At 73.6% G+C, this 53,983-nt stretch carries 53 protein-coding genes, 7 tRNA genes and 1 pseudogene (1 of these 61 cut by a window edge); 20 read left to right on the top strand and 41 right to left on the bottom strand.

Translation table 11 applies throughout. The features are described from left to right. Positions 1–51: 51 nt before the first annotated feature. Positions 52–123 (bottom strand) — tRNA-Val (locus tag ACFZBD_RS28710). A 39-nt stretch (positions 124–162) separates the two neighbouring features. Then, a complete protein-coding gene (locus ACFZBD_RS28705) occupies positions 163–609 on the bottom strand; it encodes an SRPBCC family protein (RefSeq protein WP_391144979.1) in 447 nt (148 codons plus the stop codon). An 83-nt stretch (positions 610–692) separates the two neighbouring features. Between ACFZBD_RS28705 and ACFZBD_RS28700 the strand changes: the two genes are divergently transcribed. Continuing rightward, the gene (locus ACFZBD_RS28700; RefSeq protein ID WP_391144976.1) at positions 693–3,266 is read left to right on the top strand and encodes an SCO7613 C-terminal domain-containing membrane protein; all 2,574 of its coding nucleotides are present in this window, start codon (positions 693–695) and stop codon (positions 3,264–3,266) included. A 58-nt stretch (positions 3,267–3,324) separates the two neighbouring features. On the opposite strand, the gene ACFZBD_RS28695 is transcribed toward ACFZBD_RS28700, so the two are convergent. Both ACFZBD_RS28695 and ACFZBD_RS28690 read right to left on the bottom strand, forming a co-directional pair. Next, a tRNA-Val gene (locus ACFZBD_RS28695) sits at positions 3,325–3,399 on the bottom strand. Positions 3,400–3,454: 55 nt separating this feature from the next. Continuing rightward, entirely contained in the window at positions 3,455–3,877 is a 423-nt protein-coding gene (locus tag ACFZBD_RS28690) for a TIGR02611 family protein (protein ID WP_391144974.1), read from the bottom strand. A 190-nt stretch (positions 3,878–4,067) separates the two neighbouring features. On the opposite strand from ACFZBD_RS28690, the gene ACFZBD_RS28685 reads away from it, so the two are divergent. Both ACFZBD_RS28685 and ACFZBD_RS28680 read left to right on the top strand, forming a co-directional pair. Then, positions 4,068–4,481 carry an SsgA family sporulation/cell division regulator gene (locus tag ACFZBD_RS28685; RefSeq protein ID WP_015032345.1) on the top strand — a complete coding sequence of 138 codons (414 nt, stop codon included), beginning with the start codon at positions 4,068–4,070 and terminating at the stop codon, positions 4,479–4,481. 344 nt (positions 4,482–4,825) lie between these two features. Continuing rightward, positions 4,826–5,383: a CGNR zinc finger domain-containing protein gene (locus tag ACFZBD_RS28680; RefSeq protein ID WP_391144971.1), complete on the top strand. Its 558-nt coding sequence runs from the start codon at positions 4,826–4,828 to the stop codon at positions 5,381–5,383. Positions 5,384–5,402: 19 nt separating this feature from the next. On the opposite strand, the gene ACFZBD_RS28675 is transcribed toward ACFZBD_RS28680, so the two are convergent. Together ACFZBD_RS28675 and ACFZBD_RS28670 are read right to left on the bottom strand one after the other, a co-directional pair. Further along, a complete protein-coding gene (locus ACFZBD_RS28675; protein ID WP_391144969.1) occupies positions 5,403–5,555 on the bottom strand; it encodes a hypothetical protein in 153 nt (50 codons plus the stop codon). Positions 5,556–5,650: 95 nt separating this feature from the next. After that, positions 5,651–6,079 (bottom strand): hypothetical protein, encoded by a 429-nt coding sequence (locus ACFZBD_RS28670; protein ID WP_391144966.1) that lies wholly within the window; start codon positions 6,077–6,079, stop codon positions 5,651–5,653. 166 nt (positions 6,080–6,245) lie between these two features. Here ACFZBD_RS28670 and ACFZBD_RS28665 point away from each other — a divergent pair, with 166 nt between their 5' ends. Continuing rightward, entirely contained in the window at positions 6,246–6,767 is a 522-nt protein-coding gene (locus tag ACFZBD_RS28665) for a DsbA family protein (protein ID WP_391144963.1), read from the top strand. On the opposite strand, the gene ACFZBD_RS28660 is transcribed toward ACFZBD_RS28665, so the two are convergent. The 3 genes from ACFZBD_RS28660 to ACFZBD_RS28650 are packed head-to-tail and all read right to left on the bottom strand — an operon-like array spanning position 6,764 to position 9,539. Next, positions 6,764–7,603, bottom strand: coding sequence for a GNAT family N-acetyltransferase (locus tag ACFZBD_RS28660; protein WP_391144961.1), 840 nt, complete (start codon positions 7,601–7,603; stop codon positions 6,764–6,766). The genes ACFZBD_RS28665 and ACFZBD_RS28660 overlap by 4 nt on opposite strands. Before the next feature lie 56 nt (positions 7,604–7,659). Beyond that, the gene (locus ACFZBD_RS28655) at positions 7,660–8,490 is read right to left on the bottom strand and encodes an aminotransferase class IV (RefSeq protein WP_391144958.1); all 831 of its coding nucleotides are present in this window, start codon (positions 8,488–8,490) and stop codon (positions 7,660–7,662) included. Then, on the bottom strand, positions 8,487–9,539 hold the full coding sequence (locus ACFZBD_RS28650; RefSeq protein ID WP_391144955.1) for a chorismate-binding protein: 1,053 nt from the start codon (positions 9,537–9,539) through the stop codon (positions 8,487–8,489). Before ACFZBD_RS28650 ends, ACFZBD_RS28655 begins: the two co-directional genes overlap by 4 nt. Positions 9,540–9,783: 244 nt before the next feature. Here ACFZBD_RS28650 and ACFZBD_RS28645 point away from each other — a divergent pair. From ACFZBD_RS28645 to ACFZBD_RS28625, 5 genes are all read left to right on the top strand, one after another. Continuing rightward, positions 9,784–9,856 (top strand) — tRNA-Gly (locus tag ACFZBD_RS28645). Between the two features lie 39 nt (positions 9,857–9,895). Continuing rightward, a tRNA-Cys gene (locus tag ACFZBD_RS28640) sits at positions 9,896–9,969 on the top strand. Position 9,970: 1 nt separating this feature from the next. Beyond that, positions 9,971–10,042, top strand: a tRNA-Val gene (locus tag ACFZBD_RS28635). Between the two features lie 35 nt (positions 10,043–10,077). After that, positions 10,078–10,149: transfer RNA gene (locus ACFZBD_RS28630), tRNA-Val, on the top strand. Between the two features lie 41 nt (positions 10,150–10,190). Beyond that, positions 10,191–10,262: transfer RNA gene (locus ACFZBD_RS28625), tRNA-Val, on the top strand. A gap of 60 nt (positions 10,263–10,322) precedes the next feature. Here the strand turns inward: ACFZBD_RS28625 and ACFZBD_RS28620 are convergent. From ACFZBD_RS28620 to ACFZBD_RS28605, 4 genes and pseudogenes are all read right to left on the bottom strand, one after another. Then, positions 10,323–10,609, bottom strand: a pseudogene (locus ACFZBD_RS28620) (zf-TFIIB domain-containing protein). Positions 10,610–10,650: 41 nt separating this feature from the next. Beyond that, positions 10,651–11,589 carry a phosphotransferase gene (locus ACFZBD_RS28615; protein ID WP_391144952.1) on the bottom strand — a complete coding sequence of 313 codons (939 nt, stop codon included), beginning with the start codon at positions 11,587–11,589 and terminating at the stop codon, positions 10,651–10,653. A 289-nt stretch (positions 11,590–11,878) separates the two neighbouring features. Continuing rightward, complete coding sequence (locus ACFZBD_RS28610; RefSeq protein WP_391144949.1) at positions 11,879–12,046, bottom strand: hypothetical protein; 168 nt, start codon at positions 12,044–12,046, stop codon at positions 11,879–11,881. Positions 12,047–12,234: 188 nt separating this feature from the next. Further along, positions 12,235–12,468: a hypothetical protein gene (locus ACFZBD_RS28605; protein WP_137990476.1), complete on the bottom strand. Its 234-nt coding sequence runs from the start codon at positions 12,466–12,468 to the stop codon at positions 12,235–12,237. Between the two features lie 195 nt (positions 12,469–12,663). On the opposite strand from ACFZBD_RS28605, the gene ACFZBD_RS28600 reads away from it, so the two are divergent. Beyond that, the gene (locus ACFZBD_RS28600) at positions 12,664–13,824 is read left to right on the top strand and encodes a protein kinase (protein ID WP_391145347.1); all 1,161 of its coding nucleotides are present in this window, start codon (positions 12,664–12,666) and stop codon (positions 13,822–13,824) included. Between the two features lie 51 nt (positions 13,825–13,875). Here the strand turns inward: ACFZBD_RS28600 and ACFZBD_RS28595 are convergent, their stop codons facing one another. The 8 genes from ACFZBD_RS28595 to ACFZBD_RS28560 all read right to left on the bottom strand — a co-directional run bounded on the left by ACFZBD_RS28595 (position 13,876) and on the right by ACFZBD_RS28560 (position 25,081). Continuing rightward, positions 13,876–14,694, bottom strand: a complete 819-nt coding sequence (locus tag ACFZBD_RS28595) for a TrmH family RNA methyltransferase (RefSeq protein ID WP_391144946.1) — start codon at positions 14,692–14,694, stop codon at positions 13,876–13,878. Positions 14,695–14,794: 100 nt separating this feature from the next. After that, complete coding sequence (gene cobA / locus ACFZBD_RS28590; protein WP_391144943.1) at positions 14,795–16,027, bottom strand: uroporphyrinogen-III C-methyltransferase; 1,233 nt, start codon at positions 16,025–16,027, stop codon at positions 14,795–14,797. A 196-nt stretch (positions 16,028–16,223) separates the two neighbouring features. Further along, the gene (gene cobT, locus ACFZBD_RS28585) at positions 16,224–19,937 is read right to left on the bottom strand and encodes a nicotinate-nucleotide--dimethylbenzimidazole phosphoribosyltransferase (protein WP_391144941.1); all 3,714 of its coding nucleotides are present in this window, start codon (positions 19,935–19,937) and stop codon (positions 16,224–16,226) included. A 303-nt stretch (positions 19,938–20,240) separates the two neighbouring features. Next, positions 20,241–21,464, bottom strand: coding sequence for a precorrin-6y C5,15-methyltransferase (decarboxylating) subunit CbiE (gene cbiE, locus ACFZBD_RS28580; RefSeq protein WP_391144939.1), 1,224 nt, complete (start codon positions 21,462–21,464; stop codon positions 20,241–20,243). A gap of 106 nt (positions 21,465–21,570) precedes the next feature. Further along, a complete protein-coding gene (locus ACFZBD_RS28575; RefSeq protein ID WP_391144937.1) occupies positions 21,571–22,206 on the bottom strand; it encodes a GNAT family N-acetyltransferase in 636 nt (211 codons plus the stop codon). 165 nt (positions 22,207–22,371) lie between these two features. Continuing rightward, positions 22,372–23,232 (bottom strand): MetQ/NlpA family ABC transporter substrate-binding protein, encoded by an 861-nt coding sequence (locus tag ACFZBD_RS28570; RefSeq protein ID WP_391144936.1) that lies wholly within the window; start codon positions 23,230–23,232, stop codon positions 22,372–22,374. Between the two features lie 83 nt (positions 23,233–23,315). Beyond that, positions 23,316–23,984, bottom strand: coding sequence for an ABC transporter permease subunit (locus ACFZBD_RS28565; RefSeq protein ID WP_391144934.1), 669 nt, complete (start codon positions 23,982–23,984; stop codon positions 23,316–23,318). Beyond that, complete coding sequence (locus ACFZBD_RS28560) at positions 23,981–25,081, bottom strand: ATP-binding cassette domain-containing protein (protein ID WP_391144933.1); 1,101 nt, start codon at positions 25,079–25,081, stop codon at positions 23,981–23,983. Before ACFZBD_RS28560 ends, ACFZBD_RS28565 begins: the two co-directional genes overlap by 4 nt. A 554-nt stretch (positions 25,082–25,635) precedes the next feature. On the opposite strand from ACFZBD_RS28560, the gene ACFZBD_RS28555 reads away from it, so the two are divergent. Beyond that, positions 25,636–25,998, top strand: a complete 363-nt coding sequence (locus tag ACFZBD_RS28555) for a hypothetical protein (protein WP_391144931.1) — start codon at positions 25,636–25,638, stop codon at positions 25,996–25,998. Between the two features lie 2 nt (positions 25,999–26,000). Next, positions 26,001–26,423 (top strand): hypothetical protein, encoded by a 423-nt coding sequence (locus ACFZBD_RS28550; protein ID WP_391144929.1) that lies wholly within the window; start codon positions 26,001–26,003, stop codon positions 26,421–26,423. A gap of 40 nt (positions 26,424–26,463) precedes the next feature. Here ACFZBD_RS28550 and ACFZBD_RS28545 read toward each other — a convergent pair whose 3' ends face one another. The 3 genes from ACFZBD_RS28545 to ACFZBD_RS28535 all read right to left on the bottom strand — a co-directional run bounded on the left by ACFZBD_RS28545 (position 26,464) and on the right by ACFZBD_RS28535 (position 28,866). Further along, positions 26,464–26,940 (bottom strand): GNAT family N-acetyltransferase, encoded by a 477-nt coding sequence (locus tag ACFZBD_RS28545; protein ID WP_391144928.1) that lies wholly within the window; start codon positions 26,938–26,940, stop codon positions 26,464–26,466. 17 nt (positions 26,941–26,957) lie between these two features. Further along, positions 26,958–27,503 carry a sigma-70 family RNA polymerase sigma factor gene (locus tag ACFZBD_RS28540; protein WP_391144926.1) on the bottom strand — a complete coding sequence of 182 codons (546 nt, stop codon included), beginning with the start codon at positions 27,501–27,503 and terminating at the stop codon, positions 26,958–26,960. A gap of 199 nt (positions 27,504–27,702) precedes the next feature. After that, a complete protein-coding gene (locus ACFZBD_RS28535; RefSeq protein ID WP_391144923.1) occupies positions 27,703–28,866 on the bottom strand; it encodes a glycerophosphodiester phosphodiesterase family protein in 1,164 nt (387 codons plus the stop codon). 212 nt (positions 28,867–29,078) lie between these two features. Between ACFZBD_RS28535 and ACFZBD_RS28530 the strand changes: the two genes are divergently transcribed. Beyond that, positions 29,079–29,750 carry a 1-acyl-sn-glycerol-3-phosphate acyltransferase gene (locus tag ACFZBD_RS28530; protein ID WP_391145344.1) on the top strand — a complete coding sequence of 224 codons (672 nt, stop codon included), beginning with the start codon at positions 29,079–29,081 and terminating at the stop codon, positions 29,748–29,750. A gap of 85 nt (positions 29,751–29,835) precedes the next feature. On the opposite strand, the gene ACFZBD_RS28525 is transcribed toward ACFZBD_RS28530, so the two are convergent. Next, a complete protein-coding gene (locus tag ACFZBD_RS28525; protein ID WP_391144920.1) occupies positions 29,836–31,380 on the bottom strand; it encodes an MFS transporter in 1,545 nt (514 codons plus the stop codon). Next, a complete protein-coding gene (locus ACFZBD_RS28520; RefSeq protein ID WP_391144917.1) occupies positions 31,377–31,928 on the bottom strand; it encodes a TetR family transcriptional regulator in 552 nt (183 codons plus the stop codon). Before ACFZBD_RS28520 ends, ACFZBD_RS28525 begins: the two co-directional genes overlap by 4 nt. Positions 31,929–32,013: 85 nt before the next feature. Between ACFZBD_RS28520 and ACFZBD_RS28515 the strand changes: the two genes are divergently transcribed. Continuing rightward, positions 32,014–32,523 (top strand): HAD domain-containing protein, encoded by a 510-nt coding sequence (locus ACFZBD_RS28515; protein WP_391144915.1) that lies wholly within the window; start codon positions 32,014–32,016, stop codon positions 32,521–32,523. Between the two features lie 33 nt (positions 32,524–32,556). Here the strand turns inward: ACFZBD_RS28515 and argH are convergent, their stop codons facing one another. Beyond that, entirely contained in the window at positions 32,557–33,984 is a 1,428-nt protein-coding gene (gene argH / locus ACFZBD_RS28510; protein WP_391144912.1) for an argininosuccinate lyase, read from the bottom strand. Positions 33,985–34,191: 207 nt separating this feature from the next. On the opposite strand from argH, the gene ACFZBD_RS28505 reads away from it, so the two are divergent. The 3 genes from ACFZBD_RS28505 (at position 34,192) to ACFZBD_RS28495 (ending at position 37,064) form a co-directional block, all read left to right on the top strand. Next, positions 34,192–35,649, top strand: a complete 1,458-nt coding sequence (locus tag ACFZBD_RS28505; RefSeq protein ID WP_391144911.1) for a hypothetical protein — start codon at positions 34,192–34,194, stop codon at positions 35,647–35,649. 66 nt (positions 35,650–35,715) lie between these two features. Next, positions 35,716–36,312, top strand: a complete 597-nt coding sequence (locus tag ACFZBD_RS28500; protein ID WP_391144909.1) for a pyridoxamine 5'-phosphate oxidase family protein — start codon at positions 35,716–35,718, stop codon at positions 36,310–36,312. Between the two features lie 38 nt (positions 36,313–36,350). Continuing rightward, entirely contained in the window at positions 36,351–37,064 is a 714-nt protein-coding gene (locus ACFZBD_RS28495; protein ID WP_391144906.1) for a L,D-transpeptidase family protein, read from the top strand. A gap of 24 nt (positions 37,065–37,088) precedes the next feature. Here the strand turns inward: ACFZBD_RS28495 and ACFZBD_RS28490 are convergent, their stop codons facing one another. The 11 genes from ACFZBD_RS28490 to ACFZBD_RS28440 form a co-directional block, all read right to left on the bottom strand. Continuing rightward, positions 37,089–37,625: an arginine repressor gene (locus ACFZBD_RS28490; RefSeq protein ID WP_391144903.1), complete on the bottom strand. Its 537-nt coding sequence runs from the start codon at positions 37,623–37,625 to the stop codon at positions 37,089–37,091. Between the two features lie 7 nt (positions 37,626–37,632). Further along, complete coding sequence (locus ACFZBD_RS28485; protein ID WP_391144902.1) at positions 37,633–38,832, bottom strand: acetylornithine transaminase; 1,200 nt, start codon at positions 38,830–38,832, stop codon at positions 37,633–37,635. Beyond that, a complete protein-coding gene (argB, locus tag ACFZBD_RS28480) occupies positions 38,829–39,731 on the bottom strand; it encodes an acetylglutamate kinase (RefSeq protein WP_391144900.1) in 903 nt (300 codons plus the stop codon). The genes ACFZBD_RS28485 and argB overlap by 4 nt, the downstream gene beginning before the upstream one ends. Further along, on the bottom strand, positions 39,728–40,894 hold the full coding sequence (gene argJ / locus ACFZBD_RS28475; protein ID WP_391144897.1) for a bifunctional glutamate N-acetyltransferase/amino-acid acetyltransferase ArgJ: 1,167 nt from the start codon (positions 40,892–40,894) through the stop codon (positions 39,728–39,730). Before argJ ends, argB begins: the two co-directional genes overlap by 4 nt. Beyond that, complete coding sequence (gene argC, locus ACFZBD_RS28470) at positions 40,891–41,919, bottom strand: N-acetyl-gamma-glutamyl-phosphate reductase (RefSeq protein ID WP_391144894.1); 1,029 nt, start codon at positions 41,917–41,919, stop codon at positions 40,891–40,893. Before argC ends, argJ begins: the two co-directional genes overlap by 4 nt. Positions 41,920–42,175: 256 nt before the next feature. After that, entirely contained in the window at positions 42,176–43,363 is a 1,188-nt protein-coding gene (locus ACFZBD_RS28465; protein WP_391144892.1) for an MFS transporter, read from the bottom strand. 218 nt (positions 43,364–43,581) lie between these two features. Beyond that, positions 43,582–44,757: a methyltransferase gene (locus ACFZBD_RS28460; RefSeq protein ID WP_391144889.1), complete on the bottom strand. Its 1,176-nt coding sequence runs from the start codon at positions 44,755–44,757 to the stop codon at positions 43,582–43,584. Positions 44,758–44,764: 7 nt separating this feature from the next. Beyond that, complete coding sequence (locus tag ACFZBD_RS28455) at positions 44,765–45,454, bottom strand: deaminase (protein ID WP_391144886.1); 690 nt, start codon at positions 45,452–45,454, stop codon at positions 44,765–44,767. 105 nt (positions 45,455–45,559) lie between these two features. Then, positions 45,560–46,135, bottom strand: a complete 576-nt coding sequence (locus ACFZBD_RS28450) for a histidine phosphatase family protein (protein WP_391144883.1) — start codon at positions 46,133–46,135, stop codon at positions 45,560–45,562. A gap of 94 nt (positions 46,136–46,229) precedes the next feature. Then, a complete protein-coding gene (locus ACFZBD_RS28445; protein ID WP_391144881.1) occupies positions 46,230–46,682 on the bottom strand; it encodes a GNAT family N-acetyltransferase in 453 nt (150 codons plus the stop codon). Positions 46,683–46,964: 282 nt separating this feature from the next. Beyond that, positions 46,965–48,401: an aminotransferase class I/II-fold pyridoxal phosphate-dependent enzyme gene (locus ACFZBD_RS28440; RefSeq protein ID WP_391144879.1), complete on the bottom strand. Its 1,437-nt coding sequence runs from the start codon at positions 48,399–48,401 to the stop codon at positions 46,965–46,967. Between ACFZBD_RS28440 and ACFZBD_RS28435 the strand changes: the two genes are divergently transcribed. Both ACFZBD_RS28435 and ACFZBD_RS28430 read left to right on the top strand, forming a co-directional pair. Next, entirely contained in the window at positions 48,400–49,428 is a 1,029-nt protein-coding gene (locus ACFZBD_RS28435; RefSeq protein WP_391144876.1) for an EamA family transporter, read from the top strand. The genes ACFZBD_RS28440 and ACFZBD_RS28435 overlap by 2 nt on opposite strands. 158 nt (positions 49,429–49,586) lie before the next feature. Next, positions 49,587–49,775, top strand: coding sequence for a DUF1918 domain-containing protein (locus ACFZBD_RS28430; RefSeq protein WP_391144874.1), 189 nt, complete (start codon positions 49,587–49,589; stop codon positions 49,773–49,775). Positions 49,776–49,840: 65 nt separating this feature from the next. On the opposite strand, the gene ACFZBD_RS28425 is transcribed toward ACFZBD_RS28430, so the two are convergent. Beyond that, positions 49,841–50,959: a family 10 glycosylhydrolase gene (locus ACFZBD_RS28425; RefSeq protein ID WP_391144871.1), complete on the bottom strand. Its 1,119-nt coding sequence runs from the start codon at positions 50,957–50,959 to the stop codon at positions 49,841–49,843. A 229-nt stretch (positions 50,960–51,188) separates the two neighbouring features. Between ACFZBD_RS28425 and ACFZBD_RS28420 the strand changes: the two genes are divergently transcribed. Further along, the gene (locus tag ACFZBD_RS28420; protein ID WP_391144870.1) at positions 51,189–52,049 is read left to right on the top strand and encodes a 3-hydroxybutyryl-CoA dehydrogenase; all 861 of its coding nucleotides are present in this window, start codon (positions 51,189–51,191) and stop codon (positions 52,047–52,049) included. A gap of 159 nt (positions 52,050–52,208) precedes the next feature. Here the strand turns inward: ACFZBD_RS28420 and ACFZBD_RS28415 are convergent, their stop codons facing one another. Beyond that, positions 52,209–52,739: an NUDIX domain-containing protein gene (locus tag ACFZBD_RS28415; protein WP_391144868.1), complete on the bottom strand. Its 531-nt coding sequence runs from the start codon at positions 52,737–52,739 to the stop codon at positions 52,209–52,211. A gap of 51 nt (positions 52,740–52,790) precedes the next feature. Continuing rightward, positions 52,791–53,983, bottom strand: partial view of a transcriptional regulator gene (locus ACFZBD_RS28410; RefSeq protein WP_391144866.1) — the 3' portion only. 148 nt of this gene lie beyond the right edge of the window; 1,193 of the gene's 1,341 nt are visible here — the last part of the coding sequence; its start codon lies off the right edge, out of view; it ends in the stop codon at positions 52,791–52,793.

Below are 53,983 nucleotides of genomic sequence, written 5' to 3'. Positions count from 1 at the left end.
CCTGGAATGCGGAAGGCCGGTCCGTCGTGGTGACGGACCGGCCTCTCCCGGTGGGCGATACTGGGATCGAACCAGTGACCCCTTCGGTGTGAACGAAGTGCTCTCCCGCTGAGCTAATCGCCCGGGAACGGGTTGAACCATACAGGTCCCGGCGGGTTTCCTTCAAACCCGCCGCAGCCGGGCGGCAAGACCGCGCCGGCCGCCGCGCATCATCAGGGCGTGGTTGGCGCGGAAGAGGGGCCGGGCGGGGAGCGCGAAGCGGCGCATCAGGGGATTGCGGACCTCGACCTCCTGCTCGTAGAGCGCGTGGGTTCCGGCCGGTTCCGCGGTCAGGGTCCAGCGGAACCAGCCCTCCAGATCGCCGCCGAGTCCGGCCTCCAGGACGTGCGCGACCGGGTCGTTGCGCCGGGCGCGGACGGTGACGACGAGGTCGTACGGCAGGACGGAGCGGAAGCGGGCGGTGCCGGTGGTGTCGTCGTGGGGGACGACCTCACGGACCTGCGGCCACCACTGGGGGTAGTCCTCGGCGCGTTCGAGGACGCCGTGGACCGCGTCGGGCGGGGCCGCCAGGCGCCAGACGCTGCGGAAGCGATAGTGATACCGGTCCATGCCCCCAGTGTGGACGTACTCAGGCCCGGATCTGAGTACCCGCGCGCATGGCCGCGGCATGTGCCCCGCGCCACACTCCCGATATGAACACTCCCCTGCCGCCCGCGGACGAACTGCGGCTCGTCGACCGCGAGCTGGCCGAACTCGACTCCCGTAGGGCCGTGTTGCTGGCCCGCCGGGCCTGGCTGCTGCAGATCCTGCACCCGCCCGTGGCACGGGCGGCGGCGACCGCCGGCCGCCCCGCTCCCCCGCGTCAGGACTCCACGCCGCGCAGCGCGCAGAACGTGCTGCTGACCCTCGGCGGGGCCCTGCTGACGATCGCCGCGGTCGCCTTCACCCTGGTGAGCTGGGGCTCGATGGGGATCGGCGGGCGCGCGGCGGTGCTGTTCGTGGTGACCTCCGCCGCGCTGGGCGCGCCGGTGGCGCTGCTGCGCCGCGGGCTGGCCTCCACGGCGGAGTCGGTGGCGGCGCTCGCGCTGGCGCTGATGGTGCTCGACGCGTACGCGCTGCACCGGGTGGCGTTGCCGGACGCGGACGGCCTGGGGTACACGGCGGTGGCGTCGGCGGTGCTCGCGGGCGCGTGGACGGTGTACGGCTCGGCGCTGGGGCGGCTGCGGATCCCGCTGCCGGTGGCGGTGGTGGCCGGTCAGCTCCCGCTGATCCTCGGCGTGCCGGCGTTGGGCGGGGGGCTGCTCGCGACGGCGTGGGCGGCGCTCGTGACGGCGGCGGCGGACGTGGCGCTGGTGCTGTGGGCGAAGCCGGCGGCGGTACGGGTCACGGCGGGCGTCGGCGGCGGCGTGCTCGGGGGCTGGGCGCTGCTGTCGGGCGGCTGGCTGTCGCTCACGTCCGCGGTTCCGGCGGCCGCGCTGCTGCTGGGCGGTGCGGCGCTCGCGCTGGGCCTGGCGTGGCGGGAGGCCCGGTCGGCGACGGGCGCCTCGGTGGTGGCGGGTCTCGCGGTGATCGCGGCGGCCGGCGGTGTGCTGCGCGGGGTGCTGCCCGGCGACTGGGAGGTGCCGGGGTACGTGGTGTGCGCCGTGGCGCTCGCGACGGTGCTGCGGTCGGCGGCGCCGCGTGCGGTGCGGCTCGGCCTGGCGGGCGCCGGGGGCGGCGTCCTGGCGCTGGGGGTGGTGTGGGCGCTGCCTCCGGTGGCGGCGGCGCTTCTGTCCCCGGCGGCGCGGACGACCGCGGTCTGGTCGGGCGGGCACGCGGAGCCGGCGCTCGCCTCGTACCCGTCGACGGCACCGCTGGTGCTGTCGGTCGCGGCGGCGGCCCTGGCGGCCGTACCGCTGCTGTGGGCGCGCTGTGGCGCCGTGTTCCTGGCCTGGGCGGTCCTGACGGTCCTGCCGCTGTCGTTCGGTCTGCCGTACGGGGCGGGCCTGACGCTCCAGGTCGTGACCACGGCGGCGGCCCTGCTCCTGGCGGTCCGGCCGGGTCCGGCGACCCGCGGGCTGCGGGCCCCCACGGCCACGCGGCCGGCCGGGGCTTCCGCACCGCTTCCGCCGACGGGGACGGCGGCGAGCGCTGCCGGCGAGGGCGGTGCGGGTGCCGGTACGGGCGTGCCGGCTGCCGGTACGGGTGCGGGCGGGCCCGGTCAGGCAGCCGGCGGATTCGGGCCGGCACCGGCGTGGGGGCCGTGGGGCTCGTGGGGCTCCGGGGCCGCCGTCGCGGCGGTCCGCGCCCCGCTGCCGCCGGGTGAGGTGCTCGGCTGGAGCGGGCTCGCCTGCGGTCTCGCCTCGGCGGCCGGCGCACTCGCGGCCGGTCTGGACACCCGCGGCGCGACGTTCGGGGTGCTGGGCGCGCTCCTCGCCCTCTTCACCGCGGTGGCGTTCCTCGGCGCGGGGGCACGGCAGGCCGTGGGCGCCTGTGCCGCCGTGGCCTCGGGGACCGGGCTCGTCCTGGCCGCGGCGGCGGCCGCGGGGCTCCCCGCTCACCACGCGGCGCTGTTCCTGCTGCTCGTCCCGGCGGCGACCGCGGCCGTCGGCGCGCGGCTCGGGCGGCTGCCGGTCGCGGTGCCGGTGGAGATCACGGGCGCGGTGGCGGGGCTGCTCGCGCTCGGCATGGCCGCTTCCCGGCCGGCGGTCCTGGCGCTCGTCCTGGCGCTGGGCGGGGTGATCGCGGCGGCGACGGCGGTGCGCCCGGAGCGGCGCCGCTTCGCCGGGTGGGCGGCGGCCGGGCTGTTCCTGCTCGCGACGTGGGTGCGGCTCGCCGTCTCGGACGTGGTGACGCCGGAGGCGTACACGCTGCCGGTCACCGTGCCCGCGCTGGTGGTGGGCGTGCTGCGCCGTCGCCGCGACCCCGAGGCGTCGTCCTGGACGGCGTACGGCCCCGGCCTCGCGGCGACGCTGGTGCCGAGCCTCTTCGTGGCCTGGACGGATCCCCACTGGGTGCGGCCGCTGGCGCTCGGGGCGGCCGCGCTGGTGGTGACGCTCCTGGGGGCCCGGTTCCGGCTCCAGGCGCTGCTGGTGCTCGGCGGCGCGGTGCTGGCCCTCGACGGACTGCACGAGCTGGCGCCGTACGTGGTGCAGGCCGTGGGGGCGCTGCCCCGCTGGCTGCCGCCGGCCCTGGCCGGCCTGCTGCTCCTGGCGGTGGGCGCGACGTACGAGCAGCGGCTGCGGGACGCCCGGCGGCTGCGTGAGCGGCTGGGGCGGATGCGGTAGCGGCCGGGGAACGCCGAAGGCCCGGAGACCGATCAGGTCTCCGGGCCTTCGGTCCGGGTGGTGGGCGATACTGGGTTCGAACCAGTGACCTCTTCGGTGTGAACGAAGCGCTCTCCCACTGAGCTAATCGCCCGGGCGCACCGCACACATTACCGCATGTCAGCGGGTCCCCTCGACCGCCCGACGGCTCACTGGTCGATCTTCCAGGGCATCACGAAGCCGAACTTCCAGAGGTAGATCCCGAGGAGGACGGCGACGATCACCAGGCCGATGGTGGTGAGGATGATGTTGCGTCGGCGGACCTTGGGGTCGAGGGCCCGCTGGGCGGCCTCGGTCACCTTGCGCTTGGTCCAGCGGAGCACCAGCTGGGCCCAGACGAACTCGGTCGCCCAGATCGCCATGCCGCCGAAGATGACCAGCCAGCCGGGGCCCGGCAGCGGCAGCATCACGATGCCGGCGCCGACCACGGCGAGACCCACGATGAAGACGCCGACCTGCCAGCTCAGATGCAGGGTCCGACGGGCCTTGATGAACTCGGGGGCCCGGGATCCCAGCTCGGACTCGCCGTCCGCCGCGGACTGCCCGGTCCGCTCGTCACTCTCCGCATTCATGGGTCCCAACCTACCGGATTTGTCGCCATCACCGGTTTGGCCGTATTACCCCAAGTTACACTCCCCCATACGAGCTACCTGAACGATCACAAAACAGACAGAGGGGTTTACAACGGCACCGTAGGTGGCATGTCGATTTCGCCGACGTGCGAATCCCCGAGCGCACACTGAGCGAAAGGCCCTGGCGCTTATGAACACCACGGTCAGCTGCGAGCTGCACCTGCGCCTCGTTGTGTCGAGCGAGTCCTCACTGCCTGTACCCGCGGGCCTGCGGTATGACACGGCCGATCCGTATGCCGTGCACGCCACCTTCCACACCGGAGCCGAGGAGACGGTCGAGTGGGTCTTCGCCCGCGACCTTCTCGCCGAGGGGCTGCACCGGCCCACCGGCACCGGCGACGTCAGAGTCTGGCCGTCCCGCAGTCACGGTCAAGGCGTCGTCTGCATCGCACTGAGTTCCCCAGAGGGCGAAGCCCTGCTCGAGGCCCCGGCGAGGGCCTTGGAGTCGTTCCTGAAGAGGACCGACGCCGCCGTGCCCCCGGGCACCGAGCACCGTCACTTCGACCTCGACACCGAGCTCTCCCACATCCTGGCCGACAGCTGAGCCAGGCCGAGAGCCGCACGGCGCCGTCCGACTCGGGGAGACGGCGCCGCGCGGAAAATCCCATACGAGCATCGGCGTCCTCACCGCGCAGCCGGCGCGGCCGAGGGCGCCGATGTCCGTTTCCCGGCGCCGCCCCTCTCCGTCGCCCCCGGCAGTCCCCCCGCTCGGCCCGCCCGGCCGGCAGGGCCGCCTCCGGGGCCGACGGGCCGGGCGGCGCTTGGTTTCGGACCCGTTCCTGCCCGCTTTCGGACCGGCGACGGACCAACCCCGGCTCCCCGCGCCCGAGCCGCTAGAGTCAGCGCAATTCCGCGGGCGCCCGCCCGCAGCAGGCCAGGGAGCGAATCGTGCTGATCCCCCACGACACCCGGATTGCCCTCGACGCCGTCGTCGGACTGATGAACACCGCTCCGCAGGGCGACCGCGTCGACGAGCTGGAGGACCTTCCGGCGCTGCGCGCCTTCGTGCGGAACCACGACATCAGCGGTGTGGGGGAGCTGGACGAGCACGACCTCAAGGCGGTCCGTGAGCTGCGCGGCCGGTTCGCGGCCGTCTTCGCCGCGCCGGAGGCCCGGATCGCCGCCACGCTCATCAACCAGCTCGTCGCGGCCGCGGGCACCACGCCCCAGCTCACCGACCACGACGGCTACGACTGGCACGTCCACTACTTCGCGCCGGGCGCCTCGGTCGCCGACCACCTGGGCGCCGACTGCGGCATGGCGCTGGCGTTCATCGTCGTCGCCGGGGAGCAGGAGCGGCTGCGGCGCTGCGAGGCGCCGGACTGCGGCCGGGCCTTCGTCGACCTCTCCCGCAACCGCTCGCGCCGCTACTGCGACAGCCGCACCTGCGGCAACCGTCTTCACGTGGCGGCGTACCGGGCGCGCCGCAAGGAAGCCGCGGGCTGAGCCGCCGGAACCGGGTCCCTCACAGCAGGAAGAGGTCGTCCACGGCGGCCAGCAGGAACAGGCAGCCGATCACCGCGAGGAAGATCATGAGCGGCGGCTGGGAGAGCGCGAACAGGCATCCGCGCGGCTCTTCGGTGGCGGCGGGGGCGTGATCCCGCGAGGTGTCCGACATGTCGGGGCGATCATGGCGCAGACACCCGTCGGGACCGCCCGCAACACGCTTCGGTCAGGCGGCAGTTCATCCCATCCCGTGGACGGGTCCGGCCGTCAGATCCCGTGCTTCTTCAGGATCGCCTCGATGTCGCTGAAGTCGTCCCCGCTCCCGGTCGTCCGCGGCTCGGGCGTCTTGCCGCGCTGCCCGCCGCCGAGCGAGGGCGCCGACGCGGCGGGCGCGACGGTCTCGCTCCGCTTGCCGCCGGTGGTCTCCCCGCGCTTCGCGCCCCTGCGCCGCTCGACGGCGCGCGTGGTCATGAAGAGCACCCAGGCCACACCGAGCACACCGAAACCGGCCCAGGCCCAGGGACTGAAGGCAGTCGCGGCGAGCCACTCCACGACTCCCGTCATCACCAGGCCCACCGGAACCAGGGCATAAGCCGCGATTCTGGTCGCGGTGAGGAACCGCTTGCGGTACGCCGTGATCGCGGCGATGCCCAGGCCCGCCGCGGACACCGCGGAACAGATGGTCTCGGCAAGCATCGGTCCTCCAGGAGCCGGGCGATACGTCCCTTCCATCCTGCACCGCCGGGGCCGGTCTCGGCCACGTTCCGGGCCCGACCTCAGGGAGATCTCCGGGTCGGACCCCGACGATCTCCTCCCCAGGTCCCGGTTGGGCGACGCCGCCGGGGGCTGGAAGACTGCTCCCATGAGCGACTCCACCACGCCCGCGGCCCCCTCCCCCGTCGTCCTGGAGGCCTGGTTCGACCTCCAGTGCCCCGACTGCTTCCAGGCCCTCGACGACCTGCGCGCGCTGCGCGAGAAGTACGGCGAGGGGGTCGACGTACGGCTGCGGCACTTCCCGCTGGAGAAGAACAAGTTCGCCTACGCCGCCGCCCAGGCCGCCGAGGAGGCCGCCGAGCAGGGCCAGGGCTGGCCGTACGTGGAGGCGCTGCTCGCCAGGACCGCGGACCTCGGCCGGCAGGGCGAGCCCCTGCTGATCGAGGTGGCCCGGGAACTCGGCCTGGACGCGGAGGAGTTCGACACCGCCCTGATCGACGGCCGGCATCTGCTCGCGGTCGACGCCGACGAGGCGGAGGGCAAGGCCATCAAGGTCACCGGCACCCCCACCTACGTCGTCGACGGGAAGCGCCTCGACGGGGGCAAGAGCCAGGACGGCCTGCGCGACCGCATCGAGGAGATCATCGACGGCCTGCGGACTGCCCTCTAGAGCACGGCCTTGTAGCTGTTGACGTGCGTGGTCCGGTAGCCGAGGGAGGTGTAGAGGCGGATCGCCGGGGTGTTGCCGGAGAAGACGTGCAGACCGAGCAGGCTCTGGCCCGCCTCGAGCGCGACCCGTTCGGCGAGGAGCATCAGCGCGCGGCCGTAGCCGTGGCCGCGCCGGCCCTCGGCCACCTCGATGTCGTAGACGTAGGCGCCCGTCCGCCCGGAGCTCAGCTCGCGGCGGCCGGTCCAGAGCTGTCCGACGACCTGTCCCTCGCGCACCGCCAGGTGAAGGGCGGTGCCGGGACTGGCCAGGCCCCGCGGCAGGTTCTCGCGGTGGCTGGCCTCCGCCTTGGCGCGCGCCTGGTCCGCCGGAACGCCCCGGTCCATCCAGCTGCGCGCGAACTCCTCCTTGGCCTTCACCGACCAGGAGACGTACTCCGCCTCCGTCATGGGGCGGACCTCGATGCCTTCGGGCAGGGCGGGCGGCTCCCGGGGCAGGTCCTTCTCCATGTTCCGGCTGCGCTCGACGTAACCGAGGGCGGTGGCCATCCGCAGCGCCGCCTCGGCGGCGGAGGGGACGGAGATCTGGACCTCGCGGCAGCCCCAGCCGCGCAGCACCTCCTCGGCGGCGAGCGCGGCGACCGTGCCCCGGCCCCGTCGGCGGTCCCGCTCGTCGATCCGCAGGTCCTCGATCACTCCGGACCCGGAGCCGAAGCCGGGGGCGGTGGAGAGGTGGAGCGAGCCGACACGACGGCTGTTCACGCATACGTCGAAGGGGCGCGAGCGCCCGCCGTCGCTGGTCTGCTGAAGCGGCCCGGCCGGCCGCAGGGTGGTGGTCATCAGAGGTGTTCTACCCACCCGCCGGGCCGCCGTCATCCGGATTTGCCCGGCGGGCGTCAGCCGAGGCGGGGATCGCGGTCCGCCGCCGCCCGCTCGTCGAAGATCCGCATCGCCTTCGCGGTCACCGGCCCGGGCGCCCCGGCCAGGTCGCGCCCGTCGACCCGGTGGACCGCCTGGATGTCGCGCAGGGTCGACGTCAGGAAGATCTCCTCGGCGCGGTCCAGAACGTCGAACGGCAGGTCCGTCTCCCGGGCGCCGGTCCACTCCACCGCGAGGGCGCGGGTGATGCCGGCCAGGCAGCCGGAGGAGACGGGCGGGGTGTGGATGCGGCCGTCGAGCACCACGAACACGTTGGAGCCGGTGCCCTCGCAGAGCTGCCCCACGGTGTTGGCGAACAGCGCCTCGGAGGCGCCCTGTTCGCGCGCCCTGGCGAGGGCGACGACGTTCTCGGCGTACGAGGTGGTCTTCAGGCCGGTGAGCGCACCGCGCTCGTTGCGCGTCCAGGGGACCGTGACGACGGCGGTGGAGTCGGCGCGGCGCTTCGTCTCGCCGACCGCGACCACGAGCCCGGCGCCGGCGTCGCCCCGCTCGGAGCCCAGCGGGGAGACCCCGCCGGTGTAGGTGATGCGGAGCCGGCCGAGCTCCACCGGGTTGGCCTCCAGGACGGCGGCGCAGGCGCGGCGGACCTCGTCGAGGTCGGGGTCGGGCAGGCCGAGGCCGCGTGCGGAGCGGGTGAGGCGTTCGAGGTGCGCGGTGAGGGCGAAGGTCCCGCCCCGCTCGGCCTTGACCGTTTCGAAGACGCCGTCGCCGACGGTCAGTCCGTGGTCCAGGACGGACACCCGGGCTTCCTCGGCGTCGTACAGCCCGCCGTTGACCCAGAGTTTCATCGAGAGATGGCCTTTCCGCTCGCCTCGTACGTACCCGACGCTACCGCCAGCAGGCGGGACGCCTTCAATTCGGTCTCCGCCCACTCGCGCTCGGGGTCGGAGCCCCAGGTGATCCCCGCCCCGGTGCCGAAGCGCAGCAGGCCCTCGGCGCGGTCGATCCAGAAGGTCCTTATCCCGACGGCGAGCTCGGCGGTGCGCCGGTCGGCGTCGACCCAGCCGATGCCGCCGCAGTACGGGCCCCGGGGCGAGGTCTCCAGGGCCTCGATGATCCGCAGGGCGCTGGACTTGGGCGCGCCCGTGACGGACCCGGGCGGGAAGGTGGCGTCCAGCAGCTCGCGCCAGCCGGCCTTCACGTCCAGCTCGCCGCGGACCGTGGAGACGAGGTGGACCAGGCCGGGGTGGGGCTCGACGACGCAGAGGTCGGGGACGGTGACGGATCCGGTGGCGCAGACGCGGCCGAGGTCGTTCCGTACCAGGTCCACGATCATCACGTTCTCGGCGTGGTCCTTCTCCAGGAGGTCCTCGGCGGTCCGCCCGGTGCCCTTGATCGGGCCGGACTCGACGGTTCCGCCGTCGCGGCGCAGATACAGCTCCGGGGAGGCGGTGGCGATCTCGACACCGTGGGCGGGCAGCCGAATCGTTCCGGCGTACGGCGCGGGGTTGCCGCGCGCGAGCAGTGCGGTGAGCGCGTCGACGTCGGCGCCCTCCGGCTCGGGCAGCGGCGCGGACAGCACCCGGCAGAGATTGGCCTGGTAGACCTCGCCGCGCGCGATGTGCTCCCGGATCCGGCGTACGCCCGCGGTGTACGCCGAGCGGTCGAGCGAGGACGTCCAGTCACCCGCGGCGGGGCCGCGCCAGGCGCCCGGGACCGGCCGGGGGACGGGCTCGGTCCGTACGTCACCGAAGCGGGCGCAGGTCAGGCGGCCCTCGAAGTCCGCCGAGACGGCCCAGAAGCCGGCGGAGTCCAGGGCCTCGGGGTCACTGGTGACATCCCGCAGGTCGGTCGCGACGAGGCCGCCGAAGCGGGCCAGAGGAGCAAGGTCGTGCACGGTGCGAGTCTAGGCCGGTCACGGCGCGAGGACCGGGGCCGGCCGGAGGGGCGGTACGCCGGGGGCTGCGAGCCACCCGGGGAACACGGGGAGTGAACGCCTGGCGAACGCTCGCGGGCGCCCGGCCGGGGCCTCGGACAAGCGGGCAGCTCAGCACGCTGCGGAAACGCGTTTTTGTGCTGGCCCGGGAATCCGCTAGAGTTCAACACGTCGCCGGGACGCGCAAGCGGACCGGAACCGACAAGCGGACGTGGCTCAGTTGGTAGAGCATCACCTTGCCAAGGTGAGGGTCGCGAGTTCGAATCTCGTCGTCCGCTCGATGTGGGGGATCTTCCCGACTCCCCGTATTCACTCCTGGTGGAGTGGCCGAGAGGCGAGGCAACGGCCTGCAAAGCCGTCTACACGGGTTCAAATCCCGTCTCCACCTCCAAGGACGATTAGCTCAGCGGGAGAGCGCTTCCCTGACACGGAAGAGGTCACTGGTTCAATCCCAGTATCGTCCACGGATCCGCAAGGATCACGGTCCGCAAGGATCCCCGCGCGATTAGCTCAGCGGGAGAGCGCTTCCCTGACACGGAAGAGGTCACTGGTTCAATCCCAGTATCGCGCACGCAGCACACCCCCTGGTCCTGTATAGTTCGGGACCGTCCCGCGCGATTAGCTCAGCGGGAGAGCGCTTCCCTGACACGGAAGAGGTCACTGGTTCAATCCCAGTATCGCGCACGGTAAAGAAGCCCCCGGCCGCCTGAGCGGCCGGGGGCTTCTTCGTGCCCGCTCCCCTTGTCAGGAGGAGAAGAGCATGCGGCCGAAACCGCGCTGGCGGTGGTGCCCGCCGTGGTGGCCGCCGTGGTGCGGGGCGCCCCAGGCGGGCGCGGCGGGGGCGGGCTGCGCCGGGTACGCCGGCGGGGCGGGGCGGGCGGCGCCTGCTGGACCCACTGCGACTCCAGGCGGGTCAGGGACTCCAGCTCGCCATAGTCGAGGAATATCCCGCGGCAGCCGCTGCACTGCTCGATCTGGACGCCATTGCGGTTGTACGTGTGCATCGCTGCATGGCACTTGGGACACTGCATGCTCGGCTCAACTCCCTGCCGTTCGAAATGGTGCCTTCACTCTAGGGGGACGCAGGCGGGGCCAACTCGGTTCGGAGTGCGCCGATTCGGACACAGGTGTCGATCATCACGCTCTCGACCTCGTCGAGGGAGCGCTCCTGTGCGGTGGACTTGGCGATGGCGAGAGCGGCGGTCTGCACGGTCAGGGCCCGCGCCGGGACGTCCAGTTGGGCCCACGGATCGTCCGGAGCGACGGCCGGGCCGCCCGCCGCGAGGTACGCGCCGAGGAACCGGGACCAGACGTCCGGGGGGAGGAGCCCGGCCGCGAACCAGGCCGCGGGGCGCGCCAGGTCCCAGGCGGGGTCGCCCGTACCGAGATCGTCGACATCGATCAGGCGCCAGGAGCCGTCCCCGGGGCTGCCCGGGGCGCGGACGAGCTGGCCGAGGTGGAAGTCGCCGTGGCAGAGGAACCCGGCCTCGGCGGCGGGCGGCGCGGGCAGGGTCTCCCGGGCGCGCAGCACCGCCCCGGCCGCCGGGTGCGGTCCCGCGGCCCGCATCCGCTCGACGGCCAGGGCGACCTTGACGCGGGCGCGCATCGGCGGAAGCCCGGCGGGGGCGGGCGTCCGGTGCAGCAGGGCGAGGAGCCGGGCCGCCTCCTCCCAGGGCGCCGCGTCGGGGTCGCCCGGGTCGACCGGGGCGCCGTAGGGCCAGGCGGTGACGGGGCGGCCGTCGACGGCGGTGCCGTGCGCGGACGGGAGGGGCGGCAGGAGGACCTCGCGAAGCCGCCGGTCCGCGGCGACGGCGACCCGTGCCCGGTGCGCGGGGCCTCCAGTCCCGGGCGCGTGCGCCTTCACGACGACGGGCCCGTGCCGGACGACGGTGCCGTCCTCCCGGTCGGCGAGAACGGCCTCGGCGCAGCCGCAGCCGTCCGGCCCCGCCGCGGCGGGGTGGGCGGCCGTGCGGGCGTGGGTGCGGAGGAGGGCGAGGTCATGGGCGTGCACCCGGGGAGCGTACGCCGGGGCCGCGTCTCGGCGCCGGGAAGGGCCCTCACTCCCCCGCGTACGCCCGTCGGGACCGGGGAGGGAGCCTCGCCTCACGCGGGCGTTCATCCGGGGCCGGGAGCTACCGCCCTCGCGGGCACGGGGGTCGGCCCGGCTTCCGGAAAGCGCGAGGGCCGGTCAGCTCCCCAGCTGACCGGCCACACGCTGCCGTCCGCCGCACCCCCGTCCCCACGGGGTTGTTGGCCGGATGTCCCCGACCCGGGCCGCTCACCCGGGTCCGGGGCGCCGCTCAGCGCCCCAGCATCACGCCCACGGACGACGCATGAGTGACCACCGCGTCCCAGCCGCCGAAGGCGACCACGAGCAGGGTCGCGAGAGGGAGGACCATGGCGGTCGCCACCAGGGGGTGACGTCGGCCCGAAGGGCGGGTGTTCATCCGCGGTGCCGTGTACGCCATGGGTCCTCTCCTGTCGTGTCTGACAGCGGCGGGTGTCTGACCTCGGGGGACGAGTGCTGCACCCGCCGCTTGACCTCAACACTAGGTTCCGGCGGCCGCCGGGACGTCATGCCCGCGTACCGACTTCCGGGCCTCCCGGAGGATGACGGCCCACCTCGCGGTGTACTCCCCTGGGTGGAGACGGCTCCTCAGGACTGAGGGTCTTCCCTGAGGGGCACCGGCTGTTCGACCAGGGCGAGGACCCGGCTGGCCATGAAACGGGCCGTCCGGACGACCACCCCGGTGCGGGTGACTTCGCTCACTTCCACCACCCCGCGACGGACCGCCGTCTCCACCCTCCGGCCCGCCCGGCTTGCCACCACTTCATACGTCCGCGTCGTGTCCCCCGCATCCACGACTATCTCCACGCGATCACCCTTCATCGATCCAATCCCCCTTCTGCGACCGGACATTGGGAAATCCCACGGCTTCGTCCGCGGCCGGAGGCCGCGTCCTGACCACCCCTCAAGTGTCCCCCTCAGCACTGACAATCGATCCGTGCGGGAGGGCGCGGCCTATGAGCACACCGGGGCGTGGATACGTAAGCTGTGCCTCGTCGAACGGACGAGGGGACGGACATGGCGATGATGCGGCTCCGGCGCGAGGATCCGCGGATCGTCGGGTCGTTCCGGCTCCACCGCAGGCTGGGGGCCGGCGGGATGGGGGTCGTGTATCTCGGCTCCGACCGGCGGGGGCAGCGGGTCGCGCTCAAGGTGATCCGGCCGGACCTCGCCGAGGACCAGGAGTTCCGCTCGCGCTTCGCGCGCGAGGTGTCCGCCGCCCGGCGGATCCGCGGCGGCTGCACGGCCCGGCTCGTCGCCGCCGACCTGGAGGCCGACCGCCCCTGGTTCGCCACCCAGTACGTCCCGGGACCCTCCCTGCACGACCGCGTCGCCGAGGAGGGCCCGCTGCGGGCCGCCGACGTGGCCGCGATCGGCGCCGCCCTCTCCGAGGGCCTGGTCGCCGTCCACGAGGCCGGGGTCGTCCACCGGGACCTCAAGCCGTCGAACATCCTCCTGTCGCCCAAGGGCCCCCGGATCATCGACTTCGGCATCGCCTGGGCCACCGGCGCCAGCACCCTCACCCATGTGGGCACGGCCGTCGGTTCCCCCGGCTTCCTCGCGCCCGAGCAGGTACGGGGCGCGGCCGTCACCCCGGCCACGGACGTGTTCTCGCTCGGCGCCACCCTCGCGTACGCGGCGATGGCGGACTCCCCCTTCGGGCATGGCAGTTCGGAGGTCATGCTCTACCGCGTGGTGCACGAGGAGCCGCAGCTGAACGGCGTACCGGACGCCCTCGCCCCGCTCGTACGGGCGTGTCTGGCGAAGGACCCGGAGGAGCGTCCGAGCACGCTCCAGCTGTCCATGCGGCTCAAGGAGATCGCCGCCCGCGAGGCCCAGGGGCTGCCGGCGTCCCGCCCGCCGGTGCAGCGGGAGCGCACGGAGCAGTCCACCGGCACCGGCAGCCGGCCCACGGAGCGGTACATCGAGGGCGGTACGCAGGGCGGCCGGGCGCAGGGGCCGGCGTCGCGTCCGTCCGGTCCCCGCACGGGCGGCAGGCAGGCGCCGCAGTCGAGGCCGAACAGCCGCCCGACGCCGTCGCGGCCCGGTGCCCGCACCACGTCCACGGGCCGCAGGCCCGCCAACCCCCGGCTGCTGCGGCAGCGGCTCTTCGTCTTCGTGGTGGTGACGCTGGTGGTGGCCCTGGGCATCGCCGCCGCGCAGGCCCTGCAGGGCTAGGGGGACTCTCCGGACACGGCCTGGGGCGCGCCCCAGGGCTGCCCGCCCGGGTCAGTCCTGGGGGCGGCCGCTCGCCACGGCGTAGAAGGCGACCGCGGCGGCGGCGCCCACGTTGAGCGAGTCGACCCCGAGGGCCATCGGGATGCGGACCCACTCGTCGGCGGCGCGCAGCGCTTGGGTGGACAGGCCATCGCCCTCGGCACCGAGCATCAGCGCCGCCCGCTCCAGCCTGTGCGGGGCAGCCGCGTCGATCGGCGTGGCCTTCTCGTCGGGGGTGAGCGCGAGCAGCTTGAAGCCCGCCTCCCGGACGGCCTCCAGTCCGCGGGGCCAGGTCTCCAGCCGGGCGTACGGGACGGAGAAGACCGCGCCCATGGAGACCTTCACGGACCGGCGGTAGAGGGGGTCGGCGCAGTCCGGGGAGAGCAGCACCGCGTCCATGCCGAGCGCGGCGGCGCTGCGGAAGATGGCGCCGATGTTGGTGTGGTCGTTGACCGACTCCATGACGGCGACCCGGCGGGCCGGGCGCAGGAGTTCCTCGGCCGTCGGCAGCGGTTTGCGCTGCATGGAGGCGAGGGCGCCGCGGTGCACGTGGTAGCCCGTGACCCGCTCGGCGAGGTCCGGCTGGACGGCGTACACGGGCGCGGGGACCTCGTCGATGACATCGCGCATGACGTCGACCCACTTGGCCGAGAGCAGCATCGACCGCATCTCGTAACCGGCCTGCCTCGCCCGGCGGATGACCTTCTCGCCCTCGGCGATGAACAGACCCTCGGCCGGCTCGCGTCTGCGTCGCAGTTCGACGTCGGTCAGGCCGGTGTAGTCGCGCAGGCGCGGGTCGTCGGGATCGTCGATGGTGATGAGTTCGGCCACGAGGTGATACTGCCTTGTCCGGGGTGCGGTGCCAATGTGCGGGGCGAGGGTGTACGGGGGGTGCGGCGGGGGCGCGGGCCGGGCCCGGCGCCCCCGGAGGTCACGGGACGAGCTTGTCCGGGCCCTCGCCGACGACCTCGCCGATGACGATGACCGCGGGCGGCCGGACCTCCCGCGCCTTGACCGTCTCCGCGACGGTGGCGAGCGTCGCGTCGACCCGGCGCTGGGCGGCCGTCGTGCCCTCCTGGACCAGGGCGAGGGGCGTCGCGGGGTCCTTGCCGTGGGCGACGAGCGCTTCGGCGATCCTGCCGATCTTGTCCACGCCCATGAGGATCACCAGCGTGCCGGTGAGCTTGGCGAGCGAGGCCCAGTCGACCAGGGAGCGCGGGTCGTCGGGGGCGACGTGGCCGCTGACGACGGTGAACTCGTGCGCGACCCCGCGGTGGGTGACCGGGATGCCGGCCGCGCCGGGGACGGAGATCGAGCTGGAGATGCCGGGGACGACGGTGCAGGCGATGCCCTCGACGGCGAGCGCCTGGGCCTCCTCCATGCCGCGGCCGAAGACGAACGGGTCGCCGCCCTTGAGGCGGACGACCGACTTGCCGGCCTTGGCGTGCTCGATGAGCGCGTTGTTGATGGCCTCCTGGGCCATGAACCGGCCGTAGGGGATCTTGGCCGCGTCGATGACCTCGACGTGCGGGGGCAGTTCGTCGAGCAGGTCGCGGGGGCCGAGGCGGTCGGCGATCACCACGTCGGCCTCGGCGAGCAGCCGGCGGCCGCGGACGGTGATCAGGTCCGGATCGCCGGGGCCGCCGCCGACGAGGGCGACGAAGGGGGTACGGGAGCGGTGCTGCGGGGCCGCGAGGGAGCCGTCCCGCAGGCCTTCGACGATCGCGTCGCGTACGGCGGCGGAGCGGCGGGGGTCGTGGCCGGTGAGGACGGCGACGGTCACGCCCTCGCTGCGGCCGGTGGCCGGGGTCCAGGCGGTGGCGGCCTCGGCGTCGTCGGAGCGCACGCACCAGGTCTTGGTCCGCTCGGCCTCGGCGGACGCGGCGGCGTTGGCGACCGGGTCGCTGGTGGCGACGAGCGCGTACCAGGCGTCGGCGATGTCCCCGTCCTCGTACCGGCGCCGTATCCAGGTGATCTCGCCGGCCTCGGCCATGGCCTCGACGGACGGGGTCGCGGACGGGGAGACGAGGGTGACGTCCGCGCCGGCCGCGATCAGGGCGGGGAGCCTGCGCTGGGCGACCTGGCCGCCGCCGAAGACGACGACGCGGCGGCCGGAGAGGCGCAGTCCAACGGGGTAGGCGGGGTGCTCGGCGTGCTCGGCCATGGGCGTGCGGCTCCTCGGGAGGGGCGGGGCGTATGCGAGGCCGCTGCGGCGGTGAAGCGGCTGGTGGAGCGGGGTGTTCGACCTGGGCCCACGATATCGGTCACTGCGGATGCGCGGCCTGTGACCCATGTCCCTCTCACGGTGGCGGGCCCGCGCTCCCCACTGGGAGGAACGCGGGCCCGCGCGCGCTGCCGGTCTACTTCTCCGTCACGCCCGCCGAGTCGAAGGTGGCGACCTCGTGCATCGCGCGCGCGGCGCTCTGGACGACGGGGAGGGCCAGGAGGGCGCCCGTGCCCTCGCCGAGGCGGAGGTCGAGGTCGACCAGGGGGCGCAGGCCCAGCTTGTTGAGGGCCGCGACATGGCCGGGCTCGGCGCTGCGGTGGCCGGCGATGCAGGCCGCCAGCGACTCGGGCGCGATCGCCCGGGCGACCAGCGCGGCCGCGCCGGTCGAGACTCCGTCCAGGATGACCGGCGTACGCAGCGAGGCGGCACCGAGGATCAGGCCGACCAGGGCCGCGTGCTCCAGGCCGCCGAGCGCCGACAGGACGCCGATCGGGTCCGCCGGGTCCGGCTGGTGGAGATCGAGGGCGCGGCGGACCACGTCCACCTTCCGCGCGTGCATCTCGTCGTTGATGCCGGTGCCGCGGCCGGTGACCTCGACCGGGTCGACGCCGGTGTACACGGAGATCAGCGCCGCCGACGCCGTCGTGTTCGCGATCCCCATCTCACCGGTCAGCAGCGCCTTGTTGCCGGCCGCGACCAGGTCCCGGGCGGTCTCGATGCCCACCTCGATCGCGGCGAGCACCTCCTCCCGCGACATCGCCAGACCGGTGGTGAAGTCGCCCGTGCCGGGGCGGACCTTGCGGGGCAGCAGCCCGGGCGTGGCCGGGAGTTCGGAGGCGACGCCGACGTCGATGACGCAGACCTCGGCACCGACCTGGTTGGCGAAGGCGTTGCAGACCGCGCCGCCGCCGAGGAAGTTCGCGACCATCTGGCCGGTCACCTCCTGGGGCCAGGCGGTGACGCCCTGGGCGTGGACCCCGTGGTCGCCGGCGAAGATCGCGACGGCGGCGGGTTCCGGGATCGGCGGCGGGCACATCCGGGACAGGCCGGAGAGCTGCGCGGAGATGATCTCCAGCATCCCGAGGGCGCCGGCCGGCTTGGTCATCCGCTTCTGCCGCTCCCAGGCCTCGCCGAGCGCCTTCGCGTCCAGCGGGCGGATGGAGGAGACGGTCTCCTTGAGCAGGTCGTGCGGCTCCTCGCCGGGCAGGGCGCGGCGGCCGTACGTCTCCTCGTGGACGACCCAGGAGAGCGGGCGGCGCTTGGACCAGCCCGCCTGCATCAGCTCGGGCTCCTCGGGGAACTCGTCGACGTACCCCACGCAGAGGTAGGCGACGACTTCGAGGTGCTCGGGCAGGCCGAGGGCCCGGACCATCTCGCGCTCGTCGAAGAAGCTGACCCAGCCGACGCCGAGGCCCTCGGCGCGGGCGGCGAGCCAGAGGTTCTCGACGGCGAGGGCCGAGGAGTACGGCGCCATCTGCGGCTGGGTGTAGCGGCCGAGGGTGTGGCGGCCGCCCCGGGTGGGGTCGGCGGTGACGACGATGTTGACCGGGGTGTCGAGGATGGCCTCGATCTTCAGTTCCTTGAACTGCTTCGCGCGGGCCTTCGGCAGCGACTGGGCGTACGCCTCACGCTGGCGCTGGGCCAGTTCGTGCATGCTCCGGCGGGTCTCGGCGGAGCGGATGACGACGAAGTCCCAGGGCTGGGAGTGGCCGACGCTGGGGGCCGTGTGGGCGGCCTCCAGGACGCGCAGCAGCACCTCGTGCGGGATCGGGTCGGAACGGAAGCCGTTGCGGATGTCGCGGCGCTCGCGCATCACGCGCAGCACGGCCTCCCGCTCGGCGTCGTCGTAGCCGGGCGCGGCGGGGCCGGCGGAGACGGGGGCGTTCATGTCACGGGGCTCGGCTTCGGGTTCGGTCGCCGGGTCGGTGTGTGCCTCGGGGCCGGGTTCGATTTCGGCTTCGGCTTCGGGCTCGGTCGCCGGCGCGGGCGCGGCCTCCGCGTCCGGCTCGGCGTGCGCCTCGGGCTCGGGCGCGGGCTCCGCCTCGGGGGCGGGCGCGGTGTGCGGCTCGGTCTCCGCCTCGGGGGCGGACGGTGCCTCGGCCACGGTCTCGGCGAGCGGCTCGGCCGCGGGCTCCGGCTGGGGCTCGGGGGCGGCGGCGGCCGGTGCCTCGGCCTCCGGCTGCGTCTCGGACTCGGGCTCGTTCTGCGCGGGGGCCGGCTCGGGCACCTCCGGGGCGCTCTGCGCGACGACGGGCTCCGGCATCGGCTCCGCCGCGGGCGCGGGCTCGGCCTCCGCGAGGGGCTGGGGCTCCGGCTGAGGGGCGGCCTCAGGCTCGGGCGCGACCTCCGCGACGGGCTCGGGGGCGGCTTCCGGCTGCGCCTCGGCGACCGGCTCCGGTTCGACCGGGGGTACGGGTACGGCGGCGGGGTCGCTGCCGTCGCGCGGGGCCGGGACAGTCGCCGGAGTCTCCTCCACCGGGGCCTCGTCCACCGGGTTCTCGGCGGCGGGCTCCACGACCGGGGCGGTCTCCACGGGCTCCACCGGCTCCACGGCCTCGGTGACCGGCTCCTCCGCGGCCCGGGCGGCGGCGGACTCCTCGACCGTCTCGGGGACCTCGGGCACGGCGGACGCCTCGGGTGTCTCCGGGACGTCGGGAGCCTCGGCGGCCTCGGGCGCGGCCTCGGCCACCGGGGCCGGCGCGAGGTGGGGGGCGGTCGGGACGGTGCCCTCGACCTGGACGAACTGGCCGACCGTTTCTGCGGGGGCGGCGGGGTCCTGCGGCGCGACGGACCGCGGCGGCTGCGGGTCCCACGGCTCGGCGCCCTGCGGCGGGACGTCGCCGAGCTGGGGGCCGGTCCGCGGCGCCGGGCTCTCCTGCGCGTCCTGGGGGATGTCGAGGTATTCGAGGCCGCTCGTCGGAGGGCCGTCCGCCAGGGCGGGCATCGGGCCGGGCGCCGTGGCGCCGACCACGGCCGGGGCGGGCTCGGGAGCCGGGGCGGGGGCCGGCGCGCCGGCGGGGCCGCGGTCGGCGAGCGAGCGGACGACTCCCCCGGTGTTGTCCGGCACCGGCGGGCCCATGTGCAGGGGGCGGCGCGCGGGCGGCGGGGTGGTCGCCGCGTGGGGCGGCATGCGGACGCCGCCGAGGTCGACGGAGCCGGAGTCGCGGCCGGCGGCCTCGTGGGCGCCGGTGTCCAGGATCCCGGGTTCGTAGCCGTGCGGGGTGGCGGTCTCGTAGGCGGGCCCGGGGGCGGCGGGCTGCTCCTGCGGTGCGACCGGCACGCCGTGGGCCGGGGTCCCGAACCCTTCGGCGGAGACCGTCACGCCGTGCGCGGGGGTCGCCGGGCTCTGGCCGGTGAACGGGGCGCCTTGTCCGCCGGTCGCGTGACCGTCCGCGGCGGGGAAGCCGTGCGCGGGCGTCGGGACGCCCGGCTGGGGGTGGTGCCCGGCCGACGCGTCGGCCGGGACCCCGTGCGCCGGGGTGGCGTGGGGGGCCTGCTCGGGCTGGTGGGCGGCCGGGGACGGGCCCAACGGCGCCTGGGCGGCGAGGGCGTCCGCGAGCGGCCCGGCCAGCGGGTCGGTGAGCGGGTCGACCATCGGCGGCTGCCCGGGGACCTGCGCCGGGGCGGCCGACGGAGGCACGGCGACGGGCGGCGCCGGTACGGCGCCCGGCTGGTGCTCGCTCCAGGCGCCCTGGGCGCCGGGCATCAGCAGGAGGTCGTCTTCTTCGGCTGCGCTCTCGGAGGGGTCCAGGAAGGTGTACGCGCCCGGGGCGGGGATGCCCGGCTGCTCGACCATGCCTGCGTTCTCCGGCAGCCCCTCGCCCGGGATCTGGCCGGTGTCCGTCATGCGTACCCCTCGCCCATCGCTTGTGCTCCTTCAACCGTCGCCCGTCGACAACAACGAGCGTGCGCGTCGCGCGGCACGAATGACGCGCGGACACCCAAGCATTGTCGCGGCCTTCGGCCGTCGTGGCAGGCAGATCCGCCACGGTGCGCTGTGGACTGCGCCACGTCGCGCGTCCCCCGGTTGCTCCCTCCCACGTGAGCGGCGCGAGCGGCCACTGCTGCCGGACATGGGCGAACAAAGCGCCGAACGTCCCGGGGCGGTACAACGATCGGCCAGCCTACCTGGCCCTGCGGGGGCGATCGATCACGGGGCGCGATCGATCCTGCGGCCGGAGAGCAGGAAGACGACCGAGCGCTCGCGTTCGGTCCAGTCGCCGGGGTCCAGGCCGACGCTCTGGAGCAGGGCGCACTCGACGGCGTAGCCGCCGTCGGCGAGGGCCGCTCCGAGGGCCTCGGCCTCGTCGCGGGTGGAGGCGTGGGTGACGATCCGCTCGGGCCTGCGGTCGGTGCAGGCGGTGACGACCGGGGCGCCGCCTCCGCCGATCCGTACGACATCGGGTTCGGGGAGTCGTTCCAGGACGTGCGGGGCGCGGCCCGCGACGACGTGCAGTTGGACGCCGGAGCGCCGGGCGGCGGCGTCCGCGCGGGCGCAGGCGGCCGGATCGGAGTCGACGGCGATCACGGCGGCGCCGAAGCGGGCGGCCTCGACGGAGAAGGCGCCGCCGCCGCAGCCGATGTCCCAGACGAGATCGCCGACCCGGGGGCCGAGGCGGGCGAGCTGGGCGGCGCGCAGGGTGGGGGTCCGGCCGTCGCCGGAGTCGTGCGCCCGGCCGGGCTCGGTGCCGTACTCCTCGGGGGGCAGGGCCCAGCCCCGTACGGCGGGGGTCTCGTGGCCCATGAGCCAGCCGCCGCCCTGGGCGGGGGAGGCGCCGCCGATGACGATGACGACGTTGGGATCGCGCCAGGCGTGGTCGGCGGCCTTGTCGGAGGTGAGGACGGTGACCTGTTCCCGGTCGGTGCCGAGCTCCTCGCAGATGACGAAGGTGCGGTGGACGCCGTCGAGGAGGAGGGCGAGTTCGGCGGGTCCGGCGCCGGGCGAGGTGAGGACGGCGACCTTGGGGTGGGCGCGGCAGACGTTGACCGCGCGGCGGAGGGTGCGCTGGTGGGCGACGACGACCCGGGCGTCGTCCCAGGGCATGCCGGCCCGGGCGAAGGCGGCGGCGACGGAGGAGACCGCCGGGACGACCTCGACCTCCAGGCCGTGTTCGGGGGCGCGCAGGGTGCGGACGACGCCGAAGAATCCGGGGTCGCCGTCGGCGAGGACGACGGCGCTGCCGCGGTGGCCGGCGATGCGGCGGGCGGCGAGGTCGACGCTGCCGAGGCGGATGCGTTCGGCGCGGGGCGGGACCTCGGGCAGGGCGAGGTGGTGGGCCGCGCCGGCCACGAGGGTGGCGGCCGAGAGCGCGGACCGGGCGCCTGCGGTGAGGGGCGAGCCGTCCCAGCCGATCACCGTGACCCGGTCGGCCATCGTCGTCTCTCTCCTCAGGTGGGTCGTGCGGTCGGCGGAGGTGGCGCGGCCGAGGGTGGCCGGGGGCCTCCAGGGGGGTGTCGAGCGTACCCGCCCCGCCGGAGGCTCAGCTCCAGTCGGCGTACGAGGAGTATCCGGCCTCGGCCATCTGGTCGGCGACGCCTTCGAGGTCCTCGGGGAGGAGGCCCCACACGATGAAGTCGGTGCGCAGGTCGGTCAGGCCGCCGTCCTCGGTGCGGGTGCGGGCTATGCAGGCGCCGCGCAGGACGCCCTCGCTGATGCAGCCGATCTTCTGGGCGACCTGCTGGGAGGCGGTGTTGTCGGCCGCCGTGCGCAGTTCCAGGCGTTCGAAGCGCTGGTCGCCGAAGAGCCATTGGGCGGTGGCGAGGGCGGCTTCGGAGGCGTAGCCCTCGCCGCGGGCCCAGGGCGCGATGATGTAGGAGAGTTCGGTGGAGCGGACGCGCCAGTCGGTGTGGGTGAGCTGGATGACCCCGACCAGGCGCTGGGTGAGGAATTCGGTGACGGCGAGGTCGATGCCCCGGCCGGCGGCGCGTTCGGTGGGCGCGTCGTCGTTGATCCAGGTGAGCGCGGCCGCTTCGGTGAAGGGCTGGGGGACGGCGGTCCAGGCGGCCACGAGTTCGTCGTTCATCATCTCGGCGAGGGCGGGCGCGTCGGCCTCCTCCAGGGCGCGCAGCACCAACCGGTCCGTGCTGATGGAGATGTCCGGAAAGGTGGTAGTCATGCGCAGCTCCATGCCGAGGACCGTCCGAATCGACCGTGAACGCACAGCATGCAGCATGCAGCCGTCCGTGCGCATGGGCGGGTCCGGAGTGCGCGGCGGGCGACGAAGGCCCCGCGCATCGGACGGGATGCGGGGGCCTTCGTCACAAGGACTGTACGACGGGCCTTACTTGGCGACGGCGCCGAAGGCCGGAACGACAGCGCCGTTCTTGTAGGTGTCCTCGATGTACTTCTTCACCTCGGGCGAGTTGAGGAGCTTGACGAGCTTCTGGACGCGGGCGTCCTTCTCGTTGCCCTCCTTGACGGCGAGGAAGTTGGCGTAGGGGTTGCCCTCCGCCTTCTCCAGGGCCAGGGAGTCCTGGGCCGGGTTGAGCTTGGCCTCGATGGCGTAGTTGCCGTTGACGACCGCGGCGTCCACGTCGTTCAGGGCGCGGGGCACGGTGGCGGCCTCCAGCTCCTTGAACTCCAGGCCCTTCTTGTCGGTGATGTCGGAGAGCTTGGCGTTGGAACCGACGCCGTCCTTCAGGGTGATCAGACCGTTGTCGGCGAGCAGCTTGAGCGCGCGGCCGCCGTTGGTGGTGTCGTTGGGGACGGCGACGGTCTGGCCGGCCTTGATGTCCTTGATGCTCCCGAGCTTCTTGGAGTAGAGGCCGAGGGGCTCCAGGTGGACGTTGACCACCGGGACGATGTGGGTCTTGTTCTTCAGGTTGAAGTCGTCGAGGTACGGCTTGTGCTGGAAGAAGTTGGCGTCGACCTGGCCGGACTCGGTGGCGGTGTTCGGCAGGACGTAGTCCGTGAACTCCTTCACCTCCAGCTTCAGGCCCTCCTTCGCGGCGAGGTTGTCCTTGACGTAGTTCAGGATGTCGGCGTGCGGCGTCGGGGACGCGGCGACGACGAGCGGCTTGTCGGCGGAGGCGGCCGCGTCCTTCGAGGAGGACGGGTCGGAGGCCGTGCCGCAGGCGGTGAGGCCGAGGGCGAGCGCGGCGGTGGCGGCGATGCCGGCGGTGAGCTTGATGTTCTTACGCACGAAGAGTGCCTCTTTCAGGTGGTGCGGTGGACGCCTGGACAACAAGTCCGGGCTTGTCTTCGCGTGGACGAAGTCGGTGGGGGTTACGCGGTGCGTCCCCGGCGGGCGAGGAGCCGGACCGCGAGGTCGCCGATGACCTGGACGACGGTGACGATCGCGATCAGGACGACGACGGTGACCAGCATGAACTGGGTGTCGAAGCGCTGGTATCCGTAGGTGATGGCCTTGGAGCCGAGGCCTTCGCCGCCGACCGCACCGGCCATCGCGGAGTAGCCGATGAGCACGATGACGGTGGTGGTGACGCCGGAGACGAGCGAGGGCAGCGACTGCGGCAGCAGCACCTTGCGGATGATCGTCGGTACGGAGCCGCCCATGGCCTGGACGGCTTCGACGAGGCCGTGGTCCACCTCGCGGATCGCGGTCTCGACGAGGCGCGCGAAGAAGGGGATGGCGCCGATGGCGAGGGGCACGATCATCGCGGTGGGCCCGATGAAGGTCCCGACGACGAAGGTGGTGAAGGGGATCAGGGCGATCAGCAGGATGATGAACGGCAGCGAGCGGCCGATGTTCACGATCACGCCGACGACCTTGTTGACCACCGTGTTCTGCAGCAGTCCGCCCTTGTCGGTGAGGACGAGGAGGATGCCGAGCGGCAGGCCGCCGAGGATGGTGACGAGGGTGGCCCACAGGACCATGTAGAGCGTGTCGACGGTGCCCTGCTCCAGCAGGGGCTGCATCTCCGACCAGGTCACTTGGCACCTTCCTTGACCAGTACGGGCGCCGCCTGGGGCGCCGTCTCCTCCTCGACGACGTCGACCTGGAGGCCCTGCTCGCGCAGGAAGCCGACCGGGACGACGTTCTCCTCGTACCGTCCGGGGAGTTCGATCCGCATCCGGCCGATCTGCTTGCCGCCCACGGTGTCCATCGCGGCCCCGAGGATCGAGATGTCGACGTTGTACGTGCGGGAGAGCTGGGAGATCACCGGCTGGGTCGCGGCCTCGCCGTGGAAGGTGACGTCGACGACCGTGCGGTCGGGGCCGGTGGGGGCGCCGCCGACGGGGAAGAGCTCGGCCGCCAGCTGGGAGCCGGGGGTGGCGAGCAGTTCGCTCACGGTGCCGGACTCGACGATCCGGCCCTTCTGCATCAGCGCGGCGGAGTCGCAGATGGTCTTGACGACGTCCATCTCGTGCGTGATGAGCAGGACGGTGAGGCCGAGCTGCCGGTTGAGGTCGCGCAGCAGCTGGAGGATGGAGCGGGTGGTCTCCGGGTCGAGGGCGCTGGTGGCCTCGTCGGAGAGCAGGACCTTGGGCTCGCCGGCCAGGGCGCGGGCGATGCCGACGCGCTGCTTCTGACCGCCGGAGAGCTGTCCGGGGTAGGCCTTGGCCTTGTCGGCGAGGCCGACGAGGTCGAGGAGTTCCAGGGCGCGGCGGGAGCGCTCGGCGCCGGAGACGCCGAGGATCTCGAGCGGGAGCTCGATGTTGTCCGCGACCGTGCGGGAGGACAGCAGGTTGAAGTGCTGGAAGACCATGCCGATGCTGCTGCGGGCACGGCGGAGGTCCTTGCCGGCGCGGCGGCCGCGGGCGGCGAGCGCGGTGAGGTCGACGCCGTCGACGGTCACGGTGCCGGAGGTGGGGCGCTCCAGGAGGTTGACGCAGCGGATGAGCGAGGACTTGCCGGCGCCGCTCTGGCCGATCACGCCGTACACCTCGCCCTCGCGGACGTGGAGGTCGACGCCGTCCAGAGCGGTGACCTCGCGGCCGCGCGACTCATAGACCTTGGTCAGGCCCGAAGTGGTGATCACAGGGGTTTCCGTCACTGTCGAGTGCGCGGCGCGGGGTCCGCCGGGCACGGGGCATTCGTCGTTCGGACAGTCAGGCGCGGGTCGGCTGGTTTCGGCGGGTGGCCGGGGGCAGCTCGTGCGCGGGGCAGGCACGGTCCGGCGCCGGTGGGCGGACGGATCGGCTCGGCCGTCGGGTCGTCTCGCTTCGGGGCGCGCGACTCAGGCGGGGGCCCTCAGAAGGCGCACATTCGACACATACAACGAGCACCGGGCGTGCTGATCGCCTCGGTCGCAAGGGTGCGGCTGCTCGTCGTGGTCATGGCTGCAAGTAAAGCACGCAGGCGTTCGACACCCTGAGGCATGTCCGAATAGCGGACTGGATTGCACCATCATGCGGACATACGGAGGGGCCCGGTCCGCGAGCGGAAGGCCCTCGCCGGACCGCCCGTGGCCTGCGCCGACGCCCGCCTCGCGGGGACCGTGGGGACCCCGGGCAGGGGGGTCGGCGGGCGGCCTGTTGTGGTCAAGGCCACGGTCGTGCGGGCCTGCCCGCGGCGAGGTCCCGGAGAGGGCGCCGGGGGGCGGGCGCGTCGGGTCTTTTGGCCCGTAATACCCTCGGGGCCATGCTTGACGCCCTGACGGTCGCCGTTTCGGTGGCCGCGCTCGCCCTCGCCGCCTGGTGCGGCTTCGCCGCCTTCCGGGACCAGCCCACCAAGGACTGGCACTTCATCGGCATGGCCGTGGTGACCGTCCTGGCGTTGGCGCAGCTGGTCGTGGGCATCGCGCGGCTGTCGAGCGGCGAGAAGGCCGACGAGGGCGCGACGATCTTCGTCGCGTATCTGCTGGGCGCGCTGTGCGCGGTGCCCGCGGCCGGGTTCATGTCGCTCGCAGAACGGAGCCGGTGGGGCTCGGCGACGGTGGCGGCCGGGGCGGTCGTGCTCGCCGTCCTGGAGGTGCGTCTCTTCGACATCTGGACGGTGGACTGACCATGACCGTGACGCGCGAGAACCGCACGCGGACGCGGCTCGTCCAGGGCCCCGGGATGCTGCTGGTCTGGCTGTACGGCGTGATGTCGGTGGGCGCGGTCTCGCGCTCGATCTACCAGATCGCGACCGAGTTCGACCGGGCGCCGCTGGCCTACGCGCTGTCGGCGGTGGCGGCCGTGGTGTACGCCTTCATCACCTACACGCTCGTGCGCGGCGGGGACACCGCCCGCAAGGCGGCGCTGGTGTGCTGCGCCGCCGAGCTGGTGGGCGTGCTGACCGTGGGGACCTGGACCCTGCTCGACCCGTCGGCGTTCCCGGACGCCACCGTCTGGTCGGACTACGGCTACGGCTACATCTTCATTCCGGTCCTGCTGCCGCTGAGCGGGATCTGGTGGCTCCGCCGCTCCCGCGCGGAAACCGTCTGAGCCGCCCGGGCCGGCCCGGCACCGGGCCGCCCGAGAGGGATCAGGCCGCCTTCTCCAGGGTCACCAGCGTGAGACGCGGTCCGATCTCGCGCGTGCCGACCGCCGCGTAACCCTTGCGGCGGTAGAGCCTGAGGTTCCCATCGCTGCGGTGGCCGGAGAAGAGCTGGTAGCGCTTGGGGGCGGCGTCGCCGGCGAATTGGCGCTCGATGGCGTCGAGCAGACGCCCGCCGAGTCCGTGGCGCCGCATCCGCGGGTGGACGAACAGATGGGCGATCACGACCGTTCCCGCCTCGTCGACCCGGCCGCGGACAGAGGCGATGATCTCGTCCCCGAGCCGCGCCACGAGCGCGTGACCGTCGGCCAGTTCGGCCCGCAGCGCGTCCAGGGTCTGCGTCAGGGGCTCGATGGACCAGTCGCCGTAGAGCTCCGCCTCGCTCTGGTAACACAGGTACTGGAGCTTGAGTATGTGCTCCGCGTCCTGCGCGTCTGCCGCTGAGATGGTCACGCTCATGCCCATGTGCGCATGCCTCCCGCTCACCTGGTCCGCCGGTCGGTCTCCCGCACCCTTCCCCTCGGGCGGGGCGCGGGAACCTCTGCCGCCAGCATTCTGCGCAAACATCCCAGGCAGCGGGAACGCATCGGCCCCAGACTTCCCTGTGAGATACCCAACTCCCCTGCGATTTCCCGGTAGGTGGGGTCGGCGGGGTCGAGCATCGCGGTGAGCAGACGCGGGCAGGGTCCGGGGGTGCGGCGGACGGCGGCGCGTACGGCGCGGCGGCGCTCGGCGACGAGGGCGGAGCTCTCGGGGGTCGTGTCCGGCCCGGTGGACTCCTCGCCGCGGTACGGGCGTTCGCGCAGGGCGGCGCGCCGGGCTCGGCGGGCCTCCGCGCGGACGGCTCGGCGGAGCCAGTCGGCGGGGCGGGTGGGCGGCTCGTCGTCCCGGAAGCGTTCGAGGAGCTTGAGCCAGACGGCCTGTTCGAGGTCGCCCGCGTCGACGCCGGCGGCGGGGGCCTCGGCACGCGACTCGGCCGCGAGCAGCGGGGCGAGGGTGCGCAGGAGACGGGGGTCGGGGGAGGTCATGCCCGGCACGACGGGACGGGGCGGCGGGCGGTTGCGGCCTCCGGCGCAAACCACCCGGGCGGGTGCCGTTCCGCGGCACGGACCGGCACCCGGGCGGACGGACGGCCGCCGCGCGGGTGCCGCCCTCCCGCCCGGCCCGGGCGCTTGGCCCGGGCCGGGCGCTTGGCCCGGGCCCCGCCGCCCCGCCGCCCCGCCGGGGTCAGCGCGAGCGGAGGTCCGCCGCCGCGAGCAGCGCCGTGTCCGGGTTGTCGGAGAAGATGCCGTCGATGCCCGTCGCCAGATACGCCTTCAGGGCCCCGAAGACGTCTCCGTAGGCGTTCGGGTCCGTACCCCGGCGGAACTCCGCGGGCAGGAAGCCGTTCTCGTTGCGCTGCGTGTACGGGTGGAGGATCAGGCCGCGGGCGTGCGCGTCGCGCACCAGGGTCGTCGGGGTGCCGAGCCGGCCGCTCGCGTCGCGCGGGATGACGAGGTCGAGGGTGGGGCCGATGCCCTGGGCGTACGAGGAGATCCAGCGCAGGCCCGCCGGGGTGATCAGGTCGGCGACCGTGCGGGGGTCGCCCGCCTCGACGAAGTCCCAGGGGCGGCTGGTGGCGCCCGACAGCAGGACCACGCGCGGGGAGTCGACCAGGCCGGCGAGCCGCCGGACGCTGCTCGGTTCGAAGGACTGCAGGAAGACCGGGGAGTCGGCGCGGTGGCGGCCGTACCGGCGCAGCAGTCTGGCGAGCCGCTCCTCCAGGCCGAGGCCGAGGGAGCGGAAGTAGGTGGGGTGCTTGGTCTCGACGTGCAGCCAGACCTCCCGGCCCCGGCGGCGTCCCTCGCGCTCGGCCCAGCGCAGCACCTCCTCGAAGGTGGGGATCGCCCAGCGGCCGTCATAGAGGGTGTTCTCCTGGCGGGTGCCGGGGATCCGCTCCTTGGCGCGCAGGGTCTTGAGCTCGGCGAGCGTGAAGTCCTCGGTGAACCAGCCGGTGAACGAGGTCCCGTCGACGGTCTTGGTGGTCCGGCGGGAGGCGAACTCCGGGTGGTCGGCGACGTCGGTCGTCCCGGTGATGTCGTTCTCGTGGCGGCAGACGAGGTGCCCGTCCTTGGTGGGGACGAGGTCCTGTTCGATCACATGGGCGCCGAGGTCGAGGGCGAGCTGGTAGGAGCCGAGGGTGTGTTCGGGGCGGTAGCCGCTGGCGCCGCGGTGGGCGATGACGGTGGGGACGGGCAGGGAGCGGTGGCCGCGGTCCCGTCCCCGGGTGTCGGCGGCGTGCGCGGTGCCGGCCGGCAGGGCCGCCGAGGCGCCCAGGACGGCCGCGCCCGCCGCGCCCGCCGCTCCGAGGACCGTCCGTCGGGCCGGGGCCGGGTGTGCTCCCTGGGTCATGAAGGGCTCCTTCAGTGTGATGTCCCGCACCTGTCAATCGATGGTCCGACGGTAGGCATCCACCCCCTCCACCGGGCAGACCCTGGTCGAACATGGCGGAAACACACGTCAACACCGTGTATCCGCTCCGTGAGCCCGATGTGCGCACCGAGGTGACCCGCGAGTATCGTCGCGACCTGCACAGACCGCCCGCCCCGACACCGGAGGAACCGTTGTCCCGTCTCGCACTCATCAAGGCAGTGCTCGGACCGATCCTGCGCCTGATGTTCCGCCCTCGGGTCGAGGGCGTGGAGAACATCCCGGGGACGGGTCCGGTGATCCTGGCGGGCAACCACCTCACCTTCATCGACTCGATGATCATGCCGATCTGCACGGACCGCCCGGTCTTCTTCATCGGCAAGGACGAGTACGTCACGGGCAAGGGGTTCAAGGGCCGGCTGATGGCCTGGTTCTTCACCAGCGTCGGCATGATCCCGGTGGACCGCGACGGCGGGCGCGGCGGTGTCGCGGCGCTGATGACGGGGCGTCGGGTGCTGGAGGAGGGCAAGATGTTCTCCATCTACCCCGAGGGCACCCGCTCCCCCGACGGCCGGCTGTACCGGGGCCGTACGGGCATCGCGCGCCTCACGCTCATGACGGGCGCGCCGGTGGTGCCGTTCGCCATGATCGGCACGGACAAGATCCAGCCGGGCGGTGCGGGACTGCCGCGGCCGGGCCGGGTGACGGTCCGCTTCGGTGAGCCGATGGAGTTCTCGCGGTACGAGGGGATGGACCGGGACCGCTACGTGCTGCGGGCCGTGACGGACTCGGTGATGGCCGAGGTCATGCGCCTGTCGGGCCAGGAGTACGTGGACATGTACGCCACGAAGGCGAAGGCCGCGTAGCCGCCACGGCGTGAACGCGTGGGGCCCCGTACGGCGTCTGCCGTACGGGGCCCCTTCGTGTGCGGGGTGTGCGGAACGCTCGGCGTCAGTGCTCGACGCCGTCCTCCAGCTTCTGGCCCTTGAGGAGGAACCAGGCCGCGACCGCCGTCGCGAGGAGGACCGCCGCGCCGACGCCCGCCGCGATGTTCAGACCGTCGACGAAGGCCTTCTGGGCCGCGGAGACCAGGGAGGTCGCCGTCTCGGGCGCGAGCCCCGCCGAGACCTCCACCGCGCCGCCCAGCGACTCGTGGGCCGCCGCCGCCGCGTCCGCGGGGACGCCCGCCGGGGCCGTGAAGCCCCGGTAGACGCCGGTGACGATCGAACCGAGGAGCGCGATGCCGAGCGCCGCGCCCAGTTCGTACGCGGTCTCGGAGACGGCGGAGGCGGAACCGGCCTGCTCCTTGGGGACGCTGGAGAGGATCACGTCGGCGGTGACGGTGAAGGAGAACCCGGCGCCGAGACCGACGACGAGCAGGGCCGCGCCGAGCAGCGGATAGCCGGTGTCCTGGTGGACCAGGGTGATGACGGCGAGCGCGAGTCCGATCGCGCCGAGGCCGCCGGCCACGATGCCCCGAACCGAGAACCGCCGGGCGTACCGGCCGGCGACCAGGCCGGTGGCCACCGCGCCGATGGCGGCGGGCAGTTCGGCCAGGCCGGCCTCCAGCGGGTCACGCCCCTGGACGAGCTGCAGGAACTGGGAGAGGAAGAAGACCAGTCCGGACAGTCCGAAGACGGTGAGCAGGTCGGCCAGGACCGCGCCCGAGAAGCCGCGGTGCTTGAACAGCCGCATGTCGAGCAGCGGCGCGGTCAGCGTGTGCTGGCGGCGGACGAAGGCGTAGAGGGCCGCGGCGCCGATCGCGGCGGACGCGCCGACCTCCCACGTCGGGCCGTGCGAGGCGAGTTCCTTGATCGCGTAGACGACGCCGATGACACCGACCAGCGAGAGGCCGACGCTGACCAGGTCCCACGGGCCGGCCACCGGGTTCCTCGACTCGGGCAGCAGCTTGATGCCGACGAGGACCAGGGCGGCCATCACGGGCAGGTTGATGAGGAAGACCGAGCCCCACCAGAAGTGCTGGAGCAGCGCTCCGCCGACCACCGGGCCGACGGCCGCGCCGGCCGAGGCGGTGGCGCCCCAGATGCCGATGGCGAGGCTGCGCTCCTTGGGGTCGTGGAAGATGTTCCGGATGAGCGCGAGCGTCGACGGCATCAGCGTCGCGCCGGCCACGCCGAGGAGCGCGCGGGCGACGATCATCATCTCGGGGCTGGTCGCGTAGGCGTTGAGCACGGAGACGGCGCCGAAGGCGGTCGCACCGATCAGGAGCAGCTTCTTGCGCCCGATCCGGTCGCCGAGGGAGCCCATGGAGACCAGGAGTCCGGCGATGACGAAGGAGTAGATGTCGCCGATCCACAGCAGCTGGGCGCCGGACGGCTTCAGGTCCTCGCTGAGCGCGGGGGTCGCCAGACCGAGTACGGTGGCGTCCACCGCGACCAGCAGGACGGCCAGGACCAGCACCGAGAGCGCGAGCCAGCGGCCGGGGCTCTTCACCTCCGTCCCCGTCGTCGGGCTCGTCCGCAGGGTCCTGCTCATCTCTCCACGCTCCGTCGTGCGCCACCGAGCAGCAACTCGGTGATCATGTACTGAAAGTCCTTGGTCGCGACCCGGCCGTCCATCACGGACCAGGCGCAGGCCGAGACGAGGCCGTAGAGGGCCTCGGTGAGCCAGGCGGGGCTCAGGTCGATCCGGAAGGTGCCCTCTTCCTGGCCGCGCCGGAAGAGGGCGCTGACCCGGGCGTCGAGCCGGGACCATCCCTCGTCGACGTCGTCGCCCTCGAAGAGCTGGTTCTCCGTGACGAGGAAGGCCAGCAGCTGCGCGTTGGGCTCGGTCGCGGCGACGAGCCGTCGCAGCGCCTCGTCGGCCGGCCCGTCGTCGAGCCGCGCGCTGTCGCACGCGGCCTCGAACTCCTCGAGGCCCATCGCCTCCAGCGCCCTGACCAGCGCGTCCCGCCCGGCGAAGTGCCGGTGCAGGGTGGCGCGGCCGATGCCCGCGGCCCGGGCGACCTCGTCCATGGTGGCGGTCGATTTCCGGGCGAGCAGGGCGGCTGCGGAGCGGAGCATCTGGGTGCGGTCGACTGACATGAGACAACCATACACCGAATGAGACGTTGATGTCTCATTCGATAATTCGACGCCTCACCCTCGTGGCGGAAGGAATCCTGTGACCATGACGAAGCCGCTCCTGCTGATCGATGTCGACGGGCCGCTGAATCCCTATGCGGCGCAGCGCGAACGCCGTCCGGCGGGGTACACCACGCACCGGATGAGCCCCACCGGCTGGACGGGCGCTAAGCCGCTGCGGGTGTGGCTGAATCCGGCGCACGGGGGCGAGCTGCTCGCGCTGGCGGAGGCGTACGAGCTGGTGTGGGCGACGACCTGGAAGGGCGAGGCGAACGACTGGATCGGGCCGCACCTCGGGCTGCCGGAGCTGCCGTTCATCGACTGGCCCCAGATGCACGGAAGGGCCCCTTACGGGACCTTCTGGAAGACGCAGTACATCCTGGAGTACGCGGCCGGGCGGCCGTTCGCCTGGATCGACGACGACATCGCTTCCCACGACCGCGCGTACGTGGAGCAGAACCACCTCGCCGCCGCCCTGTTGCTGCACGTCGACGAGCGGATCGGGCTGACCCGGCCGGACTTCGACGCGCTCGCGGAGTGGGCGGCGGCGCTGTGACGTTCCGAGAGGTGTGAAGAGGACGCCCGGGGGCTACTTCTTGGCGGCGGCCCAGGCGTGCTGGATGACCAGGTCGGCCTTGACCTCGACCAGCTGGGCGGCGACCGCCGACGGGGCCGTACCACCGCGTCCGTCGCGGGAGGCGAGGGCGCCCGCCACGTTGAGGACGGTGCGGACCTCCGGCGTGAGGTGCGCGGAGATCTTCGCGAACTGCTCGTCCGTCAGCTCGTCCAGCTCCTTGCCGTCCGCCTCGGCGACCTTCACGCACTCGCCGGCCACTTCGTGCGCCACCCGGAACGGCACGCCCTGCTTGACCAGCCACTCGGCGATGTCGGTCGCGAGCGAGAAGCCGGCCGGGGCCAGCTCCTCCATGCGCTCCCGGTTGACGGTGAGCGTGGCCATCATGCCGGTGAAGGCGGGGAGCAGGACCTCCAGCTGGTCGCAGGAGTCGAAGACCGGCTCCTTGTCCTCCTGGAGGTCGCGGTTGTAGGCGAGCGGCAGCGCCTTGAGGGTGGCCATGAGTCCGGTGAGGTTGCCGATGAGCCGGCCGGACTTGCCCCGGGCCAGCTCGGCGATGTCCGGGTTCTTCTTCTGCGGCATGATCGACGAGCCGGTGGAGAAGGCGTCGTGCAGGGTCACGAAGGAGAACTCCTTCGTGTTCCAGATGATGATCTCCTCCGCGATGCGGGAGAGGTTGACCCCGATCATCGCGGTGATGAAGGCGAACTCGGCGACGAAGTCGCGGGAGGCCGTGCCGTCGATGGAGTTGCCGGCCGAGCCGCGCTCGAAGCCGAGGTCGCGGGCGACCGCCTCCGGGTCGAGCCCGAGGGAGGAGCCGGCCAGGGCTCCGGAGCCGTACGGCGAGACGGCCGTACGGGTGTCCCACTGCCGCAGGCGCTCGGCGTCCCGCGAGAGGGACTGGACGTGCGCGAGGACGTGGTGGGCGAAGAGCACCGGCTGGGCGTGCTGGAGGTGGGTCCGGCCCGGCATGGCGACGTCCGGGTGGGCCTCGGCGAGGCCGACGAGCGCGTCCTGGAGGTCGGCGATCAGGCCGCCGATGATCCGGGCGTGGTCGCGGAGGTACATCCGGAAGAGGGTGGCGACCTGGTCGTTGCGGGACCGGCCGGCGCGCAGCTTGCCGCCGAGGTCGGCGCCGAGGCGCTCCAGGAGGCCCCGCTCCAGGGCGGTGTGGACGTCCTCGTCGGCGATCGTGCCGACGAACTCCCCCGACGCGACGTCCGCTTCGAGCAGGTCGAGTCCCGCGAGCATGCGCGTCAGCTCGTCCTCGGTGAGGAGACCCGCCGTGTGGAGCACGCGCGCGTGGGCGCGCGATCCGGCGATGTCGTACGGCGCCAGCCGCCAGTCGAAGTGGACCGACGCGGACAGCTTCGCGAGGGCCTCGGCCGGCCCGTCGGCGAAACGGCCGCCCCAGAGCCGGACGTCACCGTTGTTGCTGCTCACAGCTGCTGCTCCTCAGGAGGGTGGGTAACAGGCCGCCTCCCGGGCCCCTGCGGTGGGGAGGCGGCTGTGGAACGAGTCGTGGTCGCGCGAGGTCACGCCGGGAAGTGGGTATAACTATGCAGTCCTCCGTATGTTTCTGTCAACGCGGTGGTGCGCGGCGGGAAAAACCGCAGGCGGGAGGCGGGTTGTCCGCCCTAGGCTCCACCCGTGTTGACGAGTGGATTCGACGAGGCGGCGGAACGCCTGGCGCGGGGAGCGGCACCGGCCGAGGTGCTGGACACCTCCGACGGGCGGGCGTGGATTGCGCTGGACCTCGCGGTGCGCGAGGTGGCCTGGCGGTGGGAGACCCCCGCCTTCGGCGGCGGGTCGGGCGGCCGCGACGCCCTGCCGCCGCAACGGCCGGCCGGGGAGCGCGAACCCCTCGCGGTCGACTCGGAGGCCGGTCTCGCCTTCGCGCTCTGCCACCCGGACGGCCGGGTGCGCGAAGCCGCGCTGGCGCGGGCCGACGGGGTGCCGTCTGTGCTGCCGCTCATCGCGATCCGCTGTGCGGACTGGGTGGAGCCGGTACGGGATCGGGCCAGGGCCCTGCTCGGTGCGGCGCTTCCCGGCGTGGGGCCCGCCCTGCTGCCGGGGTTGTCGGCCGTGATCCTGGCGGTCGCTCGGCGGGAGCGCGGGGACGCCGCACGGGAGTCGCTGGTGGAGACGCTGCGCGGGGCCGAGCCGGACGTCCTCGAAGCCGTCCTCGCGAGCGAGGACCGGGCCGTGCGGCGCCTCGCCTATCAGATCTCCGTCGCGCGCGGCCACTTCCCCGCCGCCCGCCTCGCCGCGATCGCCGCCGCGGACGCGGACGTCGTGATCCAGGACGTCTGCTCCGAGGCCGCACTGGCCGCGGCGGGCGCCGACACCGGCGACGACGTCCTCCTTCCGCTCCTCGGCTCCCGTGGCTCGCGGGCGCGTTCCGCGGGGGTGACCGCGCTCCACCGGACCGGGCGGCACGGCCAGGCGGAGCCGTTCCTGTACGACCGGTCGCCGATGGTGCGGGCCTGCGCCCGCTGGGTGCTGCGCCAGGCCGGAACGGACCCGTTGGACCGCTATCGCGCCCGGTGCGCGGAAGGAAGGGAAGCCGGGGACCTCCCGCCGGGCGCCCCCGTCGGGCTCGCCGAGTGCGGGACTCCCGCCGATGCCGTACTCCTCTGGCCGCTCACCCGGCATCCGCGCGACGGGGTGCGGGCGCGGGCGGTGGCCGGGCTGCGGCTGCTGGCCGCCCGGGACCTCGTCCGTCTCGCACCGCTCCTCGACGACCCGGCCCCCGGCGTCGTACGGGAGACGGCGACCACCCTCGTACCGTGGGCGGCCTCCCTCCCGGTCGAGGAGCTGACGGCACGTCTGGCGGAGGACCGGCCCCGGCACATCCGGACCGGAGCGTTCCGGCTGCTCGCGGCGTGCGACTCGGTGGAGTGCCGGACCGTCATAGGGCGGCTCGTCGACGACCCGGACCCCAAACTCCGCTCGGCGGCCCGGGTGTTGACGGCGTACCGCGAACCGGCCCGCGCCCCGCTCTCCACGCCGGCGCCCGGGCCCGCGCCCGTGACGGCGAAGGCCGACGGGGGCGGGCGGGCCCGGCGTTGGCTGCGGCGGCTGCGGGGCGGCGGGGCGACCGGCTGATCGAGACGGAAGGCGTCGGGTCGCCCGTGGGCGGCAGGCGTCGGGACCAGAGGGAGAATCACGGTCATGGGAAAGACACACGAACACATAGACGGACGACTCCGCGCCTTCATCGAGGCCCAGCCGGTCTTCTTCACCGCGACCGCGCCGCTCGACGGCGAGGGGACCATCAACCTCTCCCCCAAGGGCCTGACGGGCTCCTTCGTCGTCCTCGACGAACGGACCGTGGCCTACCTGGACTTCGCGGGAAGCAACGCCGAGACCGTCGCGCATCTGCGCGAGAACGGCCGCATCACGCTGATGTGGTGCGCCTTCCAGGGACCGCCGAACATCGTCCGTGTCCACGGCCGTGGCGAGCCCGTCTTCCGGGACGACGACCGGTGGGAGGAGCTTCTCGGCCACTTCCCCGGCATCGACGTCACCCAGCACGGGCTGCGGGCCGTCATCGTGGTGACGGCCGAGCTGATCCGCGACACCTGCGGGTACGGAGTGCCGTTCATGTCGTACGACGAGGACCGCGACCTGCACGCGAAGCGGTTCGCGCGCGAGGACGACGCCTCGCTGAGCGCGTACTTCGGGAAGAAGGAGCACATCGCCTCCAGCATCGACGGGCTGCCCGGACTGCCCCTCCCGCTGCCGCCGCTCCCCCGCCCGGCCCACTGACGGTGGCGGCGGGCGGGCGGCGCGCCTAGCGTCGCGCCATGCGCACCCTTCTCGCCGTCGGCGCGGCCGTGCTCTCGCTGACCGCCCCCGCCGCCGTGCCCACCGCCGTGCCCGCCGCCTGGGCCGTGTCACTGCCCGAGCGGATGGCCGACACGGGCGGCGGCTCGCAGCTGATCACGGCCGAGGCCCCCGCCGCCGCGTCCACCACCGGGACCGTCACCTGGTGGGACCGGCGCGGCGGCCGGTGGGTGCGGGCGGGCTCCGCGAGCGCCCGGTTCGGTGCCAACGGGCTGGTTGAGGGGGCCGGGCGCCGGCAGGGGACGAACACGACACCGACGGGGCTGTACGACCTGCCGTACGCCTTCGGCAACGAAGCGCCGCCGCACGGGACCGTCTACCGTTTCGCCCCCGTCACCGAGCGGTCCTGGTGGTGCCAGGACAACGACTCCCGGGCGTACAACCGGTGGGTGGAAGGGCTGCCCCCGGACTGCCGGGCCGCCGAGGCCGAGCACCTCGTCTCGTACGGCTCCCGGTACGCGCACGCCCTGGTCATCGGCTTCAACTACCGCCGACCCGTGCGCGGGCGGGGCGCCGGGATCTTCCTCCATGTCAACGGGCGGGGCGCGACGGCCGGTTGCGTGTCCGTACCGGCCGACGCGATGCGCCGGATCCTGGCCTGGGCCGATCCGGCGCGGCGCCCGCACATCGCGATCGGAACCCACGGCGGCCGGACGGCGATCACCCGGTACTGACGGGCGGCCGCCGCCGGGCCCGCGTCAGCTCTCCTTCTGCGCCAGCCGCAGCAGGTGGTCGGCGAGGGCCTGGCCGCCCACCGGGTCGCGCGAGATCAGGAGCAGGGTGTCGTCGCCCGCGATCGTGCCGAGGATGGCGTGCAGTTCGGCCTGGTCGATGGCGGAGGCGAGGAACTGGGCGGCCCCCGGCGGGGTCCGCAGCACCACGAGGTTGGCGGAGGCCTCCGCGGAGATCAGCAGCTCGCCGGAGAGGCGCCGCATGCGCTCCTCCTTGGCGGACTCGCCGAGCGGCGCCTGCGGGGTGCGGAAACCGCCCTCGCTGGGCACCGCGTAGATCAGCTCACCGCCCGTGTTGCGGATCTTCACCGCGCCGAGTTCGTCGAGGTCGCGGGAGAGCGTCGCCTGGGTGACGCTCAGCCCGTCGTCCGCGAGGAGCTTGGCCAGCTGGCTCTGCGAGCGCACCGGCTGCCGGTTGAGGATGTCGACGATCCTGCGGTGGCGTGCGGTACGGGTCTGCGGAACGGACGGCCCTCCGTGCTCGGTTTCCTGCGCGTCGGTCATCGTCGTCTCATTCTCCGGTTCGTCCTTGCCCGTTCACCGCTCCGTCGAGGACGCCCGGCAATGCCTCCAGGAAGGCGTCCACCTCCGCGTCCGTGATGATCAGTGCCGGCATGAGCCGTACGACATCGGGGGCGGGCGCGTTCACCAGAAGGCCTGCGTCCTGAGCCACCTGCTGCACCTGGGGCGCGAGGGACTCGGTGAGCACGATACCCAGCAGGAGGCCCGCGCCGCGGACGTGGGAGACCAGCGGGTGGTGCAGGCCCTCGATTCCGTCGCGGAGCTTCTCGCCGAGCCGCTTGACCTCGTCGAGGATCCCCTCGCCTGCGAGGGTGTCCAGGACGGCGAGTCCGGCGGCGCAGGCGACCGGGTTGCCCCCGAAGGTGGTCCCGTGGTGGCCGGGCCCGAACAGCTCCGCCGCCTCGCCGAAGGCGACGGTCGCACCGAGCGGCAGCCCGCCGCCGAGGCCCTTGGCCAGGGTCACCACGTCCGGGTCGACCCCTTCGTGCGCCTGGTACGCGAACCAGCTGCCGCACCGGCCGACGCCCGTCTGGACCTCGTCCAGGACGAGCAGGGTGCCGGTGGCGCGGGTGATCTCGCGGGCGGCCCGCAGATAGCCCACGGGCGGGACGACGACACCGATCTCGCCCTGGATCGGCTCGATGATCACGAACGCCGTCTCCTCGGTCACCGCGGCCCGCAGCGCCTCCACGTCCCCGTACGGGACGTGGGTGACGTCGCCGGGCAGCGGCAGGAACGGCGTCTGCTTCCCGGACTGGCCGGTGAGGGCGAGCGCGCCCATGGTCCGGCCGTGGAAGCCGCCCGTGGTGGCGACCATGTGGCTCCGGCCGGTCAGCCGGCCCATCTTGAAGGCGGCTTCGTTGGCCTCGGCCCCGGAGTTGCAGAAGAAGACCCGGCCCGGGCGGCCGAAGAGCTGGAGCAGCCGCTCGGCGAGGGCGACGGGCGGTTCGGCGACGAAGAGGTTGGAGACGTGGCCGAGGGAGGCGATCTGGCGCGACACGGCCTCGACGACCGCCGGGTGGGCGTGGCCGAGCGCGTTGACGGCGATACCGCCGACGAGGTCGAGGTACTCCTTGCCGTCGGCGTCCCGGACCTTGGCACCCTCGCCATGGACCAGGGACAGCTTCGGCGTGCCGTAGTTGTCCATCAGCGCACCCCGCCACCGCCGGGTCAGCTCCGTGTTGGTCATGACTCCCCCTGTCCGTCCGGCACGACCATGGTGCCGATGCCCTCGTCGGTGAAGATCTCCAGCAGGATCGAGTGCTGGACCCGGCCGTCGATCACGCGCGCCGTCGTGACCCCGTTGCGCACCGCGTGGAGACAGCCCCGCATTTTGGGGACCATGCCGCTGGACAGCTCCGGCAGCAGTTTCTCCAGCTGGCTCGCGGTGAGCCGGCTGATGACCTCGTCGCTGTTCGGCCAGTCCTCGTAGAGACCCTCGACGTCGGTGAGGACCATCAGGGTTTCGGCGCCAAGCGACGCAGCGAGAGCCGCAGCCGCCGTATCAGCATTGACGTTGTAGACATGTCCGTCGTCCTGGGAACGGGCGATGGAGGAGATGACCGGGATCCGGCCGTCCTCCAGGAGCGCCTTGATGGCGCCGGTCTCGATGGCGGTGATCTCACCGACCCGGCCGATGTCGATCTGCTCGCCGGCGATGACCGGCATGTGCCGGGTGGCCGTGAGGGTGTGCGCGTCCTCGCCGGTCATCCCGACGGCGAACGGCCCGTGCTGGTTGAGCAGCCCGACCAGCTCGCGCTGCACCTGGCCGGCGAGGACCATCCGTACGACGTCCATCGCCTCGGGGGTGGTGACCCGCAGACCGGCCTTGAACTCGCTGACCAGGCCCGCCCGGTCGAGCGCGGCGCTGATCTGCGGGCCGCCGCCGTGCACGACGACGGGCTTGAGGCCGGCGTGGCGCAGGAAGACGACGTCCTGGGCGAAAGCCGCCTTCAGATCGTCGTCGATCATGGCGTTGCCGCCGAACTTGATGACGACCGTCTTGCCGTTGTGCCGGGTCAGCCAGGGCAGCGCCTCGATGAGGATCTGCGCCTTGGGCAGGGCGGTGTGCTTCCGGGTACCGGTCATGAGGAGTACGCGCTGTTCTCGTGGACGTAGTCGGCGGTCAGGTCGTTGGCCCAGATCACGGCGGACTCGGAGCCGGCGGCGAGGTCGGCCGTGATGGTGACCTCGCGGTAGCGCATGTCGACGAGGTCGCGGTCCTCGCCGACCGAGCCGTTCCTGCAGACCCAGACGCCGTTGATCGCCACGTCGAGCCGGTCGGGGTCGAAGGCCGCCCGGGTCGTGCCGATGGCGGAGAGGACCCGGCCCCAGTTGGGGTCCTCGCCGTGGATGGCGCACTTGAGGAGGTTGTTGCGGGCGATGGAGCGGCCCACCTCGACGGCGTCGTCCTCGGTCGCCGCGTTGACCACCTCGATACGGATGTCCTTGCTGGCGCCCTCGGCGTCGCCGATGAGCTGGCGGGCGAGGTCGTCGCAGACGGACCGCACGGCGTCGGCGAACTCCTCCTGCGCGGGGGTGATCCCCGAGGCGCCGGAGGCGAGGAGGAGGACGGTGTCGTTGGTGGACATGCAGCCGTCGGAGTCGACCCGGTCGAAGGTCAGCCGGGTGGAGTGGCGCAGGGCCGTGTCGAGGTCCTTGGCCGGGACGTCGGCGTCGGTGGTGAGGACGACGAGCATGGTGGCGAGGCCCGGGGCGAGCATGCCGGCGCCCTTGGCCATCCCGCCGACCGTCCAGCCGTCCTTCGTCACGACGGACGTCTTGTGGACGGTGTCGGTGGTCTTGATGGCGATGGCCGCCTTCTCGCCGCCGTGCGCGGAGAGCTCCTTCGCGGCCTTCTCGACGCCGGCGAGGACCTTGTCCATGGGGAGCAGGAGTCCGATGAGTCCCGTGGAGGCGACGGCGACCTCACCGGCGCCGGTCTCCGCGCCGGCCGCGGTCAGGACCTCGGCGACCTTCTCGGCGGTCGCGTGGGTGTCCTGGAAGCCCTGGGGGCCCGTACAGGCGTTGGCGCCGCCGGAGTTGAGCACGACGGCGGTCAGCTCGCCGTCGGCCAGCACCTGCTGGGACCACAGGACGGGCGCGGCCTTCACACGGTTGGAGGTGAAGACTCCCGCGGCGGCGCGGCGGGGCCCGGTGTTGACCACGAGGGCCAGGTCCGGGTTGCCGTTCTCCTTGATTCCGGCGGCGATGCCCGCCGCCGTGAATCCCTTCGCTGCGGTGACGCTCACGGAGCGACTCCAATCGTGAAAAGTCCGGTGTCCTCGGGAAGCCCGAGGGCGATGTTCATGCTCTGCACCGCGCCGCCGGCGGTGCCCTTGGCGAGGTTGTCGATGGCGCTGATCGCGATGATCCGGTGGGCGGCCTCGTCGAAGGCGACCTGGACCTGAACGGCGTTGGAACCGTGGACGGACGCCGTGGCAGGCCACTGGCCCTCGGGGAGCAGGTGGACGAAGGGCTCGTCCGCGTACGCCTTGGCGTACGCGGCGCGCACGGCCTCGGCGGTCACGCCCGGCTTCGCCTTCGCCGAGCAGGTGGCGAGGATGCCGCGGGACATCGGGGCGAGGGTGGGGGTGAAGGACACCCCGACCCGCTCGCCGGCGACCGCGCTGAGGTTCTGGATCATCTCGGGGGTGTGGCGGTGTCCGCCGCCGACGCCGTACGGGGACATGGAGCCCATGACCTCGCTGCCGAGCAGGTGGGGCTTGAGGGCCTTGCCGGCGCCGGAGGTGCCGGTGGCGGCGACGATCACGGCGTCGGGCTCGGCGAGCCCGTCCCCGTAGGCGGGGAAGAGCGCGAGGGAGACGGCGGTGGGGTAGCAACCGGGCACCGCGATGCGCTTGGATCCCTCCAGCGCGGCACGGGCGCCGGGCAGTTCGGGAAGGCCGTACGGCCAGGTCCCGGCGTGCGGGGATCCGTAGAACTTCTCCCAGTCGGCGGCGTCACCGAGCCGGAAGTCGGCGCCCATGTCGACGACGAGGGTGTCCGGCCCGAGCTGCTCGGCGACGGCGGCGGACTGCCCGTGCGGGAGCGCGAGGAAGACGACGTCGTGCCCGACGAGCGAGTCGGCGGTGGTCGGCGCGAGCACCCGGTCGGCGAGCGGCAGGAGGTGCGGCTGCAGCCCACCGAGCCGCTGACCGGCGTTGGAGTGCCCGGTCAGGGTGCCGATCTCGACGTGGGGGTGGGCGAGGAGGAGACGCAGGAGCTCTCCGCCCGCATATCCGCTCGCGCCTGCCACTGCTGCTCGTACCGTCATCGAAACTCTCCTCCTTGATGGCATGACTATACGCAGACCCGCAGTTTTATGCAAAGCTCGGCCGCGGGCGAGGCCACTGGGTGTCGCCGAGCCCCTGGGGGCGGGGCGGGGGCCTCAGCTCTGGACGCCCTCGACGATCCGCCGGGCGGTCGTGCCCGAAGGGCTACGGGGGAACGGTGCCGGGCGCCGCGACCCCGGCAAGATCGGCACGACACCCCTTAAGGGGTGCTGCGACGGCCGGTTCCCGCCCGCCGTCTCATCCGCCGCTTCGTACCGGTCGCCGTAGGAGATAGACCGCGGCGGCGGAGACCAGGACGGCCATGCACGCGATGAAGACCAGGCCGGCGCCCTCCAGGCCGATCGGGTCCGCCAGGAGGCCGACGCCGATCACCGGGACCGAGATGCCCGCGTACGCCACGACGAAGAGGGTGGAGATCACCGCCGCCCGCCGGTCCGGCGGTGACGCTCCGGCGACCGCGGCGAGGGCCCCGCGGAAGGCCAGTCCCTGGCCGGTGCCGCCGACGAGCGCGCTCAGGACCACGAGCGGGAAGAGCTCCCACCGCAGCGCGCCCGCGAGGAGGGCGAGGCCGGCGAGGAGCGCCGCGCAGCCCAGGGGCAGGGCGTGGGTTCCCGTCCGGCCGACCAGCAGCTGTCCGGCGGTCGAGGCGAAGAAGGCGAGGGCGACGACCAGTCCGCTGACGGCGTGGTCGTGCACGTCCAGGGACTGCGCGAGGAACGCCGGGCTGACCGAGGTGAAGACGCCGAAGAGCGCGAAGCCGACGAACGCGGCGGTCGCGGCGGGCGCGAAGACCGCCCGGACCTGCGGGGGAAGGCTGGGCCGCTGCGGCCGGACGGCGCGTACCGGCCGCCGCTCCCGTACGGTCTCCGGCAGCCGGAGCAGGACCACGGCCGAGACCGCGACCAGGGCGAGGTGCACGGCGAAGGGCAGATAGAGCGGCCAGGGGGCGTACTGCGCCAGCACACCGGCGAGGAGGGGGCCGCAGCCGAGGCCGCCCATGTTGGCGGCCGTCGCGACGAAGGTGGCGCGGGAGGTGTCGCCCTTGGGGGCCAGTTCCATCACGTACGCGGTGGCGGCGCCGGTGAACAGGCCGGCGGAGAGACCCGACAGCAGGCGTCCGACGTACAGCCAGCCGAGGCCGGTGGCGCACAGGAAGCAGACCGCGCTGAGCGCCGAGAAGCCCAGCCCCCACAGCAGGACCGGCCGCCTGCCGACCGTGTCCGACGCGTTGCCCGCCAGGAGGAGGACGCCGATGACCCCGAAGGCGTACACGGCGTAGACGACGGTCACGATCAGCTCGGAGAAGCCGAACTTCTCCTGGTAGAGGCCGTAGAGGGGGGTCGGCAGCGTGGTGCCGGCCATGCACACGGCGAACACCGTCCCGCCGAGGGCGCACCGGAGCCTGCCTCGGCGATCAGCGTCCATGCCGCCGACGTTAACCCCGCTCGCCGCGGCTCGCCGCGCGTGGCGTCCCATCGGGGGGCCGGGCCGACCGGCCGGGGTGCTCTCCGGCGGGTGCTGCTGCTCCCCGACGCGGGACGAGGATCTGTGGCGCGCGGAGTACCAGACCTGGTGGCGCGGGCGTCAAGCGGCGGTCGGCGGTCGCGAGGCCGGGGAGGGGCTGGGAGGGGCCGGGTGCGGTCTCAGTCGCGGGTCGGCCGCCCGGCGCCCTTCACGGCCCGCAGCACCACGAACTTCGGTTCTCCGGCGACCAGTTCGCAGGAGCCGAAGATACGGCGCAGGGTCACGTGGTAGCCGAGGTGCCGGTTGCCCACGACCCACAGCTCGCCGCCCGGGCGCAGCACCCGCCGCGCGTCGGTGAACATCCGGCGCGCGGTGCGGTCGGTGGTGGCCTGGTGGCTGTGGAACGGCGGGTTGGCGAGGACGAGGTCCACGGACTCGGCCGCGAGGTCCGCCGTCCCGTCGCCGACCGCGAACGTGGCGGTGCGGTCGGCCCCGAGGTGGGTGCGGAAGCTCTCCTCTGCCGAGGCGACGGCCTGGTACGACTCGTCGGTGAAGACGAGTTCCGCCTCGGGTTCGGCGAGCGCGACGGCGAGGCCGACGACGCCGTTCCCGCAGCCGAGGTCCACGACCCGGGCGCTGCCGAGGTTCCCGGGCAGGTGCCGGAGGAAGAAGCGGGTGCCGATGTCGAGACGGTCGGCGCAGAAGACGCCGGCCTGGTTGACGACGGTCCGGCCGGCGGCGGCCGGGGCGTCGGCGGGGAGTGCGTAGCGGTACGGCCAGGGGTTGGCGCCCCGGTCCAGGCCGGGGTCCGGGGTGCAGAAGATCAGCCGGGCCTTCTTCGCGGCGAGCGAGGTGCGCGTGGGGCCGAGGATGGTCTCGAAGAGCCGGAGCGTGGAGGTGTGGATCTCCTTCACCATGCCGGTCCCGAGGACCACGGTCCCTTCGTGCACGGCGGGCGCCAGTCGGTGCAGCTGGTCCTCCAGGAGCGCGAGGCTCTTGGGGACCCGGACGATCAGCACGTCGACGCGGGCGGGCGGCGGTTCCTGGGTGGTGAGCAGCCGTACCGCGTCCGGGTCGACGCCCGCGCGGGCCAGGTTCTCGGCGGTCGCCCGGCGGCCGAGGTAGGAGTCGCCGACCTGGACGAGCCGGCCGGGGCGTCGGGCGGCGAGCGCGGTGGCGAGGGCGCCCCAGCGGTCGCCGACGACCGCGACCGTGCCGGACAGGTCGACGTCCGTCTCGGCCAGGTGCCGCAGCAGGTATTCGTCGGAGGCGTCCCAGGCGCGGAGGGGGTCGCGCGGGTCCTCGGGAAAGCGGGTGAGCGGGAACGTGCCCCATGACGTGGTCAAACGGTTCATCGTGTTCTCAGGCTAGCCGGTCAGGGGACGGCTCCCCGCCGGAGGCCGCGACCAGCCCGCCCCACAGGGCGGCCAGGAGGCGCTCCGGGGTGGGGGCGTCGGGGAAGCCTGGGTCGGTGGCGAGCGCCGTGACCTGGGGCGCCAGTTCCGCCATGCGGCGCACGGTGGCGGCCCCGCTTCCGGCGGCCAGGACGACGCTGCGGAGGAAGAGGAGGGTGGCGGCGGCCTGCCAGACGGGCTCGGCCGAGAGGCGGGCGCGGGTGGACGGGGAGGGCCGGCCGGTGGCGGTGGCCCAGGGATCGGCGGCCAGGAAGCGGACGGTTCCCACGCCGGTGAACTCGGCCGCGGCCGCGCACATGGAGCACGGCTCCTGCGTGGACCAGAGGGTGTGGGTGTCCAGGTCCCAGCCCGTACGTGCTTGGGCCAGGGCGTTCATCTCGGCGTGGGCGAGCGGGGTGCCGAGCAGGGTGTCCGGGCCCTCGCCGCCCGGGTCGTACGCCCTGTTCCGGCCCTCGGCGACGATCGCGCCGTCGGCGTCGGTGAGGACCGATCCCACGGCCAGGCCCCCGGAGCGCAGGGCGCGGTGGGCCAGGGCGAGGGCGCGCCGGGGCGCCGCCGGAAGGGCCTCCCAGGCGACGGCGAACGCCGGGGCCGGTACGGCTGGGGAGGCGGCGGCCGGGTCGTGCGTCTCGGACATGCCCGCATCCTAGGGAGAGCCCTGAGACGGCGGGGAGAGCAGGCGATGGAGGGGCGGACGGTGGAGGGGCGGACGGTGGAGGGGCGGGCGGTGGAGGGGCGGCCGCTACCCCACGGCCGCCTGGAGGTGGAGGTGCCAGAGGCCGGGGCGGCCGGTCAGGGTGACCGTCGAGAGGGGGCGGACGTCGACGTTCCAGTACGTCGCCGGCGGGGCCTTCAGGGCGTACACCAGAGCCGCCCGTACGACGGCGGGTTCGGCGACGGCCACGATGGCGCCGTCGTCGGCCGGGCGGGTGTCGAGCCAGCCTCCCACCCGGGAGATGAAGTCCAGGAGCGTCTCGCCGCCGTGCGGAGCCGTACGCGGGTCGGCGAGCCAGGCGCCGACGGCGGCCGGTTCGAGGGCGGCGACCTCGGCGAGGGTCAGTCCCCGCCAGCGGCCCATGTCGCAGTCGCGCAGGGCGGGCTGGGCGAGCGGGGCGTAGCCGAGGGCCGTGCCGGTGGCCCGGCTGCGGGGCGTCGGCGAGCAGTAGCGGAGTTCTGCCGCGCCCAGGGGGATCAGCGCGTGCGCGGCGAGCTGTACCTCGTACCAGCCGGCCTCGTCGAGCGGCCGGTCGTCGTCGAACCGTTCGGCGAGCAGGGAGGAGCTGCGCGCCGCTGCGACGAGCGTGACCCGTAGACCCATGGCCGCGATCGTGAGGCCGTACGCCTGGCAGGTCAAGGGGGCATATGCGCCGCGTGCGGGGCGCGCCGATCGGGGCGGAAGGGACGCGGGAGGGTCAGTTGAGACCGAGAGCCATCCACATGTCCGGTTCCTGCAGCGGCTCGAAACCGACCTTCCTGTACACACCGTGCGCGTCCGCGGTCGCCAGCATGATGCGGCGCAGGCCGAGCGGCGCCAGGTGGTCGCGGACGGCGGTGACCAGAGCGGTGCCGAGGCCGGTGCCACGGGCGGGCCGGTCGACGTAGACGTCGCAGAGCCAGGCGAAGGTGGTGTGGTCGGTGACGATCCGGGCGTAGGCGGCGATCTCGCCGGTCTCGCGGTGATAGGCGGCGAAGTTGAGCGAACCGGCGATGGCCCGGTCCTGGGTGTCGCGGGGGCGGCCCTGGGCCCAGTAGGTGTCGGTGGAGAGCCAGTGGTGGATCCGTTCGGCGTCGAGCCGGGCGGGGTCGGTGGATATCTCGTAGGCACCGTGCGTGAGGGTGGGCGGCGCAGTGGCGGGATCGGTCATGCGGGAAGGTTTCCAGACGGCGCGGAGGATTGTCATTCGCCTTTCCGGCGGCCCCCGTCGGGGCCGGTGGTCGCGGGGCGGCACGGGGCGGTGACGCCACGGGGCGAGAGGGGCGCCACCGGGCCGCGTGGGCGTGGCGGGCAAGGGGGCGTCAGTGCGGGCAAGGGGGTGTCACCGGGCCGCGCGGGCGTGGCGGGCGAGAGGGGCGCCACCGGGCCGCGCGGGCGTGGCGGGCGAGAGGGACGCCACCGGGCCGCGTGGGCGTGGCGGGGCGTGTCCTCGTCACGCGGTGAGTTCGTCGACGGCGGCCCGCAGCCGCCGTACCCCCTCCGCGATCTCGGTGGGGCCGGCCACGCCCGCGAAGCTGAGCCGGAGGTGCCCGGCGGGCGGTTCGGCGCAGAAGTAGGGGCGGCCGGGCGCCACGGCCACGCCGGTGCGCAGGGCGGTAGCGTGCAGGGCGGGTTCGGAGAGGCCGCCGGGGAGGCGGAGCCAGAGGTGGTAGCCGCCGGCGGGGACGTGGGGCAGGGCCAGTTCGGGGAGGTGGCGGACGACGGCGGCGGTCATCGTGTCGCGGCGGCTCTTCAACTCCTGGGACACCGCGCGCAGATGACGGTTCCAGGCGGGCGAGCCGACGAGTTCGAGGGCGGCTTCCTGGAGGGGGCGGGGGACGAAGAAGCTGTCGACGACCTGGATGGCGCGGAGCCGTTCCAGGACGGGGCCGCGCGCGGCCAGGGCGCCCACGCGCAGGCTCGGGGAGGTGGCCTTGGTGAGCGAGCAGACGTGGACGACGACGCCGTCAGGGTCCTCGGCGGCCAGCGGCGCGGGCAGCGGGCCGGCGTCCTCGTGGACGAGCCGGCGGGCGAAGTCGTCCTCGATGACGAAGGCTCCGGCCGCGCGCGCGATCCGGACGACCTCGCCGCGCCGTTCGCCCCGCAGGACGGCGCCGGTGGGGTTCTGGAAGAGCGGCTGGCAGACGAGGACCCGGGCTCCGGTGGCCCGGAAGGCGGCTTCGAGCAGTTCGGGGCGGACGCCGTCGGCGTCGGCGGGGACCGGGACGGGCCGCAGGCCGGAGGCGCGGGCGACCGCGAGCATGCCCGGGTAGGTGGGCGACTCGACGAGGACGGGGCTGCCGGGCGGGGCGAGGGCCCGCAGGGCGGTGGTGATCGCGGACTGGCCGCCGGCGGTGACGAGGACCTCGGCCGCGGTGACGGTGCCGCCGATCTCGCGGGCGAACCACTGGCGGAGCTCGGGGAGGCCGTCGGTGGGCGGCCGGCCCCAGGCGCCGGGCCGCCGGCCCGCGCGGGCCAGGGCGGCGGCCATGGCCCGCTCCGGCTGGAGCGAGGGGTGGAGGTATCCGCCGTTGAACTCGACGACCCCCGGGGGCGGCGGGGAGAGGGTGACCAGCACGCCCGAGGCGTCGACGGCGCGGGGCACGAGCTCGGTGGCGGTGTCCGCGCTGAGCGTGACCTCCTGCCAGGAGGTGTCGCCGGTGACGGGGGCCGGTGGGCGGGGCTCCGCGCGGAAGGCGCCGGCTCCCGGGCGGGTGACGACCAGGCCTTCGGCGGCGAGCTGGGCGAGGGCGCGGGTGACGGTCACCGGCGAGACGCGGTAGCGCTCCACCAGCGCCCGACTCGACGGCAGCTTTCCGCCGGGTGAGTAGCGGTTCAGCTCGGCCCTCAGAGAGTTCGCCAGTTCACCCACACTGCTACGCTCATGCATGAGAGCACAGAATAGCGCTACCAACGCCGGACGGATAGCGGTTCACACCTCCCCGCAGGCCACCGCCGATCCCGCCTCCGGGAGGCTCGCCACCGGGTCCCCCGCCGCGCGACGCGCCGCCGGCCCCGCCCCGGCCGCCCCCTCCGCGGGCCCCGCCGCCGACGCCTCCCCGCGGCCCCGTGGCACGCTCCTCGCCGCACTGGGCGTGGTCGCCTTCTCGCTGACCTTCCCCTCCACCGCCTGGGGTCTGGAGAGCTTCGGCCCGTGGTCCCTGGTCGCCCTGCGCTCCACCCTCGCCGCGCTCATCGCGGGCGCCTTCCTGCTGGCGAGGCGGGTACCGCTGCCCGAGCGGCGCCACTGGGCCGGCCTCGCCGTCGTCGCCGGCGGTGTGGTCGTCGGCTTCCCGCTCCTCACCTCGCTCGCCCTGCAGACCTCGACCACCTCCCACGCCGCGGTGGTCGTCGGGCTGCTCCCGCTCACCACGGCCGTGTTCGCCGCCGTCCGCACCGGCCGCCGGCCCTCCCGTACGTTCTGGATCGCGGCCCTCTCCGGAGCGGCCGTCGTCATCGCCTTCACGCTCCAGCAGAGCGGCGGCGCCCTCTCCACGGGAGACCTCTACCTCTTCGGCGCGCTGCTCGTCTGCGCCGCCGGCTACACCGAGGGCGGCCGGCTCGCCCGGACCATGCCCGGCTGGCAGGTCATCGGCTGGGCCCTGATCCTCTGCCTGCCGCTGATGGCGGTCGGCTCGGTCGTGGCCCTCTCCCTCGAACCGGTGCGGCTGACCGCCCACGGCGTCATCGGCCTGGTGTGGGTGGCGGCCGGTTCGACCTTCTTCGGCCTGTACGTCTGGTACCGGGGCATGGCCGCCATCGGCATCCCCAAGGCCAGCCAGCTGCAGCTCGCCCAGCCGCTGCTGACCCTGGTGTGGTCGGTGTCCCTGCTCGGCGAGCGGCTCGCCCCGGCCGCCCCTCTCGCCGCCGGAGCGGTCCTGGTCTGCATCGCGGTGACCCAGCGCGCGAGGGGATGACCCGGCGGGCGGAACCCCGCCGACAGGACAGCGGAGGGTGCCGCGCGACACAATGGCGGACAGAGGCTCCACCGTGGAGCGGCTCCGGGCCGCCCGGAAGACGCGGACGGCCCGCAGGACCCGGACAACGCGGAAGACGGCCGCGAGGAGGCCCTCCGATGCAGGCGAGCGTGGGCGACACACTGCTGGTGCACGGCCGGACCGTCGGCAAGCACGACCGTACGGCCGAGATCACGGAGGTACTGGGGGAGAACGGCACTCCCCCGTACCGCGTGCGATTCGACGACGGACACGAGGCCCTGATGTCACCGGGCCCCGACTCCGTCGTACGTCACGAGAAGAGCTGAGACCCTCCGGCATTCAGGGCCGGCGTGCAGAGCCGGCGTTCAGAGTCGGTATCCGCAGCCGGCGTTCAGGGCGCGGGCGCGGCGGACGCGCCCCGCTCGGGGTAGTGGTCGCGCACCACGGCGGTCATCGCCCCGAGGGGGTCCGCCGCGACCTCCTTCGCCGAGAAGAAGCAGTGGCCGCCGACGGCGGCGTACCGCCCGGCGAGCGTCAGATGGCGGGACAGCTCCCCCGCGTCCTGCCAGGCGGACGGCTGCCCTGAGGCACCGCACTTGTACAGCGCCTCCCCGACGTAGAGACCGACGCCGGTGCCCCGCACCACCGCGTCCCACCAGGGGAGCGCCTTGGCGTAGTCGACGGCCTCGTGACCGATGTGCCAGTACAGCTGCGGGATCACATGGTCGATCCAGCCCTCCCTGATCCACTTCCGAGTGTCGGCGTGCAGGTCGTCGTACGTCTGCACGCCTCCGCGGGTGTCCGAGCCCTCCGGGTCGGTGGCGGCGTTGCGCCAGACCCCGAAGGGGCTGACCCCGAAGGCGACGCCCTCCCTCGTCTCCCTGATCCGCGCGGAAGTCTCGGAGACCAGCAGGTCGATGTTGTTCCGCCGCCACGCGGCCTTGTCCGGGAAGTCCCCGCCGTACCTTTCGTACGCCGGGTCGTCGGGGAACTCCTCGCCCGCCACCGGGTACGGGTAGAAGTAGTCGTCCCAGTGCACGGCGTCGACGGCGTAGCGGCGCACGGCGTCCAGCATCGCGTCCTGGACGAAGCGGCGGACCTCGGGGCGGCCGGGGTCGTAGAACAGCTTCCCGCCGTAGGGGAGCACCCAGTCGGGGTGCCGCCGGGCCGGATGGCCGGCCGCCAGCCGTGACGGGTCCGTGTGATGCGCCACACGGTACGGGTTGAACCAGGCGTGCAGCTCCAGACCGCGCCGGTGGGCCTCCTCGACGGCCGTGCCGAGGGGGTCCCAGCCCGGGTCACGGCCCTGGACCCCCGTCAGACACTGCGCCCAGGGCTCGTGCGGCGAGGGCCACAACGCGTCGGCGCTCGGCCGGACCTGGAGCACGACGGTGTTCAACCGCCGCTCGACGGCCGTGTCGAGGTGGGCGAGGAGCTCCGCCCGCTGCCGGTCGGCGCTCAGGCCGCTCCGGGAGGGCCAGTCGCGGTTCGCGATGGTGGCGATCCACATGCCGCGGAACTCCCCCGACCGGCCCGCCGCTGACCCTCTTCTCCCGTTACGTCCCATACCTCACCCCTCCGGTGTCGGACACGTCACACGTGCGCGGGCAGAGCATGCCCGCCCCGGACGATCGATCATCCGCTCAACCGGAGTAACGTCGTGGGGTCGAGGCGGACGCACCGGAATCACACGGGGCCCGCCGCCAGTGAAGAGCGAAAGGCACGAGGTGACGGACTCCATGGCCGACATTGAGCGCGTCGGAGTGGTGGGCTGCGGCCAGATGGGCGCGGGCATCGCGGAGGTGTGTGCCCGCAGCGGTCTCGAGGTGATGGTCGCCGAGACCACCGGCGAGGCGCTGGAGATCGGCCGCACGCGGCTCTACAACTCGCTGGCCAAGGCCGCCGAACGCGGCAAGATCAGCGAGGAGGAGCGCGACGCCACGCTGGCGCGGCTCAGCTTCACCACCGACCTGGGCGAGTTCGCCGACCGGGACCTCGTCATCGAGGCCGTGGTCGAGAACGAGCAGGTCAAGACCGAGATCTTCCAGGTGCTCGACCAGGTGGTGACCCGGCAGGACGCGATCCTGGCGTCCAACACCTCCTCGATCCCCCTGGTGAAGCTGGCCGTGGCGACCTCGCGGCCCGACCAGGTCATCGGCATCCACTTCTTCAACCCGGCCCCGGTGCAGAAGCTCGTCGAGCTGATCCCGGCCCTCACCACCTCCGAGGGCACGATCAGCCGTGCCCAGGCGATGGTGGAGAAGGTGCTGGGCAAGCACGCCATCCGCGCCCAGGACCGTTCGGGCTTCGTGGTGAACGCGCTGCTGATCCCGTACCTCCTCTCGGCGATCCGGATGTTCGAGTCCGGGATCGCGAGCCGTGAGGACATCGACAACGGCATGGAGCTGGGCTGCGCCCACCCGATGGGGCCGCTGAAGCTGTCCGACCTCATCGGTCTGGACACCGTCGCCTCGGTCGCGGACTCGATGTACGCGGAGTTCAAGGAGCCGCTGTACGCCGCTCCCCCGCTGCTGCAGCGGATGGTGGACGCGGGCCGGCTCGGCCGCAAGACCGGTTCGGGCTTCTACCCGTATCCCTGAGCCCCCGGGGCCCGCGAACGGCCCCGCCGCGCCCCGTGGCCCGCGCTCGGCCGAACGGCCCGTACACCGCACAGGTACGGGCCGTTCGGCCGTCCCGGACCCCGCGCGCGCCGGGCTGACGGCCCCGGCGCGCGGGCCCCGGGGGCCGCGCGCGGGCGGTCAGCCGAGGCGCAGGTGGTGCAGCATCAGCAGCCCGGCGGCCATGTTGGCGGCCGGGACCTCACCCCTGGCGATCATGTCGGGGACGAGCTTGAGCGGTATCCACGCACGGCGCGAGGACTCGAAGTCGTCCTCGGGCGGGCCGATGTACGTGGCGTGCTCGGCCCAGTAGAGGTGGTGCCGGGCGTCGGTGAGGCCGTTGGACGGCTCCACCGTGAGCAGATGGCGCAGGGGGCCGGGGCGCCAGCCCGTCTCCTCCTCCATCTCGCGGGCGGCGGCGGCCTCGGGGTCTTCGCCGTCCTCGACGACACCGGCGGCCAGCTCCCAGCCCCAGCTGCCGGTGATGAAGCGGTGGCGCCAGAGCATCAGTACCTCGTTGGCCTCGTTGACGGCGGTCGCGACGGCGACCGGCCGGAGCCGGATCAGATAGTGGTCGAGGCGGCGGCCGTCCGGGAGTTCGACGTCCGCGAGGTTCACCCGGAACCAGCGGTTCTCATACACCGATTGTTCGCTTAGTTTCGTCCACTGCACGTTTCTGCCACCTTCCGATTGGTCGGTGGCAATATGGCAGCAGGCGGGACCTCACAGCGGAACGCGTAGGGCCCCATCGATGAGTTCCGCCGCCTCCCGCGCGTCCGCGCCGTCGCTCGCGAGGAGGTGCTCCCGCACCAGCCGCAGCCGGTCGCGCAGCCGCTGGGACTCCATCCCCCGCGCCCCCTCCGTCATCTCCCGCGCCGTCCGCGCCGCCTGGTCGGCCTCCCCCTGGTGCAGCTCGATCTGGCACAGCATCGCCAGCCGGTGCACCCTCCCCCGGTCGTGGGCCGGGGTCCCCACCGCCGCCTGCGCGTGCTCCCGCGCCGCCGGGAGATCACCCAGACTGAGCAGCGCCTCGGCGACCTGCACATTGACGAGCCCGGGCTGGACGTAGCCGGTCTCGGCCGGCTCGTGCACCGGACAGATCCGCTCCGCCTCCGCCTCCGCCCGCCGTATGCACGCCAACGCCGCCGCCCCGTCGCCGAGATGGGCGTAGGCCTTCGCCTGCATCGCGGAGAGATCCGCGGCCAGCGCCGGAGTGATCCGGCGCCCGGCCGACCGCAGCGCCGCCTCGGCGAACGCCACCGCCTGCCGGTACTCCCCCATGAACAGCGACTGGTTGACGAGCAGCGCGACCACATAGGCGCCGAGCCCCCGGTCGCCGCTCGCCTTCGCCAGCCGCAGCGCCTGATGGAAATAGCGCTGGGCGAGCCCGAGCGCGTCGGAGTCGTACGCGCAGATCCCGGCCACCGCCACCAGCCCGCCCGTCGCCCGGTGCAGCTCCCGGCCGAGACCGTCGCTGTACGCACCGCGCAGCAGCGGCGCGGTCGCGGAGTTGAGGAAGCCGACGATCCGCACGCGGGTCGCGACGCCGCCCGCCTTGCGGTACATCTGCTCGTAGTGCGCACGGGCCGCGCGGAGCATCGTGACGTCGGCCATCGAGACGCGTGTCGGCCCGTCGCGGGAGACGTCGGCGTCCTCCGGCGGGTTCTCCCACTCCCACACCGGCATCACCGCTGGCGTACCGGTGACGGCCGGCGCCCCGAGCAGATGCGTCCGCTGCTGTTCGTCGGAGCGCCACAGGGCGGCGGCCCGCTCCACGAAGCCCGAGAGCGGCGAGCCGTGGGACGGAGCGGCGGCGCCGGGCACACCGAGTCCGATGTCGTCGAGGGTGACCGCGCGGCGCAGCCGGACCGCCAGCACCTCGCAGATCAGGTCGGGCACCTGCCCGCGCGGCCGCT

The organism is Streptomyces sp. NPDC008121, from assembly GCF_042957155.1.
In the GTDB taxonomy this organism is placed as follows: Bacteria; Actinomycetota; Actinomycetes; order Streptomycetales; family Streptomycetaceae; genus Streptomyces.
Note: the sequence above shows the minus strand (reverse complement) of the source record. Positions and strands in the feature narration are given on the sequence as shown.

Coding starts and splice junctions, on each gene's coding strand:
- ACFZBD_RS28705 (WP_391144979.1), bottom strand. CDS start 609: ATGGACCGGTATCACTATCGCTTCCGCAGCGTCTGGCGCCTGGCGGCC.
- ACFZBD_RS28700 (WP_391144976.1), top strand. CDS start 693: ATGAACACTCCCCTGCCGCCCGCGGACGAACTGCGGCTCGTCGACCGC.
- ACFZBD_RS28690 (WP_391144974.1), bottom strand. CDS start 3,877: ATGAATGCGGAGAGTGACGAGCGGACCGGGCAGTCCGCGGCGGACGGC.
- ACFZBD_RS28685 (WP_015032345.1), top strand. CDS start 4,068: ATGAACACCACGGTCAGCTGCGAGCTGCACCTGCGCCTCGTTGTGTCG.
- ACFZBD_RS28675 (WP_391144969.1), bottom strand. CDS start 5,555: ATGTCGGACACCTCGCGGGATCACGCCCCCGCCGCCACCGAAGAGCCG.
- ACFZBD_RS28670 (WP_391144966.1), bottom strand. CDS start 6,079: ATGCTTGCCGAGACCATCTGTTCCGCGGTGTCCGCGGCGGGCCTGGGC.
- ACFZBD_RS28665 (WP_391144963.1), top strand. CDS start 6,246: ATGAGCGACTCCACCACGCCCGCGGCCCCCTCCCCCGTCGTCCTGGAG.
- ACFZBD_RS28660 (WP_391144961.1), bottom strand. CDS start 7,603: ATGACCACCACCCTGCGGCCGGCCGGGCCGCTTCAGCAGACCAGCGAC.
- ACFZBD_RS28655 (WP_391144958.1), bottom strand. CDS start 8,490: ATGAAACTCTGGGTCAACGGCGGGCTGTACGACGCCGAGGAAGCCCGG.
- ACFZBD_RS28610 (WP_391144949.1), bottom strand. CDS start 12,046: ATGGCGTACACGGCACCGCGGATGAACACCCGCCCTTCGGGCCGACGT.
- ACFZBD_RS28605 (WP_137990476.1), bottom strand. CDS start 12,468: ATGAAGGGTGATCGCGTGGAGATAGTCGTGGATGCGGGGGACACGACG.
- ACFZBD_RS28600 (WP_391145347.1), top strand. CDS start 12,664: ATGGCGATGATGCGGCTCCGGCGCGAGGATCCGCGGATCGTCGGGTCG.
- cobA (WP_391144943.1), bottom strand. CDS start 16,027: ATGGCCGAGCACGCCGAGCACCCCGCCTACCCCGTTGGACTGCGCCTC.
- cobT (WP_391144941.1), bottom strand. CDS start 19,937: ATGACGGACACCGGCCAGATCCCGGGCGAGGGGCTGCCGGAGAACGCA.
- cbiE (WP_391144939.1), bottom strand. CDS start 21,464: ATGGCCGACCGGGTCACGGTGATCGGCTGGGACGGCTCGCCCCTCACC.
- ACFZBD_RS28575 (WP_391144937.1), bottom strand. CDS start 22,206: ATGACTACCACCTTTCCGGACATCTCCATCAGCACGGACCGGTTGGTG.
- ACFZBD_RS28555 (WP_391144931.1), top strand. CDS start 25,636: ATGCTTGACGCCCTGACGGTCGCCGTTTCGGTGGCCGCGCTCGCCCTC.
- ACFZBD_RS28550 (WP_391144929.1), top strand. CDS start 26,001: ATGACCGTGACGCGCGAGAACCGCACGCGGACGCGGCTCGTCCAGGGC.
- ACFZBD_RS28545 (WP_391144928.1), bottom strand. CDS start 26,940: ATGGGCATGAGCGTGACCATCTCAGCGGCAGACGCGCAGGACGCGGAG.
- ACFZBD_RS28540 (WP_391144926.1), bottom strand. CDS start 27,503: ATGACCTCCCCCGACCCCCGTCTCCTGCGCACCCTCGCCCCGCTGCTC.
- ACFZBD_RS28535 (WP_391144923.1), bottom strand. CDS start 28,866: ATGACCCAGGGAGCACACCCGGCCCCGGCCCGACGGACGGTCCTCGGA.
- ACFZBD_RS28525 (WP_391144920.1), bottom strand. CDS start 31,380: ATGAGCAGGACCCTGCGGACGAGCCCGACGACGGGGACGGAGGTGAAG.
- ACFZBD_RS28520 (WP_391144917.1), bottom strand. CDS start 31,928: ATGTCAGTCGACCGCACCCAGATGCTCCGCTCCGCAGCCGCCCTGCTC.
- ACFZBD_RS28515 (WP_391144915.1), top strand. CDS start 32,014: ATGACGAAGCCGCTCCTGCTGATCGATGTCGACGGGCCGCTGAATCCC.
- ACFZBD_RS28500 (WP_391144909.1), top strand. CDS start 35,716: ATGGGAAAGACACACGAACACATAGACGGACGACTCCGCGCCTTCATC.
- ACFZBD_RS28495 (WP_391144906.1), top strand. CDS start 36,351: ATGCGCACCCTTCTCGCCGTCGGCGCGGCCGTGCTCTCGCTGACCGCC.
- ACFZBD_RS28490 (WP_391144903.1), bottom strand. CDS start 37,625: ATGACCGACGCGCAGGAAACCGAGCACGGAGGGCCGTCCGTTCCGCAG.
- ACFZBD_RS28485 (WP_391144902.1), bottom strand. CDS start 38,832: ATGACCAACACGGAGCTGACCCGGCGGTGGCGGGGTGCGCTGATGGAC.
- argB (WP_391144900.1), bottom strand. CDS start 39,731: ATGACCGGTACCCGGAAGCACACCGCCCTGCCCAAGGCGCAGATCCTC.
- argC (WP_391144894.1), bottom strand. CDS start 41,919: ATGACGGTACGAGCAGCAGTGGCAGGCGCGAGCGGATATGCGGGCGGA.
- ACFZBD_RS28465 (WP_391144892.1), bottom strand. CDS start 43,363: ATGGACGCTGATCGCCGAGGCAGGCTCCGGTGCGCCCTCGGCGGGACG.
- ACFZBD_RS28460 (WP_391144889.1), bottom strand. CDS start 44,757: ATGAACCGTTTGACCACGTCATGGGGCACGTTCCCGCTCACCCGCTTT.
- ACFZBD_RS28455 (WP_391144886.1), bottom strand. CDS start 45,454: ATGTCCGAGACGCACGACCCGGCCGCCGCCTCCCCAGCCGTACCGGCC.
- ACFZBD_RS28450 (WP_391144883.1), bottom strand. CDS start 46,135: ATGGGTCTACGGGTCACGCTCGTCGCAGCGGCGCGCAGCTCCTCCCTG.
- ACFZBD_RS28445 (WP_391144881.1), bottom strand. CDS start 46,682: ATGACCGATCCCGCCACTGCGCCGCCCACCCTCACGCACGGTGCCTAC.
- ACFZBD_RS28435 (WP_391144876.1), top strand. CDS start 48,400: ATGAGAGCACAGAATAGCGCTACCAACGCCGGACGGATAGCGGTTCAC.
- ACFZBD_RS28440 (WP_391144879.1), bottom strand. CDS start 48,401: ATGCATGAGCGTAGCAGTGTGGGTGAACTGGCGAACTCTCTGAGGGCC.
- ACFZBD_RS28430 (WP_391144874.1), top strand. CDS start 49,587: ATGCAGGCGAGCGTGGGCGACACACTGCTGGTGCACGGCCGGACCGTC.
- ACFZBD_RS28425 (WP_391144871.1), bottom strand. CDS start 50,959: ATGTGGATCGCCACCATCGCGAACCGCGACTGGCCCTCCCGGAGCGGC.
- ACFZBD_RS28420 (WP_391144870.1), top strand. CDS start 51,189: ATGGCCGACATTGAGCGCGTCGGAGTGGTGGGCTGCGGCCAGATGGGC.